Genomic DNA, 56,998 nt, shown 5'->3' with positions numbered 1-56,998 from the left:
CTTGGCAGCCGGCGAGTTGGGATCAAGGATCGACTCATCGAAGGACGAGCCTTCCTTGGCAATTCCGAGATCGTGCTTGATGCCCCGGATGGTGTCCTCGGGAACCAAGGGCATGGCCTTCTTGAACTTGGCAATGCCTATCAATGATGCGATGGCCACGATCAGGAGGAAAAACGCTGCGACAATCAGCGCTGCGAGCCAGCCGGGCATGATGGTTGCCAGGCCCAGGATGGCGGCAACAACCAGCGCGATTACCAGAAGCGTGAGGAAGACCAGAGCAACGCCGAAGAAGGCGCCCGCAATGCCTACCTGCGTGGCCTTGCGTTTGAGTTCCACCTTGGCCAAGGCAATTTCGTCATTGATTTGCCGTGGGGCCAACCGTGCAACGAGCTTGAGGGTCTTCGGCAAAGTACGAATGGCTGGTCCTTGACTGGTCCGGCCGGTGTGACGTCCACTCATGGGTTCCGCCTAACTGCTTTCCTCTGGGCATCGTGTAGGGCGAACGCGGCCTGAAATCTACAGCCGCGGACACCTGTCCTCAAAGCTATCATTCAGGTTCCTGCTGAACTTTCGGGACCACACTGCGGCGCGCCTGTCATACGCCCAATAAATATGATCTGGGCCATAGGATAGATGATCGTGACCTCTCCCATTGCTCCGGGCGACTCCCTGAGCCGACGCGAAAAACTTGTCTACATTCTCCTGCTGGGCGCCCTGACCGCACTGGGTCCTTTCACGATCGACCTCTACCTCCCGGCGTTCCCGGCTCTGGAGGAAAGTTTCGACGTCTCGGCTGCGGCCATCCAGCTCACTCTGACGGGTACCACCGTTGGTTTCGGGCTTGGCCAACTGGTGGTGGGACCGTTCAGCGACAAAGTGGGGCGCCGTCTCCCGCTCATCCTTGCCACAGCCGTCCACATTGGTTCGTCGCTCGGTGCTGCGCTGGCAACGGACATCGGGATGCTGTCCCTGTTCCGTGTCCTCATGGGAATCGGCGCGGCAGGCGGTGGCGTGGTGGCCATGGCCATGGTCCGGGACCTCTTCCACGGCTACTCCATGGTCCGGATGTTCTCGCGGATGTCGCTGGTCAACGGCCTGGCTCCCATCCTGGCTCCGGTCATCGGCTCGCAGTTGCTGCTGGCCTTCCCGTGGCCGGGCATTTTCTACTTCCTGGCCGCCTACGGCCTGCTGGTGATCCTTGCCTCCATCTTCTTCATACGCGAAACACTCCCGGCCGACCAGCGGGGCAAATCCACCACCACGGTGGGACAGCGTTACAAGTCCGTCCTGACAGACCGGATCTTTGTCGGCATGGTGCTGGTGGGAAGCCTGAACTTCGGTGGATTGTTCGCCTACCTCTCGGCCTCGACCTTCCTGTTCCAGGACATCTACGGCTTTTCGCCTCAGGAATACGGCATCCTGTTCGGCATCAATTCCCTGGGCATTGTTGCCGGTGTCCAGATCAGCTCACGCCTGATCAGGCGTGTGGCCCCTCAGTGGATCGTGGCTGGAGCAACGGTCTTCATGCTGTTCATGGCCATCCTGATCATCGTTCTGGACCTGTTCCACGTGGGATTGTGGGGCATTCTTATTCCGTTGTGGTTCTACATCTGTGCAACCGGCTTCATGTTTCCGTGCGTTCAGGTCCTGTCCTTGGCCAAGCACGGCGCCCAAGCAGGCACGGCGGCCTCCCTCCTGGGTGCATCGCAGTTCATGATGGCCGGAATTGTGCCTCCCGTGGTCGGCTGGCTGGGCGTCAGCTCCGCAGTCCCTATGGGGGCCGTCATGGCCGCATGCATCACTGGAGCGATCGCCGCCCTTTGGCTGGTGGTCCGGCCCCGCACCGTTCCCTCCATCCATTAGGAACCCACCCGTAGGCTGAGATCATGACCAAGAAACCGCACCGCAACGGCAGGGGCCTCTTCCTCGGCGCCCTGCTTGGCGCCACTGCCGGCGCGCTCATCGGCCGCGCCGCAGGAAGTGCCCTGTTCGGAGCGATTCTGGGTGCCGTCATTGGCGCCGCCGTCCTCTACAGGGTGAACCCCGGTCCCTGGAAACGGGACTAGGCCCCCCGCGCAAAACGCGACCCGCCGCCGTCGGGACTGTCCAGCCTCTCCCCTTACAGCGTCCCGCAAGGCAGAATGGTGGCCAGCCGGGGTAACCGGCGCCGGACCGGTGAAGGGGACATCACATGAGCGCGGCTGTGGGATTACGGGGCGGTGTCCGCGGCTTGGCAACAGTGCGGCGACTGCCCCTTACGCTGGGCCTGGTGGCACTGCTGTGGATTCTGGGGGCTGCGACAGGAAGCCTGCTGAGCGGACCCAGCGAGGCTTTGCTGGACCAGGTGGGCCTGGGATTGGCGGTGGACCCGGGACCTTGGTGGTCCATATTCATGTCCGCTTTCTTTGCCTCCTCCCTGCTCGACTACCTCGCCTGCGCTGCCGCGATCCTGGTGGGCGTGGGCATCGCCGAGCGCGTCATGGGCCCGTGGCTCGCCCTTGCCGCCTTCGTAGGCGGATCAGCGCTCAGCGCCCTGGTCCTTGTCGCCTTGGTTGCCTTCGGGACCGACGCCAGCGACCAGTGGCTCAGTTTCCTGGGTGGCGAATACGTGGTGGGCTCCTACGGCGGCGCTGCCGCCGCGCTGGGATGTGCGACGGCGGCACTGGACGCCCTATGGCGTCGGCGGCTAAGGACGTGGCTGTTGGCCGCCACGCTGATGTTCGCCCTGTTCGTAGGAGTGGCCCAAACTCTCCAGGCGCTTGCGGGCGCCGTGATCGGCACCGTGGCCGGCTGGGCTGTCCAATCGCTGGTGCTCCGGCGCCGGGCAGGATCGCTGCATTCCTCAACTCTCCGTGAAACCCGTTTCCTGGTGGGCACCGTGGTGGGCGTCTTCGCGGTCGGACCTTTGCTGACGCAACTCACCGGGACGTGGGAAATCGGGCCCCTGTCCGTAGTCTCGGAGGTCATGCTCCAAGCCAGTCCTGACGCCGACGAAGTCAAGGAAGCCTGTAACAACGACAACAACTGCGTCGCCCTGCAAAGCATCGTGGGCGTGCAAAGCTTCGGCGCAGCAATCCTGACACTGATCCCGGTCCTCTTGCTGCTGGTTTGCGCCGAGGGGCTTCGCCGCGGCCGCCGCCTGGCGTACCGCCTGACACTCGTGATCCAGGCGTACCTGGCCGCTGTGACGGTCCTGTCCATCGTCCAATACATCACTGATCCGGACGTCACTCTGGGCGATGACGACTTCGGTTACCTCCTGCTTTATGCGGTCCCAGCTGTTCTCGCCCCCGTGATCATCGTGGCGTTGCTGCTGGCCAACCGGCACAAGTTCCGGGTGGAATCCAGCGACGCCGGATACAGGGTCCTGGGCAGGACCTCACTGATCCTGGCCGTCGCTGCGATAGTTCTCTATGTGGCGTTCTGGTTCGTCGAAGGCAATCCGGGACGCTCGACTCTGTGGGACCTCGCCGGGCAGTTAACGCACATCCTGGTTCCCTTCCCGGTTCCCTTTGTCGTCGCTCTCCCGCAAGGCCTGTTGAGCACCGTGGTGTACGGTCTGGGCGGGGACATCATCTGGCTCTGCATCCTGGTGTTGGTCTTGAACAACTTCCGGCGGTTCAGGCAGCTTGCCACGGATCCGGCAGCTGACCTGGGCCACACCCGGGAGTTGCTCCACGATGGCGGTGGCACGCTGTCCTGGATGGCTTTGTGGGACAACAACCAGTACTGGTTCACACCGGACCGGAAGGCCGGCGTTGCTTATCAGGTACACAACGGCGTGGCACTTACCGTTGCCGGTCCTTTCGGCGCGGACGAACACCATGCGGACGCAGCCACGGGGTTCCTGAGACACTGCGCCGGACTGGGTCTCACCCCGTGCTTCTATTCAGCCACCGCGGAGCTGGACGGTCCGCTCCTTCCCAGGGGATTCCGAAAGCTGGAAGTGGCGGAAGAGACCCTCCTCAACGTCCAGGCCATGACGTTCAAGGGCAAAGAATGGCAGAACGTCCGCACAGCCTTGAACCGGGCGGACAAGCTGTCCATCAAGGACCACTGGTATCCCTATCACGCGATGCCCCCGGGCACCAGGGCGCAACTGGCGGAGATCTCCGAAGAATGGGTAGCGGACAAAGCCCTCCCCGAAATGGGCTTCACCTTGGGTGGCCTGAACGAATTGAAGGATCCCGAAGTGCTCTGCTGCGTGGCAGTGGATGATGAAGGCTTGGTCCACGGCGTCACCAGTTGGTTGCCTGTGTTCCGCAACGGCGTCATCTCCGGATGGACCCTGGACTTCATGCGGCGCCGGACCACGGGTTTCAAGGGCGTCATGGAATTCCTCATTGCCTCCGCTGTGACCCATTTCAGGGAAGAAGTCCCGCAGATCTCCTTGTCCGGCTCGCCGCTCGCCAATGCCGGGGCTGACGTTGTTGAGGGTGACCGGAGTTCCCTGGACCGGGTCCTGGCGTTGCTCGGAAATGCACTCGAACCCATGTACGGCTTTAAGTCCTTGGCCGCTTTCAAGTCACGGTTCCAGCCGGAGCACCGGACGTTGTACATGTATTACCAGGATCCCTTGGCGTTGCCATCCATCGGTCTCGCTGTGGGCTCCGCTTATCTTCCCGGCCTCTCCCCCGCGCAAAGCGCAGGCCTGCTGCGCCAGATGGTAGCCAGGGAGCCCGCCGCATGAGGCCCGGGCGGATTTCCTAGCCATGGACGACATCCTGAAACTTGAGATCAGCGGCCCTGTAGTGATGACCATTGCCGGGGCGATCGGCGTCGTGTTCTTCCTGGTGCTGTTCCTCAGGCCGACTGCGCGATGGGCGCTCACTTCGATCATTGCCGTTGTGGCGGCTGCGCTGCTGGGGTGGCTGACCGTGTGGCTCGTTGAAGACGTCATGGACGTCTTCCACGTGGGCCTGACACCACGTGTGTGGTTCTGGGCGATCTCCTGCTTCGCCGCGCTCGGCCTGGCCTCGGTCAGCTTCCGCCATAGCCGGCCGTGGCGGAAAGTGGTGGCCGCACTCTCCATTCCGGTGTTCCTCCTGGTCGCGGCCCTGGGTATCAACACCGAGTTCGGACTGAACAAGACGTTGGGCTCGGCGTTGGGGATCTCCACCGAAGGGGCCATCCAGCTGAACAAGCCGAACCCGGATGCGTCCATCCCCACAGGTCCGCTCTGGCAAAGTTGGAAACCCCCGTCCACCATGCCAACCAAGGGCGAAGTTGGCACGCAGGTGATACCGGCCACGGTGTCTGGTTTCAACGCCAGGCCCGCCGGCATCTACCTGCCTCCCGCGGCCCTGACGGACAACCCGCCTCGGCTGCCCCTGTTCGTCTTGATGATGGGCCAACCAGGGCTTCCTGACCCCCAGTACGTATCGGCCGCGCTGGATGAATTCGCGGCGAAGAACAACGGCTTGGCTCCGATTGCGATCGTCGCGGACCAGATCGGCCCCGATGAGGACGACAACCTCTGCTTGGACACTGCCAAGTTCGGCAACGTGGAGAAGTACATCAATGAGGACGTGGTGAACTGGGCCAAAGCCAACCTGAACATCCTTCAGGACCGCGAGCACTGGACCATCGCCGGTTACTCCAACGGCGGCCAGTGCGCCATCTCCTTCGCCGTCAAATACCCGAAAATGTGGGGCAACGTGGTGGACATCTCCGGTGAAGAGTTCCCGGGAGCCGAGGACCCGGCAGGCAATCTTGCAACCATCTTCGGCGGCAACCAGGCGGACTACGACGCCCAGAAGCCCATCAACATCATGCAAGGCAAGCAATTCCCCGACACCACGGCCGTCTTCACCGTTGGCTCCGACGACGTGACGTACGTGGCCGCCGCCAAGGCCGTCTCCGCAGCGGCGCGAGCATCAGGCATGACGGTGACGTACTACGAGGTCCCCAATGGTGGACACGTGGGTATCGCCCTGAACGCGGGCCTCACCAAAGGCTTCGAAGTGCTCTACCCGCGGCTGGGGCTCTCGCGCTAGAACCCTTTTGCACGCCACGCACCGGCGATAAAGTTGAGGTGTGCCACATTGGCAAGAGCTGCAGCCGCTACCGGCACCATGGCAGCGACGGGATGAACGCATCCTGCCGTTGTGGTGGGATCGTCTGTGCTCAGTGACCAGCCCGCAGTCGGCCGCCCTCTACGCCGCCGGACTCTTCACGGATGACCGGCGCCGCCCCATTGCCCAGTGGTACAACCCCGAAGCCGACGCAGCCCTGCTGGTTGCGCCCGAGACCTCGCCTGAGTGGCCGGTCCAGCGTTTCGGAATTTTCTACGCACCACCCGGTGGCGGCTTCACCCGCGTCTACTCGGCCGCGCACGAGTGGCATCCCCGCGAACCCAGGACCCCGCCCACGGAACAGGATTCCTTCCTGGCAGCCGTGGCTGAGGCAGCCCGCTTCCTGCAAGTGGAGATGGATTTCGTCTGAAAAAGACGAACCCCGCACCGGCGGGAAGCCGGCACGGGGTCCTTGTGCTCCTCCGACTGGACTTGAACCAGTAACCCTTCGATTAACAGTCGAATGCTCTGCCAATTGAGCTACGGAGGAATGAAGCGGTTATGACTTTAGCAAAGGTTCTACCGGAATGCGAAATCGGCCCGACATACCCCCTGGGGGTATAAAAAATACCCCCATTCCGAATCACCGGAATGGGGGTATTGCGCGCTCCTCCGACTGGACTTGAACCAGTAACCCTTCGATTAACAGTCGAATGCTCTGCCAATTGAGCTACGGAGGAATGAAGCGGTTACTAGCTTAACAGGGGCCCGCCGGAAAACGAAATCGAGGTTCTCAGCCGTCGGAACGCAGCGCGCGACGTTCCATTTCCAACTGCATGAGCTCCCGGTTCAGCCGCTGGAATTCCTCCGGGTTGGCTCCCGCGTCCAAGCGCTGCAACTGGCCCATCTTGTCTGCTTTGATGCGTGTGATCTGCAGTTCGAAGAGGCGGGCCAGGATGTCACGGCAGTACCTCTGCATGGCTTCGGGCGTGCTGGCGGGCAATGGTGTGACGGCAAGTTCGGACACCAAAGGCCTCAGCGGCTCGGGAACTTCCTGGCGGACCTGCTCCACCCACGCCACAGGATCAGGATCAGCCGCATGGGCGAGGCCAGCGGCACGCACTGCGGTATGAACGGCAGCATAGGCAGGCGTGGCAAAGTATGAGGCCTCGAAACGTTCCCACGCTCCCCCACCAAGCACCGCGGGCTCCTGGAGGACAACTTCCAGGGCCTGGCGTTCCATACCCGCTATCGGGTCCCTGGGATCGGGCCGTTGGAAAACAGGACCGCTCGACGCCGGTGCTGGTGCGGTCGTGGATTGCTCAGCTGCGCCGGAGGAACCAGACGCACTTCCGCCCGAGGCGACGCGCTTGGCGGCCGCCCCAACGTATCGGCTGACTTCCTCGATGGGCATGCCCAGCCAGCCGGCCAGCTCGCGCGTGTAACCGGGTCTCGTGGCGGAGTCCCTGATCTGCGCCACTACGGGGGCGGCTTCCCGCAGCGCCGCCACGCGGCCTTCCACGGTGTCCAGGTTGTGCCGGCGGAGGGTGGCCCGGATGGCAAACTCGAAGAGCGGTTTCCGGGTTCCGATGAGGTCTCGCACAGCCGCGTCACCCTTGAGTTGACGAAGATCACAGGGATCGGCCCCCGAAGGCTCCACCGCGACGTAGGTCTGGGCCGTGAAGCGCTGGTCTTCTTCAAAAGCCCTCAGGGCAGCCTTCTGGCCGGCGGCATCACCGTCGAACGTGAAGATGACCTCCCCGCCGCTGCCGTCGTCCGAAAGCAGCCGCCGGGCGACCTTGATGTGTTCGGTGCCGAATGCAGTACCGCAGGTGGCCACCGCCGTCGTGACTCCTGCGAGGTGGCAGGCCATAACGTCGGTGTACCCCTCCACCACCACCAGTTGGCGCTCCTTGGCGATGTTCCGCTTGGCGATGTCGATGCCGTAGAGGACCTGGGATTTCTTGTAGAGCGTGGTCTCCGGGGTGTTCAGGTACTTGGGGCCCTGATCGTCCTCGTAGAGCTTGCGGGCGCCGAAGCCGATGGTGTCGCCGGCGATGTCGCGGATGGGCCAGATGAGTCTTCCCCGGAAGCGGTCGTAGATGCCCCTGTTCCCCTCAGAAAACATGCCCGTGAGTTTCAACTCAGCGTCAGTGAACCCACGGCCACGAAGGTGCTTCAGGAGAGCGTCCCAGCCCTGCGGGGCATAGCCCACACCGAAGTGCTCAGCGGCCGCGCGGTCAAAGCCGCGGCCATCCAGGAAGTTCCGTCCTTCGGCCGCCCCGGGAGTGAGCAGCTGGGCGCGGAAGAACTCATCGGCGATCTTGTGGGCGTCCAGCAAGCGTTGGCGCTTGCCCACTTCCTCGCGGCTGGGACCGGTACCGCCGTCCTCGTAGCGCAGCTCGTAGCCGATCCTCGCGGCCAGCTTCTCGACGGCCTCGTGGAACGAGCTGTGGTCCATTTTCTGGACGAAGGAGATCGCGTCGCCGTCCTCGCCGCAGCCGAAGCAGTGGTACCTGCCCACTTGTGGGCGGACGGTGAAGGAGGGTGATCGTTCGTCGTGGAAAGGGCACAACCCCTTGAAGCTGCCGAGCCCCGCGCCCTTGAGCGTGACGTATCCGTCAACGACTTCCTTGATGTCCGTGCGCTGGCGTACTTCGTCGATATCTTCACGTTTGATCAGGCCAGCCACGTGACCATCCTAGTCTCTCGGCCTGTGTCCCCTGGGCTGTATCTCCGGGCCCGCGGCCCAGGCCTCACCAAAGGGACGGAAGGCTCCCCACGAGGCGCTCATACATGGCCAGCGCGGAGACATCCGTCAGCGACGCGACCTGGTCGATCACCACGCGCAGCCGGGCACCGTCGTCGACGGCGTCGCGCCAGTCCGCAGCGAACATCGGTTCCAGGTGACGGTCGCCTGTGGCGTTCAAGACACCAACGAGCGCGTGCAGCACCTCGCGCTGGCGTTCGTATACCGGCTGGCGGTGGTCCGTGGAGATGACGAAGGTGGTCGCAAGGCCCTTGAGGACTGCGATCTCGGTGACGGTGTCCTCTGGCACCATGAGTTCGGCGTCGTAGCGGGTCAGGTTGGCGGGCCCGAAGTGTGCCCGGGTGGTTTCCATTGCGCTCTGGCAGAACCGGCCGATCAACTGGCTGGTCATGTCCTTCAGGGCGGCCATGGACTTCCGGCTGCCATCGGCCTCGCGGACCCAGACCTTGGTGGCCTCCAAACGGGCCAGGGCCGCATCGATTTCGGCGGGGTCGTTGTGCGGCAAGTACCACTGTTTGGTGTAACCCACCACGCGCGCCCGGTGGTCCGGGTTCTCCATCCATTTGAGCTGGAAGTGGCCCGCGACGATAGCGTCTTCGACGTCGTGGACCGAGTACGAAATGTCGTCGGCGAGGTCCATCACCTGGGCCTCGATGCAGGAGCGGTTTCCGGGGGCGCCTTCACGCAGCCACTCAAACACGGGAAGGTCGTCTTCGTAGGCGCCGAACTTGCTGGTGCGGTGGCCGTGGATGACGGGGGCATCGACGGCGGACCACGGGTACTTGGACGCGGCGTCCAGGCTGGCGCGGGTCAGGTTGAGTCCAGCGGGCCTGCCGTCCTCACTAAGGACCTTGGGTTCGAGACGGGTCAGCAGGCGCAGTGTTTGGGCGTTGCCTTCGAAGCCACCGATGGTGTGTGCCACCTCGTTCAGGGCGGATTCGCCGTTGTGGCCGAAGGGCGGGTGGCCGAGGTCGTGGCTCAGGCAGGCGGTGTCCACGACGTCAGGATCGCAGCCCAAGGAACGGCCAAGCTCACGGCCAACCTGTGCGACTTCGAGGCTGTGGGTCAGCCGGGTGCGGACGAAGTCGTCCGTATCCGGGGCAACTACCTGCGTCTTGGCGCCGAGCCTGCGCAAGGCCGAGGAATGCAGGACCCTGGCACGGTCCCGTTCAAAGTCCGAACGGTACGTAGTCTTGCGGGACTCTTCGACCCACCGTGCTGAATCCGCCTCGGCATATCCGGGAATGGCCAACACATAATCGTGACTGGTTCCGTTGTGGCCAAGCACTGCTTCGGTTCCCATGGGTATCTGCCTCCTTCAAGCGCCGGGGTGTGGAGCTTCTTGAGTCAGTCTTACACGTGTGAGGCTAGCCGCCCGAAACGTCCAGCTCCGCTGCAGAGATTTCCCGGCTCTGTTCCGCGTTCAGCTGACGGCTGACCAGCCAGTCCTTGGGCAATGCAGGCTTTTTGGGCGAGCCGGCGCGGCCGCGGGGACCCTCTGAGTCGACGCCGGGGTAGGGCGAGTCCATGTCCAATTCTTCAAGGTATTCGCGCAGGACTTCCAGGGTGGGCACGGTAGCCAGCTTGGCACGCAGTTCCCCGCCCACCACGTAGCCCTTGAAGTACCAAGCCATGTGCTTGCGGATCTCGCGGAGAGCTTTGTATTCGTCGTTTCCGAATGTCTCCACCATCAGTTCGGCGTGCCGGTACACGCCCTCGGCTACTTCACGGAGTCCCGGGCGGTGGCGCTGGTCGCTGCCTTCAAAGGCGGCCTGCAGGTCACCGAACAGCCACGGGCGCCCCTGGCAACCGCGGCCGACGACGACGCCGTCCACACCGGTTTCCCGGACCATGCGGACAGCGTCCTCAGCGGACCAGATGTCGCCGTTGCCCAGCACCGGGATGTCAGGCAATGCCTCGCGGAGGCGGGCAATGGCGGACCAGTCGGCCTGGCCGGAATAGAACTGTGCGGCGGTTCGGCCGTGCAGGGCGACGGCGGCCGCTCCCGCGTCCCGGGCGATGCGGCCCGCGTCGAGGTACGTCAGGTGGTCCTCATCGATGCCCTTGCGCATTTTGATGGTCAGCGGGATGCCGCCCTTGGAGGCTTCCTTGACTGCTGTATTGACGATGGACGTGAAGAGGTCGATCTTCCACGGCAGGGCGGAACCGCCACCGCGTCGGGTGACTTTGGGCACCGGGCACCCAAAGTTCAGGTCGATGTGATCAGCCCGGTCCTCTTCGACGAGCATGCGCACTGCCGCACCAACCGTCACCGGATCCACGCCGTAGAGCTGCACGGAGCGGACTTTCTCGTCTTCATCGTGCGAGATGATGCGCAGCGATTCGGGCGTCCGCTCCACCAGGGCACGCGATGTCACCATCTCGGCCACGTACATGCCGCCGCCGTACTCACGGCAGAGCCTGCGGAAGGCAGAGTTGGTGATGCCCGCCATGGGGGCGAGGATTACCGGGGTGTCCACGGTGATCCCACCGAGCTTCAATGGCGGGAGCTCGAGCTTTGGTGCAGGGGGCGTCGCTACTACAGTCACCCATCCATTGTTGCAAATGCGGGCAAATCGGTGGGACGCCCTAGAGAAGCCAGCCGTTATCCTCGGCCAACCGGACCGCTTCGGCCCTGGTCCTTCCGCCGGTCTTGGCCATGGCCGCGGACAGGTAGTTCCGCACTGTCCCCTCGGAGAGCATCGCGGCTTTGGCAATGTCTGCCACGGTGCCGCCGTCCGACGCTGCCCGAAGTACGTCCGCCTCACGTTCGGTCAGTGGACTGTCGCCGGAGGTCAACGATTCAGCGGCGAGCACGGGATCCACCACACGCAGGCCGCGGTGCACACGCCTGACAGCCTCGGCCAGCTGGCGCGCAGGCGTGTCCTTGACCACGAAGCCCGAGGCCCCGGCCTGCATGGCCCGCTTGAGGTAGCCCGGCCGGCCAAACGTGGTGACCATGAGGACCCGGCACGAAGGCGACGCCCGTCGGACCGCAGCCGCGGCACTGATGCCATCCAGCCCGGGCATCTCGACGTCGAGCATCGCCACATCCGCAGCGAGTTCCACGACGGCGTCCGCGACTCCTGTTCCGTCACCCAGCTCAGCAACCACCTCGATGTCCGGCTCAAGTCCCAGCAAAGCGGCCAAAGCCCCGCGGACCAACGCTTGGTCGTCGGCTATCACCAACCGGATAGTCATACTTCAACTGCCAATCTGAACCCTCCCAGGTCACTCCTGCCGACGCTGACGCTTCCACCGGCCGCCGCTGTTCTTTCCTGTATCCCAGCCAGTCCGTTACCGAAAGACTCCGCGGCACCCGGCCCCACGCCGTCGTCCTCCACCAACACGCTCGACGGCGTCAACAGGACCCGGCAGCGGCCGGCGCCTGAGTGCCGCACCACATTCGTGACGCCTTCCCGGAGTACCCAACCGAAAAGTTCCCGGTGCCTGGCCGGCACTTGCTCCACCGTGCCGGGGAGTTCGGCATTGATACCTGCCGACTCGAGTGCTGTCCGGGCCACTGCAAGCTCAGCGAGGACGTTCACTCCCCGATAACCGGCCACGGTTGCCCGGACATCTGCGAGCGCACCGCGGGCGAGGTCCTGCACATCGCTGATTTCCGCGGCGGCCCTGTCCATGGCCGGATCCGGGGCTGATCCTTCCATCAACCGCCCGGCCAGCTCCGCTTTGACAGCGATTACGGTCAAAGAGTGCCCCAGGATGTCGTGCATGTCCCGCGCTACGCGGCTGCGCTCCGCAGCCACTGCGGCGTCGGCCAGTTCGGTTTGTGCCTCGCGAAGCTGGACCGTCTGCCGGATCAGCCGTGCAAAGGAGGACATCATGAAGCCGAGCGACAGGATGAGGGCCGGCTGGAAAAACGCCTGCTCGGGGGTACCGGTTGTCAGTTCCGTCGCCAAGGACACGGCGGCCATGGCAACAATGAGGGCAAAGTCCACGCGCGGCGGCAGCACGGTCATGGCGATGGCACATGCGAGGAACGGCCAGGTCCACAGTGCCTCTTTGCCGACCAGGAGAATGACCAGGCCGTTCAATGCCAGCAGGATCCCCGTACAAGCGAGTCCCGTCCGGGTTCCGCGGCGCCGGCTGAACATCGGCAGGACGGCGTAGGCAGCGAAGAAGGCAACCAGGGCTGCAGAGGCTGCCACTTTCCACAGCACTGGTTCATCGACGGACCACACAAGGTTCCACGTGGGCCAGGCCCAGAGGATGATGGAGAATCCGGCACCGACGAACCATTTGCGGGGTCCGGGCCCACGGAACGTGTCGCCAAGGCTCGGGCTGGTCATGGATCCCACCTTAGTCACTGCAGGACGTGGTCAGACACGCTTGGTGTCACGGCGGAAAGCCATGGCTGCCCCGCCAACGAAGATAGCCAGCCACGCCAGCACGTTGACGATCCAGATGGCATCGAACTCGCCGGTGATGGGGCTGCGCGCAAGCTGCCCGATCCCGTAGGCCGGTGTGAACTTCGCAATCTCGCCGAAGGTGTCACCCATGATCTCAATGGGCATGAACAGCCCTCCGAGCATGGCCAGGATGGCGAGCGCCGGGCCAAGGATCTGCATGACGTTCTGGCTTGGCATGAGGTACCCGACGAACAAGCCAAGGGCGGCGAAGACGAGTGAACCCAACCAGGCAACCAGGCCTGCGGTCAGCCAGATCTGCGGGTCCATGGTCACCCCGGCCAAGGCACCAATGACGAATTGGGCAATGACGGCTACCAGGGACAAGGTCAGCGCCGCCGCTGCCTTGACGGCAATGTAGGCCCCCGGCAGGAGCGGGGTGAGCCGCAGTTGCCGGCTCCAGCCTTGCGCCCGCTCAACGGCCACCTGGCTGCCCGCCCCCGTGGCTGCCGTCATGGCCGCATAGACGGTGAGGCTGATCAGGATGTACTGCCCGTAGCTATGGCCGTTGGGAAGCAGTTGGTCCTTGTTGGACAGCCCAAAGATGAAGAAGAAGATGGCCGGCATCAGGACGGTAAAGATGACGGTCCTGCGGTTTCGGAGCATCCGCTTGATCTCGATCCACAGGAAGGTGCGGTTGATGCCGCCGGCTGAGGGTTTCCGGTCCTGGATGGCGGTTGCCTGGCTCATGCCCGGTCTCCTTCGAGTGCGTGCCGGTCGGCATCCGTGCCGGGTTCGTCCGCGGTCAGTGCCACGAACGCCTCCTCCAGGTTGTGGGCGACCACTTCAAGGTCGTGGGCGCCGGTGTTGTTGAGCAGGTAGCGGACTACTGAGTCCGAGTCGGAAGTACGGACGGTGACGCGTCCGGCGTCGTACTCCACGTTGGCTGCCGGCGGCAGCCCGGCCAGCAGCGCCCGGTCCCCCGATGGCAGCGTTGCCCGCACAGTCCTTCCGGAGGCCAGGTTCTTGACCTGTGCCGCCGTGCCGTCGGCAACGATGGTTCCTTGTCGGACCAGGACGATGCGATCGGCGTAGGCGTCGGCTTCCTCGAGGTAGTGGGTAGCGAAGATGACAGTGCGTCCCCGCGACGCATCAGCCCGGATGGCGGACCAAAAATCGCGGCGTCCGGCCACATCCATGCCGGTGGTTGGTTCGTCCAGGATGAGCAGCCCGGGGTCGGAGACCAAAGCCATGGCAAAGCGCAGGCGCTGCTGTTGGCCTCCCGAACACTTCTCCACCTTTCGGTCAGCGATGTCCAGGATGCCTGCGCGCGTGAGGACTTCGTCCACAGGGCGCGAGGAATCGAACATTGCCGCGGTGAGCTGTACGGTCTCGCGAACGCTGATGTCGCGCAGCAAACCGCCCGTTTGCATCACCGCCGCCACCTGTCCCCTGGAAATCGCGGCCCGTGGCGTGCGGCCGAAGACGGAGACTTCGCCCCTGTCCGGCGTGGTGAGCCCCAGGATCATGTCGATGGTGGTGGTCTTGCCGGCTCCGTTGGGTCCCAGGAAGGCCACGACCTCGCCCTGCTGCACCGTCAGGTCCAGGCCGCGGACGGCGTGGACCTTCCCGAAGCTCTTGTGAAGTCCGGCAGCGCGAACGGCCGGCACGCCTGTCATTGTCATGGCTCTCCCTGGAAGTGGTCTGGTGTACCAATTCAAGCCGCGATGAAGCACACACGCCCGTAGCGGGTGTCATGCATCCGGGATGACAAATGTCATGAGTGCTTAGTCGGTCCTGCGCCGCTCCGCTTCGCGTTGGGCGCGGCGGCTGCCCGGCCGCGCAGGCTTGCCGGGAGCATCGAGGCGGATCCCGACGTCGTGTTCGTCGTGCTCGTCGGAACGCACGACGGCGGCCGCTGCGGCCAGCGCGCCGGTGTCGTCCACGTCGTCGGGACTGACCGACGGCACGTACACAGAGGCGAGGCGCTTCATACCGGTCGCCTTGACCACCAGCACCGCGATCAGCGTGGTAACCGGGATCGCGAGGACCAGGCCGATGGAACCCACCAACGTACGGATGACTTCCTCGGACAGTTCGGCACTGGTGAGCGCTTCAGCCAACGGGCGGTCGTAGAGCATCACGATGATGAGAATCGGAAGGGCTGCGCCCGCGTAGGCAAAAGCAATGGTGTACACCGTGGAGGCGATGTGGTCCCGGCCGATCCGCATGGCCGAGGTGAACAGCTTGCGGGCGCTGGTGTTGGGCGCCAGTTCATAGAGTTCCCACACTGCCGATGACTGGGTGATGGTGACGTCGTTAAGCACGCCCAGGCCGGAAATGATCAGGCCGCAGAGAATGATCCCGGAGATGGAGATCTGGCTCGACATGTTCACCAGCGTTGAGGCGTCGTGGTTTCCGACGCCGGCCAGGTTGGCGGCGTCCGTGGCCCACGCCGCCAGCAGCGCTGTGATGCTGAGCCCAAAAATGGTCCCCAATAAGGCCGTGGACGTTCGCGCCGAGAACCCGTGCGCAAAATACAGGACCCCGATCATGATCACCGTGGACCCCACCAACGCCAGCAGCAACGGGGGCTTGCCCTCCACCAATCCGGGCAGGATGAAGCTGACCAGGACGAAGTACGCACCCACCAACCCAAGGAGCGCCCGGAAGCCGCGCCAACGGGCAACCGCGATGACCACCGCCGCGTACAGGACGGCCAGCATCGCGATGGGAATGCTGCGGACGAAGTCGACGAAAACATATGCAGGAGCACCGCTGCCGGCGTTGGCACCCTGGACCGCGGAGAGGTTCAGGTACCGGATGGTGTCCCCCACGTCCACGCCGTGCGACATGGCAACGTCAGGGTTGATGACAACCTTGACTACGTCCCCGCCCTTGTCCGGCTCCGTAAAGGCGAACGTGCACTGCGACCCCCCGGCCTGGCCGCTTTGATTGGGGTCGGTCTGGCCGGTGTCAGCCTGGCCGGCGTCAGCCTGACCGGTTTGCGTGCAGCTTTCCACCACCACGCTCTGGATCCGGCCGGTATCGAACGTGACGCCCGGGGCAGCCTGGTATGGGCTTGAGAAAGTGATCCCTTCCCGACTGCCCGAGGGCCACATGACCATCATGGCCACCAGGGTCAGGACGCCCAGCGGAACAAGTATGGCCGCCAATATCCAGTTGGCCCTCTTCCGCGAGGCAAGAGCCTGCGGGGTTGGCTCGGAACTTTCAGAATGACCGTGGGAGTGACCGTGGCCCATCAGCAGCAAAACCTCATGCCTCAACCCTACGCGGGAAGGCCGGCGTCCTCCGCCTCCCGCGGGCGGCTCAGGGATGCCTCAGGCAGGCGCGATGTTCTGGTTCACCCGGAAGAGGTTTCCGGGGTCGTATTTTGCCTTGATGGCTACAAGCCTCTCCCAATTTGGCCCATAGTTGTCCGCTACCCGGTTCTGGTCCTCGGAGTCCATGAAATTGATATAACCGCCGGCCTCCGAATGTGGCGCGAGAGCCGCCGCGTACTGACGGGCCCAGGCGATGTTGGACTCATTGTCCGCCCGGTCCGGCCACTGGGTGGCGATGACCGGTGAAAACTTCATGTCGCGATGGGCAAAGGCGGTGTCCTGGACTCCCACCCGGGAAACGGCTCCGTCAATTGGATAGACGTGCACCGAGGTGTTGACGCTGGTTACGGTCGCCCCGAATTCGGCGTGGGTGTCGATTGCACCGTCATTGAGATCCTTCAGGAAGTTGGCCTTCCAATAGCCCTGCATCCCTTTCTGGTTCAGTCCGTCGAAGGCCACGTTGAGGGCCGGATAGGGCATGGGACCCACCATCGATCCCGCCACTGGCGCGGCATCAAGGAATGGCTGCCAGCGTGCCTCGCCTTCGGCCGGATCGCCCGTCCACATTCCCACCACCTCGCAAACCGACTTGCCATGCCATTCCTCAGGAAGGAACGGCACCGGCGGTCCCTGGTGGAATCCGAGGAAGGCTCCGAATTCCTCCGGCGCAGACGCTATGTACTCCCGGTAGAAGCGGGCCACCGTGGGGATATTCTCAGCTCCGTAGATGATGATGCCTGCGTAGACCATGTCCACGGGATGGAGTTGGAACTCCAACGAGGTGACCACGCCAAAGTTTCCGCCACCGCCGCGGATGGCCCAGAACAGGTCCTCGTTGCGGTCTTTGTTGACGACCAGGAAGTTGCCGTCAGCGGTCACCACATCCGCGGAGACCAGGTTGTCGCAGGACAAGCCATATTTCCGGGTGAGGTACCCGATCCCGCCGCCCAGCGTCAGTCCTGCCACTCCGGTGGACCCAACGATCCCGCCAGTGGTTGCCAGCCCAAAGGCATGCGTGGCGTGGTTGAAGTCGGCCCAGGTGGTTCCCGCCTCGGCGCGGGCCGTGCGCGCTTCCGGGTCCACCCTGACGCCTGTGCGGTTGACGAAGTCCAGCACCAAGGCATCGTCCCAGGTACCGAACCCCGGCGCGCTGCGCCCACCACCCCTGATGGCCAACGGCATGGCGTTTTCGCGGGCAAAGTTCACCCCGGCGATGACATCGGAGACTTGGGCAACTCGGATAATCCCCGCGGGACGTTTATCCACCATGGCGTTGAAGACAGCGCGGGCGGAATCGTATTCATTATCTTCGGGACAAGGATCCTGCCCTCCCTGTGGCCAGCGGAAGGCAGGATCCTGACGTGCGGAAACAGTGGTCAGTCGCTCACGATCAACGTATCCGCACCTCGCGCGTGGGCCTTGCCTGATTCCAGCAACGGAGTGAGCACACTCCGCAGGGCCGTCATCGATTCGTCAACTTCCAACAACACGGGATGCTGGTAGGCAATCAGTGCCAGCAAGTCCCTCACCGCTGCCGACGCATCGTCGGCGGACAGCTCAGGATCATGGCCCAGGAAGACGTCCGACGGTTCGTCGGAGTTGCCCTGGGCGTAACTGATGGCGAACGCCTGGATTTTTCCCTTGCGGCTCGCCGGAACGCCCGCGCCGAAAGCACTGGCCTTGGGCGCGCGCAGGACTATTGCGCCATGGGCACCTGTCAGGTCGTGCAGGAACAAGCGCTGAACCGTTGCAATGCCCAGCTCCCCCGGGCTGTCCCAGTGGTGGACGTGCGAGTAGTACTTACCCACAACATCGCTCAGCTCAACAGAACCAGTCGCCAGGTCCTCCACACGCTCTGACGCAGCTTCCTCTGAACCGTCGCCGAACCTCGGCAAGGACAGAGGCTCAGGTTCCACAACCACCAACTGCGAACGTTGGATGGGTGCCAGTCCCGCAGCCGCAGCAAATGCCGCACCAGCAGTTCCCGGTTCCACCTTGCTGCGCAGCTTGGAAACGCCCGACGGCGAGTTGCCGGCTTCGCGTCGAAGCATGGTCAGCAGGGTGGCGCCCACGCCTTCCCGGCGGTGGTCCTTGGCAACCTCGATGTAAACCCAAAGGCGTTCCGGGTGCAACGATGCCTCATGGACGACGCCTGCCGCAACGGGAATCCGTACGCCGTCCACGACGTCCTCGGCCACGATGCACCGGCGCCAAGGCTGGTTGCCCGACGGCGCCAAGGCGGCACGGAACTGCTCGGCGGGAAGGGTCTCCGGGCTACCCCAGATCTCCAGGAGGGCGAGGTCGTCGCCTTCCTTCCATTCGCGGTACTCCAAAGCCACGATCAGGCGCCGATCAAGCGTGCTGCCAGGTAGCCTTCAACCTTGTCCAAGGACACTCGTTCCTGGCTCATGGTGTCGCGCTCGCGGATGGTGACGGCCTGGTCTTCGAGAGTGTCGAAGTCGACGGTGATGCAGAACGGGGTACCGATCTCGTCCTGACGACGGTAGCGGCGGCCGATGGCGCCGGCGTCGTCGAAATCGATGTTCCAGTTCTTACGCAACTGGGCGCCCAGCGCCTTGGCCTTCGGGGACAAGTCCTCGTTGCGGCTCAGCGGCAGGACGGCGGCCTTGACCGGGGCAAGGCGCGGATCCAGCTTCAGCACCGTACGGACGTCGACGCCGCCCTTGGCGTTGGGTGCCTCGTCCTCGGTGTACGCGTCGATCAGGAAAGCCATGAAGGAGCGGGTCAAGCCGGCGGCGGGCTCGATCACGAACGGGGTGTAGCGCTCGTTGGTGGCCTGGTTGAAGTAGCTCAGGTCCGTGCCGGAGGCCTTGGCGTGGGTGGAGAGGTCGAAGTCCGTGCGGTTGGCGATGCCTTCGAGCTCGCCCCATTCGGAGCCCTGGAAACCGAAGCGGTATTCGATGTCCGTGGTGCCCTTGGAATAGTGGCTGAGCTTCTCCAGCGGGTGCTCGAAGAAACGGAGGTTGTCTTCACGGATGCCCAGGCCCGTGTACCAGGACATGCGCTCCTTCATCCAGTACTGGTGCCACTCTTCGTCGGTGCCGGGCTCGACGAAGAATTCCATCTCCATCTGCTCGAACTCGCGGGTACGGAAGATGAAGTTGCCCGGGGTGATCTCGTTGCGGAAGGACTTGCCGATCTGGCCGATGCCGAACGGCGGCTTTTTCCGGGACGTGGTGAGCACGTTGTTGAAGTTCACGAAGATGCCCTGTGCCGTTTCGGGGCGCAGGTAGTGCATGCCTTCGTCGCTGGCTACCGGGCCGAGGAACGTCTTCAGCAGGCCGGAGAATTCCTGCGGCTCCGTCCATTCGCCACGGGTGCCGCAGTTGGCACAGGCAATGTCCTTGAGGCCGTTCTCAGCGGGACGGCCCTTCTTTTCCTCGTACTCTTCCTCGAGGTGGTCTGCACGGTAGCGCTTGTGGCAGGAAAGGCATTCCACCAGGGGGTCGGAGAAGACCTCCACGTGGCCCGATGCTTCCCATACCTGGCGGGGAAGGATGACGGAGGAATCCAGGCCTACAACGTCTTCGCGGCCTCGGACCATGCTCTGCCACCACTGGCGCTTGATGTTTTCCTTCAGCTCCGCACCAAGGGGACCGTAGTCCCATGCAGAACGGGAGCCACCATAGATTTCACCGGCCTGGAAGACAAAGCCCCTCCGCTTGGAGAGGGAAATGACCTGGTCAAGGACGGATTTTGCTGCCATGGGTACTCCATTTGTTCTACAGGGCCGCTGGGTGCGGTCCGCGGTGGTTAGCCCCGGTTCCGGACGAGGTTGTCCGGCGGGGTGCTGGGGGAAATTTACTGCAAAGTACTTGACCCTACTGGAAAAAGCACTTGAGGGCACTGCGTCTCCTAGCCTACCGGCCTTTGGCAGGGCCTCTTCGTGCAAAAGCGCCTTTGGGCCACGGCAAGGTGGCCACGATGATGGCGGCGAGCGTCAGGACCGTACCCAGCACCGTGGGCAAGGCGACCACCGCGCCGGGACTGGGGATCACGACGTCGAGCAGCAACGATCCCACCAGTTGCCCGGCAATCATGCCCAAGCCGGTGATCAGCACGCCGAGGCTGCGGACCAGGAGGGCCGCCAGCCCGATGAAGAGGCAGCCCATTGGCCCGCCAAGGTAGTACCACCACTCGGAGGGAAGCGGATTGCCCGGGCCGGCGACGGCAAGCTTAATGAGCCATGCGATCCAGAGGATGGCTGACCCGGCAATGAAGTTGACCAGAGTGGCTGCAATCGGCGTCCCGTAGTGAACGGTGGCCGTTCCATTCATGGCTTGTTGGAAGCTCATGAAAAATCCGGCCGCAAGTGGCAGCAGGACGGGCAACACGAGGGAGGCGATATCGGCGTCGCCGCCGAACCGGGGCGAAACTGCCCAGGCGACGGCGGCCACAGTCAGGACACTGCCCAGGACCCGTACTCCCGTGATGGCACGTTTCCCTCCCGGCCCTATGCCCATCCGGTCCACGAGCAGTCCGCTCAACGTCTGGCCCGTGACGGCGGCCACAGTGAACAGCGCGACACCCAGCAGGGCGACGGTGAACGACTGGGCGAACACGAACAACGCACCGATGGCACCGGCCATGACGTAGAAGCGGGGGAAGCTGCGGTTCCGGACTGCCGGGATAATGCGCTGGAGGCCCGCCCTGCCCTTGGGCGTCACAAGCGAAATCGCGGTGATCAGCAGGAGGCCTGTGGTGAAGCTCACCACGGCTGCGGCGATGCCGTCGTCGAGGGTGGCGCCGAGGGCCCCGTTGATCCTCCCCTGAAGCGGGATGACCAGGCCTGTGGCTACTGCAACAGGGAGGCCAACGGCAAGCGGAAGGGTGGGACGGGGAGAAGGCTGCGGCACTGTCCCCACACTACTTCAGGCATCATTGCTGTATGAGCAACCCCGAAATCGAAGAGATCCCCATCCGCGACGAAATGATCCGTCTTGGCCAGCTGCTGAAGCTTGCCAACCTCGTGGAGGACGGTGTTGAGGCCACGGAGCTCATCAAGAACGGCCTGGTCAAGGTCAACGGGGAGATCGATGACCGCCGCGGCCGCCAGCTCCACGTCGGCGATACCGTGACCGTCAACGGCCAGACAGTCAGGATCGCCGCCGCCTAGCGACGCTCTCAGTCAGCGAGGACTTTGTGGGTGAGGAATTCGCCCACGTGTCCGATCTCCTGCTGGTTGATGCCATGCCACATCCCTGTGTAAAGCACTTTGGTGAGGTCCACGTGCTTGCGTACCCAGCCCATCGTGTATTCGATCTTGTCCTGGGTGATGACGGGATCCTGCTGGTCCCGGCCCCAGAACATGGGCATCGAGCCATCCAGTTCGTGATCCCGGAAGGCGGCGTCAGCACCGGCGTCGATCGCAAAACCTGAAAGTCCGACGACGGCGGCAAAGTCCGCGGGACGGTAACGGAGCATGGTGGTAGCCATGGCCATGCCCATGGAGAAGCCAAGCAACGTCACGGAGGAGTGGTTCGCTTTGACCGTATCCAGCCACTCCAGTGCGTATTCCGCGGCAAGCTTCACGGCGTCCAGCGAGTAATCGATGGAGGCAGTGAGCGGGAACCAGGTGAAGCCCGGCCCCATGGGCATCGGCGCCCGGAGTGCCGCCACCACGAAACCGTCTGGCAACAGCCCGGCCAGGCTGAACAAGTCCTCTTCATTGGAGCCGTAGCCGTGCAGCAGGACCAGGAGCGGCTTGCCGGCACGCTCGGCTTCGTCGTGGGACCACAGGACAACGGGCGCGGGGAATGCGGGGGCTTCAGTCATGGTTCCATTCTTACAGTTACCCGGAAGTAACAACTTACGGTGGCGTAGGTTCGCAGTGACGAGGCAGGATATGAGCGTGAGTGAGAACAATCATTTGTTGAAACCCGGCGAGCCTGTTCAAAAACACCCGTGGAGCCGCTATGTGGCCTTGGGTGATTCGTTCACTGAAGGAATCGGCGACCCCGAGCCCGCGAACCCCGGCGGCTACCGCGGTTGGGCCGATCGCGTCGCTGAGGAGCTTGGTCGGGGGCACGAGGATTTCGCGTATGCCAACCTCGCCATCAGGGGCCGGCTGCTGCAGCAGATCGTGGACGAACAGATAGGACCCTGCCTTGAACTGCAGCCGGACCTGGTGTCCATCTCAGCCGGCGGCAACGATCTCATCCGGCCTGGCGGCGACCCCGATCTGCTGGCCGAAAAACTCGACGTCGCGGTTGGCCAGCTGAGCTCCGGCGGTGCCACAGTGGTGTTGTTCAACGGTCCGGATACTGCCGCCTCGGTCCTGGGGCGTATCCGTGGCAAGGTGGCCATCTACAACGAGAACCTCCGCACCGTAGCAGCGCGGCACGACGCCGTCATTGCGGACATGTGGTCCCTGCGGCAGCTGGCTGACCTGCAAATGTGGGATGTAGATCGCCTGCACTTCTCGCCACTGGGCCACCACACCATCGCCACGATGGTCCTGGAGGCTCTCAACGTTGAACACACACTCGAACCCCTGATGCCCAAGCCATTGCCGCCGCGCACGTGGCGCGAGGCCCGCTCGTCAGACCTCGTCTGGGCGCGCGAGTACTTTGTCCCCTGGGTCATCCGGAGGCTGCGACACCAATCCTCAGGCGACGGCATCAGTCCAAAGCGTCCGACGCCGGGACCCGTCTTCGGCCCCAGCGGCACCTTGCTGCCACGCCGCTAAGGTGACATCCATGGCGGGAGGTGTTTCCGATTCTGCAGAGAATGTCCGGCGGCTGCGCCTAAGGAGGCAACAGTTACGGGCTCCGCTTGCCCGGAATGCCGGCGACGTGGTCCGCAACCTCTTGGCCGTCCAATCACAGGAGTTCCCCTACGCGCGATGGACGCTTGCACAAAGGACGTCCGGCAGCACCTCCACCGAGGTGGAAAAGGCGGTAGCAGACGGAACGATCCTGCGGACCCATATTCTCCGGCCCACCTGGCATTTCGTGCACCGGGACGATCTGGGCTGGCTGATGGGGCTCTCGGCGGACCGGCTTCATCAGGGAAACAAAGGCATGTACCGCCAGACGGGTGTGGATGAGGAATCAGCCGTACTGAGTGGCCGGATCCTCGGCGAGGCCGTGGCAGAGGGCGCCCATAAGACCCGCGAAGAGTTGGCTGAAGTGCTGGGACAAGCCGGCTTCCCGAGCAAAGGACTTGGGTTTATTTACCATCTGATGCACGCGGAAATCAGCTGCATCCTGGTGAGCGGCGCCCCCGTCCGCTCCGCCGGTGGCGCACTGAAACAGACGTACGCCCTGTTCCAGGAACGCGTGCCGGGTTTCGTTGGTTCGCCACTGACCGGGGAGCTACGCGAAAAGGCCTTGGGCCAGTTGGTCTTGCGGTACTTCGGCAGCCGTGGACCCGCCACCGTCAAAGACTGCGCCGTGTGGTCCGGGCTGACCATGAAGGACGTGAAGCTGGGCCTCCAAGTGGCTGAGGACCTATCACCCGGCAGCGTCGCATCTGTATCCTTTGACGGTCTCCCGTTTTACCTGGCCTCAGACGAAGTCGACGAGTTCACCAGAACTGATGCTCACTCGCCGGCTGATGATTCCGGGCTCCCCCGCGTTGACCTCATCCAGTGCTACGACGAATACGTCATGGGCTACTCACAGTCCCGGCACTACCTGGGCGGGACAGCTCCATATTTCCCCGAGGACAACGGACCCATGCACGTGGTCCTGCTGGACGGCAGATTGGCCGGATGGTGGCGCCACGGCTTCTCCGGCGGGGCTTGTGAGTTGGACGTCCGCATGAACCGGCCGGCAACGGCTGAGCAGCAGGCCGCATTGGAGGCCGAGGCGGAGCGCTATGGCCGGTTCCTGGGAATGGAGACCAAGCTGGTGTGACGTCGCCGAGCCGATCTCAGCAGCAGGGCTAAGCTGGGAGAAGACCTAGGAGGCCTGCACTGTGAACAATCTGATCTTCTGGATCATCGTCTGCTCGTGGCTGATTCCACTCGGGATCCGCATGTATAACCGCTCCCGGGCGCGTCGGATCCAGCATGGCGACTTCCGCGGCCCCGGCTACCCCCAGCAGAACCTGCCCGGCCCGGGCTATCCCCCGCAGAGTTATCCGCAGCAGGGCTATCCGGAGCAGAACTACCCGCCGCAGAACTACCCTGGGTACCCGTCCGAGCCGACCGTCATCCGCCCCGCAGATGACGCACCGCATGCCGGGCCGCCGTCGAGCCCTTCATCCCCCGCGCCGTTCCCGGCATCCAGCGGCTCTGAGCCGCAGGGCTACCGGGCACGGAAGCTGGCAGAACTGGACGCTAAGTTCAGCAACGGCGAGATCGCCATGGAGGACTACATGAAGCAGCGCGCCGACATCATGAACGGCTAGCCATTAGATCCGTCCGGATACTTAGGCGAAGAACGACTCGCGGAGCTGTGTTGAAAGCTGGCCAATTTCGGTGAGGAACCCGTCGTGGCCAATGGGCGCCTCAATGACGTGAACCGGCACGTCGCCCGGGAGCGCAGCAGCCAATTCACGCGATTGCGCCGGGAAGTAGAGCCTGTCCGTGTCCACCGCTGCGACGAAGAACTCTGCCGTGGTCCGGGACAGTGCCGCCTGCAGCGAGCCGCGGCCCCGCGTGACGTCGTGGGACATCAATGCCTCGGTGATGGCGATGTAGCTGTTGGCATCAAAACGGCGGACCAGCTTTGTCCCTTGGTGGTCCAAATAGCTTTCCACCTGATAGCGGCCACGCTCCCCCAACACCGCAGCAGCAAGCGGTGTCTCCTGGTGCTGGGCTTCGCGGCCAAAGCGGAAATCCAGCTCCAACGCTGAGCGGTAGGTGATGTGGGCGATGCGCCGGGCCAGCGCCAATCCGTGCTCGGGGGCAGTGCCACCGTAGTAGTCGCCGTTGTTGAAGTTCGGGTCCTGCCTGATAGCCAGAGTCTGGGCTTGTGCGAATGCAATCTGCTCCGCCGTGCTGTGGGCGCCCACCGAGATGACGGCGCAGCGTTTGACCCTGTCCGGGAACGTCACTGCCCACTCAAGAGCCCGGGCGCCGCCCATCGAACCGCCCAGGACGGCGTGCCAGGCATCGATACCCAAGGCATCAGCCAGTCGGGCCTCGGTCTCCGTACTGTCGCGCAGGGTGATCAAGGGAAAACGTGAGCCCCAGGGCTGGCCGTCCGGTGCTTCTGACGATGGGCCGGTGCTGCCGTAACACCCACCCACGATGTTGATGGAGATGACGAAGAACTTGTTGGTGTCGATGGTGGCACCCGGCCCAACCAACTGCTCCCACCAGCCTTCTTCGTCAGTGGCTCCACGCGCGACGTGCGTGCTGCCCGTGAGCGCATGCTGGATGAGCACAGCGTTGGACGCGTCCGCGTTCAGCCGGCCCCACGTTTCATACGCCAGGACAACGTCCGGAAGGAACCCGCCGGCTTCAAGCTCCAGCGGCCCGATCCCGGCGTACTTGACGGTTCCGTCTTCTTCTCCGGATTTTGGAAGGGCTGTAGCAGTAATGGTCATTCCTTTGACACCTATCCTCGCGCTTGCCCGTCGCCTTGCGTGCGAACAGGCCAGGTCTTCACCCGGGGCACCCCACCGCGGAGGAGGGTTGCCGGCCAGCAAGCCGGGGCTGTGTGCTGGCACTCATGACCTAATACGAAGAGTCTAGGAAATGCAGGGCGGTTCTGGCGAAGAATGTGACAACAGTGTGACGGTTTGGGCTAGCTTCATTCACGAAGAAGCATCCAGGAGTGCCGCCCGGCGAATAATCGTCGACGCGGGCGGCACTCCCGGCGGAGGTGATGAGCCCCGGCGTCAGGCGCCCTTGGCGGCCCTGAATCCGGCTTCGAGGTCGGCGATGATGTCATCCACGTGCTCGATGCCTACGGACAACCGCACCAGGCCGGGGTTGACGCCTGCAACAAGCTGCTGTTCCTCCGTCAGCTGGCTGTGCGTGGTGGACGCCGGGTGGATGACCAAGGAGCGGACGTCGCCGATGTTGGCGACGTGGGAGTGCAGCTCCAGTCCGTCCACGAAGCGCTTGCCGGCTTCCACGCCGCCCTTGATGTTGAAGGCAACAATTGCGCCAGTGCCCTTGGGGCCATACTTTCGGCCGCGGTCGTACCACGGGCTGGACGGCAGGCCCGCATAGGCCACCGATTCGACGTCGTCGTGGCTTTCAAGCCACTCGGCAATCTTGGCGGCGTTCGCTACGTGGCGTTCCACGCGCAGGCTCAACGTCTCCAAGCCCTGGGCAATGAGGAAGGCATTGAACGGGGAGACGGCCGAGCCGAGGTCGCGCAGCAACTGGACGCGGGCCTTCAGGATGTAGGAAAGGTTGGCGCCCAGCGCGCCGTCCTTGCCCAGGTCCCGGGCGTAGACCAGACCGTTGTAGCTGGGGTCCGGCGTGTTGAAGCCAGGGAAGCGCTCCGGATCCTTGCCGAAGTCGAAGTTGCCGGAGTCCACGATCACTCCGGCGATTGCGGAGCCGTGACCGCCCAGGTACTTGGTTGCGGAATGGACCACGATGTCCGCGCCCCACTCAATGGGCCGGATGAGGTACGGCGTGGACAGGGTGTTGTCGACGATCAGGGGCACACCGGCCTCATGTGCCGTGTGGGCGATACCCTCGATATCCAGCACATCCTGGCGGGGGTTGGAAACAACCTCGCCGAAGAACAGCTTGGTGTTCGGCTGGACAGCATCACGCCATTGGTCCAGGTTGTCCGGATCTTCCACGAACGTGACCGAGATTCCGAACTTCTTCAGCGTGTGCGCCAGCAGGTTGTACGTACCGCCGTACAGGCTGGGGCTCGCTACGATGTGGTCCCCCGCCTCGGCGATATTCAGGATGGCGAATGTCTCGGCGGCCTGGCCGGAGCTAAGCAAGAGTGCGCCCAGTCCGCCCTCAAGGCTCGCGACACGCTGCTCCACGGCGTCCTGTGTCGGATTGCCGATCCGGGTATAGATGGGTGCGAGTTCGGCCAAGGCAAAGCGATTGGCCGCACTTTCGGCACTGGGGAACACGAAGGACGTGGTCTGGTAGATCGGCAGCGACCTCGCACCTGTGGCAGCGTCGGGCTCCTGGCCTGCGTGGATCTGGCGGGTTTCGAAAGACCATCCTTGGGACATGGAGTTCTCCTGTTCGTGACGCATGGGTTCGGCGGGAATATGGTGCGGTGTGAGCTGGGGCCAGTCTAGGAAGTGTCCGGAGGCTAAGACAGCTTTGTGACGCCGGTGGAATCTTTCGGTCTTTTCGCGTCCCTCCATGACGCCCACCGGCGCAGTTTATACACATCCCACCTTAGTTAGGCTTGACTTAGCTGAGACCCCGATCACAAAGTGCCAAGATGAAGCCATGCGCATGGATCACGTCTCTTACGCCTGTGAACGAGATGGCCTTTTGGCCACTACCGAACGAATTTCCGCGGCACTGGGAGTGGACGCTGTCCGGGGCGGAGTGCACCCGCGCTTCGGTACCCGGAACATGATCATTCCCCTTGCGGATAACAAGTACCTTGAAGTGGTGGAGGTCCTGGACCACCCTGCTTCAGACAAAGCACCCTTTGGCCAAGCCGTCCGTGCACGCTCAGCTGCCGGAGGAGGTTGGATGGGCTGGTGCGTCGCTGTTGACGACCTCGCCCCGTTCGAAGACCGCCTTGGCCGCTCCGCTGTTCCGGGCAACCGCAAGTTCCCGGACGGCCGCGAACTGGTGTGGCAGCAAATCGGAATCCTCGGCTTGATCGCCGATCCCCAGGTGCCGTACCTGCTCAAGTGGGAGGGCGACCCCGCCCTGCACCCGTCCAGGATCTACGAGAGCGACGTCAAGATGTCCAGCCTCACTATTGCGGGCTCGGCCGAACGCGTTACCGAGTGGTTGGGCGAACCGGTGGAAAAGCCGCTTGAGGACGTAGCGGTCCAGTGGATGGCCCCGCATGGCACTCCCGGCATCCTGGCTGTCACCTTCGAAACCGCCTCCGGGGCCGTCACGATCTGACCGTTCCCCCTATCCGGGCCAGTCCCGGGACCGGGTCAACCATGCCCGGTAAACTTCGGCCGCCATCAGCGGGTGCCAATGACGTCACCCACCGATGGCGGCCGGATACTTTTAAGCGTCCGTTGCCGTTGACGGTCGGCTAGCCAAGGCCCATTGCCTTGCCGAACAGACTGAACCCTACGAATGCCACAATGTCCAGCAACGCGTGGGCAATCACCAACGGCATCACCCGCCTGGTCTTGGTATAGATCCACGCGAACACCAGCCCCATGACGACGTTGCCAATGAATGGCCCGAAGCCCTGGTACAGGTGGTAGCTGCCCCGCAGGACGGCGCTGACAACGATCGCTGCCGGCATGCTCCAGCCGAACTTGCCGAAGCGGTCCATGAGGTACCCCACCACGATCACTTCTTCGACGATTGCGTGCCGGATGGCCGAGAGGATCAGCACCGGCACGGTCCACCAGTAGGCGTCCAGTCCGCTGGGAACAATCGCCGTGGTGATTCCGAGGGCCCGCCCGGCCGCGTAAAGACCCAGCGAGGGAATGCCGATAGCCGCCGCCAGTCCCAAACCCTGAAGCAGGTCTTTTCCGGGCCTGGCAAAGTTGAAGCCCAGCCGGGCGAACGCCGAACCGCTCTCGCCGTCCCGGTTTGTCTGGATATGCATGGACAAGAAATAGAACACCAGGGCCACGGGTACCAGCGCGAAGATGATGTCCAGCAGTTGGTACGTGAGATCGAAGTACTCGCGCGTGCTTTGGGACCTGTTCAGCGTTGAGGTGGCGTCGGCCAACGGTGCGCGCGTCATCTTGTCCAGCAGTTGCACCACGGAGTAGACGGCCGACTGGCCCAGGGAAAGGCCCAACACAATAAGTACTTCGGCGCGCAGCCGGCGGCGGGAAGCAAGGAACATGTACCTATCTTGCCCGCAGTTCCTGCCACTTTGCCGGGAACCGCGCACCTATGCTTGGTGGGATGGGCGCCCCAGCGAGAATCTTCATGATCCGGCACGGCCAGTCGGCCGCCAATGCCGACACGACCATCTACAACCGGGTGCCGGATTATCGGATCCCCCTGACTGAGATGGGGGTGGAGCAGGCCCGGATTGCCGGTGAAGACCTTCGCCGGAAACTCGATGGCGAGCAGGTCTGCGTCTACGTGTCGCCGTATCTGCGGGCCTACCAAACCCTGGAAGCGATGAATCTTGGCCCGCTGATCGAGCGCGTCATTGAGGAACCCCGGCTGCGGGAGCAGGACTGGGCCAACTTCCAAATAGCCGGGGAAATCGAAGACCAAAAGGAGTTGCGCAACCTGTACGGCCATTTCTTCTACCGGTTCCGCGAGGGTGAGTCCGGCTCTGACGTGTACGACCGCGTGTCATCGTTCATGGAGACGCTCTACCGCCACTGGCAAAAGCCCAGCTATGCCCCGAATACACTCCTTGTGACGCACGGACTGACCATGCGCCTGTTTTGCATGCGCTGGTTCCACTGGACAGTTGAGTACTTCGAGTCGCTCAACAACCCGGATAACGCCGAGCTGCGCACACTGATCAAGAACGACGACGACCAGTACACCTTGGATTTACCGTTCAGCCAGTGGGTGCCCAGGGATGTAGACGACTCAGTCCTTCACGCACCGAGGATGCGGTTCTAGCAAGCAACCCTAGCTGGCAGGCGCGACGATGACTTCGGTGCCCTTGGCTTCGAAGGCGGTTTTGTCCTCGGCGCTGATACCGGAATCGGTGATGAGGTGCCTGAAGTCGTAGCCGGCCATGGCGGCGAAGGAGCGGCGGCCTACCTTGGAAGAGTCGGCCACAACGTAGGATTCCGTTGCCCGGCGTGCCATCACCGTGTTGACCATGGCTTCGCCTTCATCGGTGATGGTGGGACCCAGGTCCGGGTCCACGCCGTTGACGCCAATGAACGCAATGTCCAAAGCGACTTTCTGCATGATGACATCCGTGTAGGGGCCCACGAGTTCGTAGGAACGCGGGTTCAGGATGCCGCCGGTGACCATGATCTTGATATTGGGCCGGACTGCCAGCTGCGAGGCAATGTTGATGGCATTGGTCACCACCGTCAGCGTGGGCGTGTGGGACGGAGCGTTAAGGTCCTCGCGGGTGGAAAGGAGCTGGGCCAAGGCCGTGTTGGTGGTCCCGCCGCTGAGCCCAATCACAGCACCGGGCCGGATCAACGACGACGCTGCCAAGGCAATTTCCTGCTTGGCCACTGCGTGATCGTCACGGTTGTACCTGCCCGGAAGGTCGTAGGCCACTGATCCAGTGGTGGCGCCGCCCCGGGTCCGGCTGAGCAACCGCTGCTTGGCGAGGCTGTCCAGGTCTCGTCGTGCCGTGGCTGGTGACACGCCAAGACGCGTCACGATTTCCTCGACTTCCACATGGCCGGACTCGGCCAGGAGATCGAGGATGGCGGTCAGCCGATCGGTGCGGGTCATGACGAGCCTTTCGCGGGTTCCTGCTATTTCGCTTTGGCGAACAGCGTCAGCATACGTGCGGACTCCAGCACCAGGGCATCCCGGCCGGCCTTGATGTACTTCCGGGAATCTACCACTGCAGGGTTGGCATCGAGGTACTCACGGACGGCGCGGGTAAAGAACCCGTTCAAATGTGTGGATACGTTGATTTTAGTCATACCCGCACCGATAGCGGCTACGAGCATCTCGTCTGTGACGCCTGACGAGCCATGAAGGACCAGCGGTTTTCCGACGGCGGTCTTCAGACGTGTGATCAGGTGCAGGTCCAAAGCGGCACTGCGTTCGGTCATGGCATGGGAAGAACCGACAGCCACTGCCAGCGCGTCCACACCTGTTGCCTCAACGAACGCCTTGGCCTCGGCGGGGTCTGTCCGGACGCCCGGAGCGTGGGCGCCGTCCTTGCCTCCCACCTTTCCAAGTTCGGCCTCAACGTACACGCCATGCTCGTGTGCGTACTTGGCTACGCGTTGGGTGACTTCGACGTTCCATTCGTAGGGAAGATGCGCGCCGTCGTACATGACCGAACCGAAGCCGAGGTCCACTGCGGCCAGCGCCAGGTCTTCTGATTCGGCGTGGTCCAGGTGAAGGGCGACGGGCACAGCGGCCGAACGGGCGATGGCCAGGGCGGCTGATGCGATGGGCTCGAGCCCGCCATGGTATTTGGCACAGTTCTCGGAGATCTGCAGAATCAGCGGAACACCGGCCGCTTCGGCTCCAGCCACCAGCCCTTCGGCTGTTTCGATGTGGATGATGTTGAACGCACCTTGGCCCGTGCCGGATGCGGCGGCCCTGTCCATGAGTTCCCGCGTGTTGACCAGGGTCACCGGGTCTCCTTCCATGTCACGATCAGTTGGTCTTGAAGTTCCTGATACCGCGGCGAGATTTCGCCCGCCGCAGGCATGAGTACGGCCGCGGCCGACCAGGCGGTGGCGCGGCGAAGTATTTCGCGGGGTTCGGTAATGCCTTCGGCGAGTGCGACGGCGGCAGCCGCCACGCCGGCGTCGCCCGCTCCTGTGGGGTTGCCGCTGAGCGCCTCCGGCAAGCGGGCGCTCCAGTAACCACCAGGGGCTGCGTGGTCGAAGGCGAGCATCCCGTCCGCACCTGCACTGACAAGCACGGTGCGGGCACCCATGTCGATCAGTGAGAGAGCCGCCGCTTCCAGGCTGGACTCCCCTGTGGCCTCTGCGAGTTCGTGGTGGTTGGGCTTGAGGACGTCGGCTCCCGCTTTCGCTGCGGCGATGATCCCGGGGCCGGAGGTGTCGATAATGGCCGGGATGCCGGCGTCGTGGGCCAACCGCACCAGTTCCGGGTAGAAGTCCGCGGGGGCGCCAGGGGGCAGGCTTCCGGAGCCGACCAGGACGGAGGCCTGAAGGTTGCGGTTTCCACTCACGGCCTCAACCACTGCGATCCGGAGCGAGCGCCAGTCGTCCGGCAGGAGAGCTTGGCCCTCCTCATTGAAGATGGACGTCTCCCCTGCGATGGTATCGACCAGTGCGATGCTGCGGCGGGTCTCGGCGGCGACGCCCACCAGGGTGTGCGGCACTCCACTCGTCCAGAGTTCAGCGGCGAGGGTTTGGCCTGCTGCCCCACCCGTGGGTGCAATGGCAAGGACCGGGTAGCCGAGCTGGTGCGTGACGCGGGCTACGTTGATCCCTTTGCCGCCCGCCCGGCTCAAGGGCGTGGGGACGCGGTGGCTGGCGCCTTCGGTGATCCCCTGCACGGTGTAGGTCATGTCAATGGCCGGGTTGGGCGTGACGGTAATGATGCGGTTCACAGCGGCGCGTTTCACTGAGTGCCTCCCAAAAGAGCCCGTGCATTCAAGGCCGCACCGAGCAGGCCTGCGTCTTGGCCCAGCTCAGCCCGGATGAGTTGGGGACGTCGCTGGAAGTCGAGGATCTGGTCCACACGGACGCGGAGGGGTTCCAGGAGTTCATCCCCGGCCTCGGCCAGGCCTCCGCCGATAACCACCGCTTCGGTACCGATGATGTTGACGCACTGGCAGATGGTGAAAGCGAGGGCATCCACGGCATCAGCCCAGATACGGGCAGCCAGTTCGTCGCCGGAATTTGCCCTGAGCAGGACGCCCCGTGCGCCATTCACCCTGTTTCCCGACGCACGGTGGTAGCGCTTGGCAATGGCCCCGGCGGAACCTACGGCTTCCAGGATGGTGGAGTTCGCGGTCCCGGCGGGGGAATCAGGGTCCGGCACCTGGGCATGGCCGAGTTCTCCAGCGAAACCGCCCGCTGTGACAGCCTTCCCACCTGAGAACACGGCTGCTGCGATGCCGGTTCCCACCACCATCACCACGACGTCGTTGAACTCTTTCGAACCACCAATGCTGTGTTCCACCGCAGCAGCGGAGCGGACATCATGATCGAACGCCACCGGAATTCCCAGGCGCTTTTCGGCCTCGGCAGTGAACGGGAAATCACGCCAGCCCAGATTGGCGGAGTAAACGCCAACTCCGGCAGCAGAGTCCACAATGCCCGGAACGATGATGCCGGCGGCCCGCGCGGGTGAGCCCGGGAACTCGGAAGCCAACTCGGCAGCAAGCTCAGCCAGCCGGTCCAGGACTGCTTCGCCGGGCCTCGCCGAATCCAACGGCGTGGGGACACGGCGCATGCCCAGGACAATCCCCCGGGCATCCACCAAACCAGCTTTGATGTCCGTCCCGCCAACGTCGAAGGAGAGGACCGGTGATTCTGCGGCTCCGAGAACCATGATCGGGTGCCTAGGCGGAGGCGTCGAGAATGACGGAGCGCGTCAGGTTGCGGGGCAGGTCCGGATTCAGGTCGCGGACGCGCGCACGCTCCAGCGTTACCTTGTGGACCCGTGCCAGTTCAGCCAACGGGTGCTTGTCGGTGTGGATGTAAAGGGCGCCGGTGACTGCCATGTCGTTGTCCAAGCCTTCAGGCTGGGTTCCGAACAACCAGGTGACGCGGCCGGGGGCAGCGATGGAAATAGGACCGTGGCGGTACTCCATGGCCGGGTAGGACTCAGTCCAGCCCTGAACGGCTTCGCGCATTTTCAGGCCGGCCTCGTGGGCAAGGCCAACCGTCCAGCCAGTGCCGAGGAAGGTGAACTGTTCTGCGTCCAGCAGTTCCTGGGAGACCGGAGCGCTGACGGCTTCCCGGGCATCCTCAATGGCCTGCTGCACATCGATTCCGAGGCTGCTGAGCAGGTACACCAAAGCCGTGGTGGCAAAGCGGGTCTGCACGACCGAACGCTCATCGGCGTACTGCAGGCCGATCACGGCGTCGGCCAACGGGACGATCGGCGAGGAGGTGTCGCCGATGATCGCCACTGTAGGGACGATGCCCTGAAGCTCAGCCAGGATCTCAAGAACCTCCGTGGTGGTTCCTGATCGCGTAATGGCGACAACGGCGTCGTACTGGCGGTCAGCACTATTGCTGTTCAGGAAGGCCTCTGAAGCGGCGAACGCATCCGTGACGCCCTTGCCGGCAGATTCGCGGGCAGCTGCGTAGCTCTGGGCCATGAACCAAGAGGTTCCACAGCCGATGACGGCAATGCGCTTGCCGTCCGCGGGAAGCAGCTGCTCGGCACCTGCCTGTTCGACGGCCCGCTGCCATACGTCGGGCTGGGAAACCAGCTCTTCCTCCATGAAGGCACCCAGTGTGTTCTCGCTCATCGTGTGTTCCGCTCCCGCTCAGCTTAATGACGTTTTCTGATCTATAGAAACACTAAACGATCATTTTCGATCTCACAAGGATCATCCGCATGCGAAGACTGCTCATTAGGTGCATACGACTTCGTTGGCCGCCGGACTGCGGAAAGCGTGTGCCGACATGTGCATTTAAGTTAACTGCCTGTTAACTCTTGTCAACTTCTGTCCCATGCAGCAGTCTTAGACGAGTCCGCAAGAACATGATTGTTACTAGCTCGGAAAAATCAAGAAGGAGCATAATGCCCGGCTTGTCATCCCCCAGACGCCTCGCATCGCTGAGTTTGGCCTGCGTCGTCGCCTCATCCTCGCTGGGTCTGCTGGCTATTCAACCCGCCACCGCAGCCCAATCCACCCAACCCACAGATATCGTCAGCGCCGCCGATTCAGCTACTCTCACGTCCGGCGAACTCAGGGTGGAGGTTGCCACCACGTTCCCGCAGGTCCTCGGGTATATCCATACCGCTACCAAAGCGCGTCTCGACGGCACCACGACCCGGCTCGATACCATCACCATCAACGGCGTGGAGTACAGAGCCACCGGAACGTCCACCGCTTCCGGAAAGGACGCGAGGGACTATGTCCTGACTGTGCCCGACTTCGGCAACACCGTGATCACGGCCCGGCTCTCCGTTAAACAGAACGTGGTCTCGTTCAATGTCACGGAGATCAAGGACTCCGCCGGGCACCAGGTGAAGACACTGCAACTCCCCCGGCTGAACCTGGTGACCGTGGGCTCCACCCAGCCCGGAGCCCAGGTATCCACCGCCAACCTTTCCGTGGACCGGAGCGTTACCGGCGACGAGTTCACGCCGATCACCGCTTCCACTCCCCTGGATGCCGCTGCCAAGAGCTCCGCCTACGCGCTGGCCAACACCGGGACCTTGGGTGCCGCAGTTGAATCCAACGCCCTGTACGACACGTCCTCCGGGCCGGGAGCGAAGGACCGCGGCCGCTTCTGGCGCCAGGCCGTCAGCGACGGTGCCGGCGGAGTCACCATGGGTCTCGCCAGCGGTCAGTGGCTCTATCGCACTGAGGGCTCGGACGCCACTGAGGAACTTCCGTGGACCCGCGTCGCCATCACCCCGGACGCGAATGCCGACGGCGGCGTTGACTGGCAGGATGCGGCGATCGCCATGAGGTCCATCCAGGTCAGCGCCAACAAGGGCGATCAGACACCGGACAACGTGATTACGCATATCCCGTTCAACTTCGCCTCGCAGGCAACCCACCCGTTCCTGCGCACCCTGGACGACGTCAAACGCATCTCCCTGGCCACAGATGGCCTGGGTCAGGTGGCCATGCTCAAGGGCTACACCAGCGAGGGCCACGACTCAGCAAATACGGACTACGGCAACAACTTCAACAACCGTGCCGGTGGCCTGGAAGACCTCAACAAGCTGGTCAAGGAAGGCAAGGATTGGAATGCCAGCTTCGGCGTCCACATCAATGCCACCGAGATCTACCCTGAAGCCAAATCCTTCAGCGAAGACCTCTTGCGGGCCGACAAGGGCCTGGGGTGGAACTGGCTGGACCAGTCCTACTACATGAACCAGCGCGAGGATATTAACTCCGGCAAGCTCGCCCAGCGCATCAAGGAACTGCGCGAAGCCACGGACAAGAACCTGGACTTCGTCTACGTGGACGTCTACTACGAGTTCGGCTGGCTCGCCGAGCGCCTGCAGAAGGAGCTCGTCAAGAACGGCTTCCGGGTGGGCTCGGAATGGGCAGACCACCTTTCCCGAAACAACACCTGGTCGCACTGGGCCAACGATGAAAAGTACGGCGGCTCCACCAACAAGGGCGTGAACTCCCAGATCCTGCGCTTCATCAACAACACCCAGTCCGACGTCTGGAACCCCGATCCCAAGCTCGGCGTGAGCCACATTGTGGAGTTCGAAGGCTGGACCGGTCAGAACGACTTCAACGCCTTCAGCGAGAACGTATGGACGGCCAACGTGCCCGCCAAGTTCCTGCAACACCACCAGATCACCAAGTGGACGGCCGACCGCATCGACCTCGCCGATGGCGTGGCCGTCACCGGAAACACCGCCGAGGAACGCAACATCACGGTGGGCGGAACCTCCGTACTGCAAGGTGGAACGTACCTGCTGCCGTGGTCCTCCAAGGAAAATGGCAAGGCCGACAAGCTCTACCACTACAACCCGGCAGGGGGCACCAGCACCTGGACCCTCACCAAGGAGTTCGCCAAGTCCGGCTCGCTCGAACTGTTCAAGCTGACCGACAACGGACGGGTGAAAGTCACCGACGTCCCCGTGGTCAACGGGCAGGTCACCGTCACCGCCGACGCCAAGCAGCCCTACGTCCTTGCTCCGAAGAACAACAAGGCCGATCTGCCCAAGAAGGCCGACTTCGGCGAAGGCACCGCGTTCAACGATCCCGGCTTCAACGGCGCAGACCTCTCCCCGTGGGCCCCCACGGGCACCGTCACCCAGGTACGCGACGACAAGGGCCGCCGCTACGCTGAGATGGGGGCAACGCCGTCGTCGATCAGCCAGGAAGTAAAGCTGGACGCCGGAACCCAATCCGTCAGCGCCTGGGTGGAAATCCAACCCGGCAAGACCCGTCCCACCACGCTCTCCGTGAACATCAACGGCAAGACCGAAAGCGTCACCATTGATTCGTCCAACGCCGAAAACTACGTGGCAGGCGACGAAAAACACGGCACAGCATTCCAGCGCGTACGGGTGCTGGTGGACGTGCCCCGGAACAACACCAAGGCCACCGTTTCCATCCAAGCCGCCGACGGCGATGCCACGGTACGCGTCGACGACTTCCGGGCGGTGAAGACCACCCGGGTGGCCACCACCGGCGTGCTGAGCGAAGACTTCGAGAACGTGGACCAAGGCTGGGGACCGTTCGTGAAAGGCGACGCCGGCGGCTCCACTGACCCGCGCACTCACATCACCGAACGCAACGAACCGTTCACCCAGAAGGGCTGGGACGCCAACGTAATCGACGAAGTATTGGATGGCACTTGGTCACTGATCGCGCACGACGAGAACCGGGCTCCAAATGGCGGACCAGGCATGGTGTACCGCACCACCGAGGCAACCGTGCCGTTCCAGGCAGGCCACAAGTACAAGGTGTCCTTCGACTACCAGAACTCCAAGGCCGGGCAGTACGCCTGGGTCTCCGGATATGACTCGCAGGCAGGACCCGCGGTCACAGGCAGCCAGCCCATCGATGCCAAGTCGTCCACCGCGCGGTTCGAGCAGGTCCTTGATACCGGATTCTGCGGCGACTACTTTGTGGGGCTGCAGCGCACGGGCAGCTCGAACGGTTCTGACTTCACCCTGGACAACTTCCTGGTGGAGGACCTCGGTGCCTCGGAAGCCGTCCCGGCCTGCGCGCAACTCTCGGCTGCCCTTCAAGGCGACGTGATCCAGCAGGGCAAAGCACAGGACTTCGTCACCACCTTTGTCTCGGACGAACCGGCGGCCATCAGCGGCCTCGCCGTTGCACTCCAACTGCCTGAGGGCTGGACGGCAACCCCTTCCACGCCGGCAACGGCCGCAACCCTCCCCGCTGGCGAAACACTCACCACCACATGGAAGATCACCGCCCCCGCTTCGGCGGATGGCGACTACCCCATCACTGCATCGGCCAAGTACACCACTACAACAGAGCCTGCAGGCGGCCGCACCATCAGCACCACGTCCACCGTGCGGACGCTGCCCAAGCCACCGCAGGCCACCGTGTTCGCCAGCGACCACCCCTGGGTCAGCGCAACGAACGGTTGGGGGCCCGTTGAGAAGGATCAGTCCAACGGCGGGACCGGGACCGGCGACGGCACACCCCTCACCCTGAACGGCACGGTCTACGCCAAGGGTTTGGGTGCCCACGCCAACGGCAATGTCCGCTACTACCTCGGCGGTTACTGCACTGCCTTTACGGCAACGGTAGGCATTGATGACGCCCAGCCGACGCGGGGCAGCGTGAAGTTCTCCGTAGTGGCCGATGGCACCGCCAAGGTCACCACCCCGGTTCTGGGAGCGGCCAGCGCTCCCCTGCCGCTGACCGTGGACGTCACCGGGGCCCAGTACGTGGAGTTGGTGGCCAACGACGCCGGCGACTCCAACGGCAACGACCACGCGGACTGGGCAGACGCCAAATTCACCTGTTCCTCGACGTCACAGGAGCCGCCGGCACCCGTCCTGACGGGCACCGTGTTCGCCTCCGACCTGCCCTGGATCGGCAGCACCAACGGTTGGGGCCCGGCGGAACGGGACCGCGCCAACGGTGAGCAGAACGCCGGTGACGGACCCGCTTTGCGGCTTGACGGCGTCGTCTATCCGAAGGGCATCGGCGTCCACGCCGACTCGAAGATCAGCATCGCCACCGAAGCCAAGTGCAACGCCTTCACCGCTGTGGTGGGAGTGGACGACGCCAAGCTGAACAAGGGCCTGCACGGATCGGTGGTGTTTATCGTCAAGGGCGATGGGCGCGAATTGCTGAGGACTCCCGTTCTCAGTGCCGACTCGGCAGCACTTCCCCTCACCGTGGACACTACCGGTGTCCGGAACGTCGAGCTGATCGCCGACAAGAACGGTGACGACGCCGGCGACGACTGGGGTGATTGGGCGGACGCGAAGTTCAGCTGCGCGTAAGCCCAACGCGGGGTCACTTATAGCCCATCCGTAACCTCGGAAGGGGCCATAAGTGACCCCGCGTTGCTTTAATCAGACTGCCCGAGCGCCCGCCCGCCACACCGAGTGTGTCAGCGGGATCCCGGGACGGTAGGCCAAGTGGGTGGCCGACGGCGCCTTCAGCATGTGCAAGTCCGCGCGATGCCCGACGGCGAGCGAACCCACCGCCCGTTCGCCGTCGACGTCGTTCCCGGACTCCCTGCCCAACGCCAAGGCGCCGCCGTACGTCGCCGCTCGGACGGCCTCATGGACACTCAGGTGCATCTGGAGGACGGCTGTGGTCACGCAGAAGGCCATGGAGCTGGTGTACGAGGTACCTGGGTTGCAATTGGCGGCCAGCGCGATCTGCACCCCGGCGTCGATCAATTCACGGCCAGGTGCCAAGGGCTGGCGGGTGGAAAGGTCACAGGCGGGCAGGCAGGTTGCCACAGTGCCTCTTGCGCCGGCGCCCGTTGCCGGGTCCCAGCCGGCCCACGTTCCCGCGAGCGCGGCGATGTCCTGGTCCGAGAGATAGTTGACGTGATCCACGCTCGCGGCCGCAAACTCGACGGCCAAGGCTACTCCCGGGCCCTCGCCGAGTTGGTTGCCGTGGACCCTGAGCCCCAGGCCTGCGTCGCGGGCCGCGGTCAGCACGCGGCGGGACTGGTCCTCCGTGAACGCGCCCCGTTCGCAGAAAACGTCAGCCCAGCGGACGTGCGGCAGGACGGCGTCGAGCATTGGGCCGCAGACCAGGTCCGTGTATTCCTCGGGATCGGAGCCTTGCGGGACCAGATGCGCGCCGAGGTAGGTGACCTCGTCCACTTCGGCCGCGGCGATGCAGGCGCTGCGGGCCTCGTTCTCGACGTCGAGGCCGTAGCCGGTTTTGCTCTCCAGGTATGTGGTTCCTTGCGAGACTGCCTCGGCCACGCGGTCCCGCACGAGGCGGGCGAGTTCGTCGTCGCTGACGCTGCGCGTGGCTCCCGTAGTGACGGCGATTCCGCCGGCGCTGTAGCTTTCGCCGGCCATGCGGGCCTCAAACTCGGCCGTCCGGTCGCCAGCGAAAACGAGATGCGAGTGCGAATCAACCCAGCCGGGCAGGACGGCACGGCCCTCTGCGTCGATTTTTGCGTCAGCCGCAGGAGCGTCCTTGCTGGACCCGATCCACGCTATGCGCTCACCTTCAATCACGACCGCAGCGTCCCTGAGGACTCGATGCTCCAGGTCCTGGGTCATCAACTCGCCGATGTTGGTGATGACAGTGGTGCCGCTGTTCCCGTTCGTGATTCCGCTCATGACCCTATTGTTCAGCGCCGGATGGACCAGCGTACGGCCGCAAGCTGCTCCGCTGTCCGGGATTCCGGACTGTCGGCTGCGACGTGGCCGAGGATCAGGGCGGCTGCCAGCTCCGCGATGGCCGACGACGTCTGGAACCCATAGCCACCCTGTCCGGCCAACCAGAAGAAGCCGGGCGCTTCGGCGTCGAATCCCACCACGGGGACGCCGTCCGCGGCTTCGGTCCGGAGCCCCGTCCACGCGCGGTCGACGGAGCGGATGCCCAGCGACGTTACGCCGTTGAGTTTGTTGATGAGCGCCTCAATGTCACCCGGGTAAGGCTTTGCGTCCTCGGCTCCGCTGGGCACGGTTTCCGACGGGGAGATCAGTACTTGGTTGCCCTCGGCACGGAAATAGAACGTGTCGTCTGCGGCACAGACCATGGGTGTTTCTGGCGTCAACGGGTGCTCCACGTTCACGATCGCGGCGGTCCGCCGGTACGGCTGAAGCCCCAGTTTCTCCACGCCGCTGATGACCGCCAACTCATCCGCCCACGCACCTGCCGCGTTGACAACGACGCCGGACTGGAAGCCTTCGGTGCCGGCGCCCAGCTGCCAGCCACTCCCCAGCCGCTGGGCCGAGTGCACTTTGGCGCCGGTGATGATGTCTATGCCCGCAGCTTCTGCGGTCCTGCGGTGTTCCTCGAGCAACAGCGGGACGTTGCAGCCGAAGGATCCGTTATCCAGCCCTGCGGCAGTAAAGGAGCCAGGATTCAGGGCCGGGCACAGTTGCATCGCCTCATCGTGGGAGATGGTGTGCATGTTGCCGCTGGCCTCGGCGCGTACAGTTTCTTCGTCGCCCACCAGCATGAAACCCCGTGGCGTGAGAATGGGCTCTGCTGCCTGGGCATCCCGGGCTGCCAACATTTCCAGGGTTCGGATGGTCAACTCCTGCACGACCGTTGGGCCGTAACTGGGGATGAGTTGCCGCGCGGAACGCGACGAAGTGTGGAAGGCCAGGGACTGCTCGGCCTCAACCAGCGCTACGGTGCACTTGCCCGCGAGAGCCGCTGCCAGGGACAGTCCCCCAATGCCGCCGCCAACGATTACCACGTCATAATTCGAAGCCATGGCTCCATCCTGTCAGACCCGCGCGGCAGCGGCGACAGATCCCAACCCCCGCCACCTACGCACGCTCTCTCACCGAATACCCCCTGCAGCCGCACGCTCTATCACTTGCCCCAAGGGAGTGATAGAGCGTGCGGTGGAAACCCTCGAAAGGTGAGAGAGCATCGGGTGGAAACCCTCGAAAGGTGAGAGGGGGTTAGGCGACCGCGGCGCGGCTCTTGACGAACGCCTGGACGCACGCTTCGACGTCGTCCGCGCTGTGGGCTGCGGAAAGCTGCACGCGGATCCGGGCCACGCCCTTCGGGACTACCGGGAAGCTGAAGGCAGTGACGAAGACGCCGTTGTTGAGCATCTCGTCGGCAACCTTGGCGGCAACCACAGCGTCACCGAACATGACCGGGATGATGGCGTGTTCGCCGTCGAGGAGCTCGAAGCCTTCCTCGCTCATGCGGCGACGGAACAGCGCGGCGTTCTCGAACAGGCGGGTACGGAGTTCGCCGGATTCCTGGACCAGTTCGATTGCCTTGATGGTGGCAGCAACGATGGCCGGGGCGAGGGAGTTGGAGAACAGGTAGGGGCGGGCCTTCTGGCGAAGCATCGCAACAATCTCGCCGCGACCGGACACGTAGCCGCCCGAGGCGCCGCCGAGGGCCTTGCCGAAGGTCCCCGTGTAGATGTCCACGCGCTCGGAAACACCGGCGTGCTCGGGCGTGCCGGCACCGGTGGGTCCCATGAAGCCAACGGCGTGGGAGTCGTCCACCATGACCAGGGCGTCGTGCTTTTCGGCGAGGTCGCAGATGGCCTCCAGGGGCGCAAGGTAGCCGTCCATGGAGAAGACACCGTCGGTGACAATGATCTTCCGGCGGGAGCCTTCAGCTTCAACCAGCTTGGCCTCAAGGTCTGCCATGTCCTGGTTGGCATAGCGGAAGCGCTTGGCCTTGCTCAGGCGGATGCCATCGATGATGGACGCGTGGTTCAGGGAGTCGGAGATGATGGCGTCTTCGGGGCCAAAGAGTGACTCGAACACGCCACCGTTGGCGTCGAAGCAGCTGGAGAACAGGATGGTGTCCTCGGTGCCCAGGAACGTGGAGACGCGGGTCTCGAGTTCCAAGTGCAGGTCCTGCGTGCCGCAGATGAAGCGAACGGACGCCATGCCGAAGCCGCGCTCGTCCATGGCCGACTTGGCCGCGGCGATGATGTCCGGGTGGTCGGCCAGGCCAAGGTAGTTATTGGCGCAGAAGTTCAGGACTTTGTTGGCGGGCTGGCCGAGCTGGCCTGCGGCGATGTGGCTGGCCTGCGGCGAGTCGATGTGGCGTTCGGTCTTGAAGAGGCCAGCGCTGCGGATCTCGTCCAGTTCGCCTTGCAGCTGGTCTTTGATGGCTGAGTACATAAGGGGTGCTCCTAAAGTTGAGGGGGCCGGGTGCAGTTCAGGTCCAGTTACAGTTCGGTCCAGTCGAGGACCACTTTGCCGCCGGTGCCGTTGCGGGCGATTTCGAAGCCCTTTTCCCAATCCTTTGCGGACAGCTTGTCGGTGACGACGGCGGAGATGCTGCGGTGCAGCACGGGGTTGGAGGAGAGCATGGCGCTCATGGCGTACCAGGTTTCGAACATTTCGCGGCCGTAGATGCCCTTGAGCGTGAGCATGTGAGTCACAACCTTGCCCCAGTCGATGTCGATGGATTGGCTGGGAAGGCCGAGCATAGCGATGCGGCCGCCGTGGTTCATGTTGTCGATCATCTCAGGCAGTGCCGTGGGGTGTCCGGACATTTCCAAACCGATGTCGAAGCCTTCGCGCATGCCCAGTTCCTGCTGTGCCTCGCGAACGCGCATTTTGGAGACGTCGACGGCGAGGTCCACGCCCATTTGGCGGGCAAGTTCCAGCCGCGGCGCGGAGACGTCAGTGATGGCAATCTTCCGGGCACCGGCGTGGCGGGCGACGGCGATTGCCATGAGTCCGATGGGGCCGGCACCTGTAATGAGCACGTCTTCGCCGACCAGCGGGAAGCTCAATGCGGTGTGGACGGCATTGCCGAAGGGATCGAAGATGGCGCCGAGTTCGGGGGTGACCGATTCGTCATGGTGGACCCAGACGTTCGTTTCCGGGATGACGACGTACTCGGCGAAGGCACCATCGCGCTGCACGCCGACGGAGACCGTGTGGATGCACATCTGGCGGCGACCGGCACGGCAGTTACGGCAGATGCCGCAGACTACGTGGCCTTCACCGGAGACCCGGTCCCCCACCTTGACGTCGCGGACGTCCTCGCCGATTTCCACTACTTCGCCGTAGAACTCGTGGCCGGCGATGAGCGGCGTTTCGATGATGCTCTGGGCCCACGCATCCCAGCTTTGGATGTGGAGGTCGGTACCGCAGATGCCGGTGGTCATCACACGGATCTTCACGTCGCTGGGGCCCGCTTCGGGCTCGGGACGGTCGACGAGTTCGAACCCTGCGTGCGGTCCGGATTTGTAGAGAGCCTTCATGGAATTCCTCACTGCTGGGGCTGCTTCGCTGCTGCTGAGTCCATTGAATCCCCGCTAACGATTTAGCACAACTAGATTCTTCTCAATCAACGATTTAGGATTTACTAATGGAAATTCACCAGCTGCAAATGCTCCGGGAGCTAGGCGACCTTGGCAGCGTGAAGGCAGTGGCCGAGACACTCATGGTCACACCCTCGGCCGTTTCCCAACAGCTCGCCCTGCTGCAGAAATCGGTGGACGTTCCGTTGACGCGCAAGGAGGGCAGGGCCTTGGTGCTGACCGATGCTGGCCGCGTGCTCGCCGAGGCGGGTGCCGCCGTCGTGAACGCCATGGCGGATGCGAGGGCGGCAATCGGTGCTTATCACGACGCGCCCGGCGCCCCCGTCAGCGTGAGCGCCTTCCACAGTGCAGGGCAAGCGCTGTTTGCGCCGCTGGCGGCCCTGCTGGCAAGCGGAAAGGCGTCCGACGTCGGGAAGTCGCCTCGCCTGCGCCTCTCCGATGAGGATGTGGCACAGGAGGATTTCCCAGGGTTGGCGGCACGCTACGACCTTGTTTTGGCGCACCGGATGGACAACAGCCCGCAGTGGCCTGAAGACAAAGTGGCGGTGATCCCGCTCGCGGACGAGCCGCTGGACATCGCCCTCCCCGCGGATCACCCGCTGGCGGCGCGGCGGGAACTGGAGCCGTCCGACGTCGTGGGCGAATCCTGGGTGACCAGCCGCGATGGCTACTCCCCTGCGGACGTGCTGGCCGCCGTCGTTGCCGTGAGCGGGCGGCCGGCGGAGGTGCTGCACCGGATCAACGACTACTCCACTGTTGCGGCGCTGGTCTCGGCGGGCGGAGCGATCGGGCTCCTGCCGCGGTTCACGGCACGCCGGGTCCTGGACGCCGGAGTGGTGTTGCGCCCGCTGTCAGGGGTGAATTCGGTACGCAAGATCGACATCCTGGCCCGACCGGAGACCCTTAAAAGGAAATCGGTCATGACGGTTTGCGAGTCACTTCAAACCGTCATGACCGAGCTTATCGAGCTATCCAGCCCGGGCTTACCCAAGTAGGTCGCAGCAGAGCGCGTTTGGGACCGCTGAACGCGCTCAACTGCGACTCAGTTGGTCAGTCGCGGACCAGCGCCGGCTGGCCGGCGTCGAAGTACTCCACGAGTTCGCCCGGGAGTTCCGGGACCTCGCGGGCGGAACCGTCACCGCGCAGCGATTCCGCTGCAAGGATGCCGGCCACCACTGCTTGGCGCGCAGCGATGGGGCTGGTCTGGGTCTTGCCGCCCTCGGAAGCAAAGCGCAGGAATTCCTCGATCAGGCGGGGATCCGCGCCACCGTGGCCACCCTCCCCGTCCTGGATGGTGATGACCTCGTCAGGAACTGCATAGCCTGACGACCGGCTGGTCCACACGTTGATGGTTTCCCCGGGGCCGTCCCCCAGATTCTCAATCCGGCCCTTGGTGCCGATGACCGTGTAGTTCCGCCAGTAATCAGGGGTGAAGTGGCACTGCTGGTAAGAGGCCAGCACACCGTTGTCGAGGACCATGTTCATCATGGAAATATCCTCGACGTCGATCACCTCCGCCAAGTCCTTCTGCTCGGTGGGCGGCCAGTTGTCCATGGAGAACCAATCCCCCATGCGCTTGCCGTCGTTGTTGCTGCGGTTGGCCACATCGCCATAGACCGCGAGGTCTCCGACGGCGGCAACCCGTTTGGTGTAACCACCGGCAAGCCAGTGGATCACATCGATGTCGTGCGCACCTTTTTGGAGCAGCAGGGACGTGACATTGGCGCGCTGGGCGTGCCAGTCCTTGAAGTAATAGTCACCGCCGTGGCCGACGAAGTGGCGGCACCACACGGCCTTAACCTCTCCAATGCGGCCTTCCTCGATGAGCTGGCGCATCTGGACGACCACCGGCATGTGCCGCATATTGTGGCCGACGTACAAGCGCGTGCCGGTTTCGTAGGCCGTCTTAAGGATCAGGTCCGCAGCTTCCACAGTGATGTCAAGCGGTTTCTCGCAAAAGGTGGGGATGCCCGCCTTGAGCGTACGGACTGCGACGGCGGCGTGCTGGTTATCGGGGGTCAGGACCAGGACGGCATCCAGGCCGCTGGCCAGCAATTCTTCAAGATCGTCCGTGATCCGTGCAGTGGGGATACGCTCTGCAGCGTCCGCCCGGCCTCGTTCACTGAGGTCGCAAACAACGGTGACCTCGGAGCCCTGGCCCGGCTTATGGGCGTGTTTCCACAGCCCTGAACGCAGGCCGAAACCTACGATGCCGACCTTCAAATCCTTTTCCATGGTGTGCAATTTCCTTCTTCCGGTTCCTAGTAAAGTCTGGTTGCGGCACTGCGGTGCGGCGCGGACTCGCGCACGAACAAGTGCCAGGGAAAATCGAGGACACCGGGATCCTCCGTTGCTGCAGGGCCGGCTGGAGCTGTGGCCCGCCTCAAGAGAACCCGGGCGAGTTTGTCGAAGAAATCGACGGGACCCACGGTGCTCAGCGATGGTGACATCCGCTCACCTTCCACGGTGTTGCCCACACCGATGATGTCCACATCAGTTCCAACCGCGAGGCCCAGGCGCTGGGCGGCATTAATGGCGCTGACAGCCGCGTAATCCGTGGTGGCGTAGATGGCGGTAGGCCGGTCCGGGAGGCTCAGCACCCGGGTGGCGGCCGCGTACGCCCCGGCGCTGGTGCCATCGAACAAGCCTACGAAGTCGTCGCGTTCCGGAATCCCCGCATCCGCCAACGCCTCCGAGTACGCACGGTACCGGGTACCGCCTGACGTCCCCGCTGCTGTGGCCGGGGTCAGGCAAGCCACCCTGCGATGGCCGTGGAGCAGGTGCTCCACGGCCATGCGGCAGCCCGGCCCGGCGATGGAACGGATGACGTCGAAGCCCTCCGCTTTTACTTCCTCGTCGAAGACCACCAGCGTGGTTCCGTGCTCGGCCAGCTTCCGCAGGGCGTCCCGCTGGTCAGGACGGACTGCGTCCACGAACACGGCGTCAGCGTTGTGGGTGCCGAGCACTTTGACCCAATCGGCGTCGCCAAGGATCATCGGTGTGATTCCCAGCGGGACCGCAGCCTTCTGCACGGCCTCGATGACGGACAGGGACCAAGGATCGGACAACATGGTAAGCGACAGGATGACCGTGTTGGTCCGGCCGGTCCGGATGGCCCGGGCCGCCTGGTTGGGGCGGTACCCGAGTCGCTCCGCAGCCGCCTTGACCTTCTCCGCCGTCGGATCCGACACCCCGGGTCCGCCATCGCCGCGGCGCCCCGACAGCACATAGGAAACCGTGGCCGTGGAAACTCCCGCCAACTCGGCCACCATACGTATGGTGGGCCGGATTCCGGTGGTGCTCGCTTTTGCCATGGTTCCCCCTGCTGGTGTTCTTGTGTTGTCGCGTTGGTTCGTTGTTGGTCTGGTCTAGTTGTTTTGAGGCTAGCTCCTGAATACCGGCACGTTGGGGTCCAACGCGGCCTGGTACTCATCGCGCATCTTGTCGCCGCCTTCGCTCTTCCAGCGTTTGACCGCGTCCTTGAGCTCGTCGATCTTGGCGCGGCCCGTAATGATGTCCACTACCTTGTCGCGCAGTTGCTTGGTGATCTTGGCGCCGACCTTGGCGTTGGTGTCCGAGTAGGAACCGTTGGTGGGGTTGCGCCAGGCGAATTCCAGGAGCTTCTCCTCCTGCTGGCTGACATACCGGGTGTCGTCGTCGTAACCCGGGTTGAAGATGACATTCTCCGGGCTGGACATGATATTCAACGCCGAGACGAGGCCGGGTGCGTTGGTGGTTCCCGTTTCGGTGCGCGCCGGGTTTCCGGAGGCGTCGATCGAGTAGTCCTGGCCGAGCTCGCCGAAGTTCTTCTGCATGTACTCAACGGTGCCGAACGGGGCGGACAGGTAGTTGATGAGCGAGAGCAGCTCGCGGATCTTGCCTTCTTCAGCCTTCTTGAACGGGGTGAAACCCACCGTTCCGTAGCCCATGTCGTACACCGGCTTGACCTTGCCGTCTGCGCTGAACGGAATGAGGACATCGAACTGGGCGGTCTTGTTCAGGGCACGGTAGCTGCGGATGTCGTGCGGGCCAACCACAACCTGGGCGGCCACGCTGCCGTTGGCGACGCGCGAACGGATATCGGTTGCCTTGGAGTCCGGGTAGAACACACCGGCAGCGAACATCTTGGCAGTGAACTCCACGCCGGCCATGTATTCATCGGTTTCGTACAAGTGGGTCAGCGTGCGGTCCTTGTTGACGGCCCAGCTGTTCGGAGCGCCAAACCATTCGGTGACCATGTGGAGTGCATTGATATAGGCAGGTTCCAGCGCGTACTGCTGGTCTCCCGGGCGGGTCAGCTCCTTGGCTTTGTCAAGGAATTCGTCGGCGCTGGCCGCTTCAAAGCCGCCCACCTTGGCCCACATGTCGTGGTTGCCGAGGTACACCTGGCCGAAGGGGGTACTCGGGATGGGAGCACCCCAGATCTTGCCGTTGACGACGGCGGTCTTCCAGGAATCGGGCTTGAGCGCGGCCAGGTTGGGGTACTCCAGGACGGCGTCACCGGAGAGGTACGGCGTCAGGTCCTGGAACTTGGCCTCGAGCATGGGTCCGACGTTGGGGATGCCCTGGTTCGGCGGAACCCACATCATGTCCGGGAGATCGTTACTGGCCAGGACGGTGGCGAACTTGGCCGGGTAGCCGTCTCCGATATCTTCGGCGATCTGGAGCTCCAGGTCGCCGCCGAGCTTGGCGTTGAGTCGCTGCCAGAAGGGGTTGTCCTTCATGCCAGGGCTCATGGTGTCGAAGGTTTCGGTCAGACCAGTTACCTTGCCCTTGAGCGGCGGCGTCTTCACGGACTGCACAGCGGTGGGCAGCTTGAAGTAGCCGGCCTGGAGTCCCTTGGCGTTGCCCGCGATATCCGGGGTGACGCCAGTGAATTCCTTATATGTGGGCAACTTGACCGAAGCGGAGGCAGCGGCGCCTCCGTTGCTCGCGGCTCCGCCACCACCGCAGGCGGACAAGCCTGCGGCGGTCACGGCCAGGCCCGCGAGGCCAAGGAAACCGCGGCGGCTGAATCCGGCCTGGGAGGTAGTGCTCGTCATGGCATAACCCTTTCTGGTTACTTGCTTTTTTTCTGGGGTTTGAGTGCTTGGGGGGTGGGTGCTTGTGCTTCTGAGTGCGGGGCTAGCCCTTGACGGCGCCGGTGATGACGCCCTTGGCAAAGTGCTTCTGGAGGAACGGGTAGACCATCAGGATCGGGACGAGCGCCACCACAACCACTGCCATCTGGATGGACTGCGGAGGAGGCGTGGTGGTGATTCCCAGCTGGTCCGCCGCGCCGCTGCCCTGGACAACGAAGTTGCGGAGCAGCAGTTGGATGGGCCACTTGCTGTGGTCGTTGATGTACAGCAGTGCGTTGAAGAAGGAGTTCCAGAAACCGACGGCGTAGAACAGCCCGACGACGGCGATCACGGCTTTGGACAGCGGCATCACGATGCGCCACAGGATTTGCCAGTCATTGGCGCCGTCGATCCTGGCGCTTTCGATCAGTTCACCCGGAATGTTCATGAAGAACGAGCGCATGACCACGAAGTTGAATGCTCCGAAGATGCCCGGGAGGATCAACGACCAGAGTGAGTCAAGCAGTCCCAGCTGGCGGATCATGAGGAACGACGGGATCAGGCCCGGCGCAAACAGGAGCGTGAACAGGACTGCGAGGATCACAGGACGGCCAAAGAGCACCGTACGGCTGGTGGCGTAGGCCATGGTGATGGTGACGAACAGGGCCAGGATGGTGCCCACCGCCGTGACCAGCATGCTGACCCCGAGGGACTGCAGCACCATAGGGCCCTTGAAGATGGTGGCGTAGGCCTCCAGCGTAGGACGCTCTGGCCAGAGAACGAATCCACCGGCCTTGACCAGTTGTTCGGTGTCAGCAAGGGACGTTGAGACCACCAGCAGGATGGGTGTGAGGATGGACAGGCTAAAGACGATCAGGACCACTGCTTTGACCGTTTGGTACAGGGCGGAAGGCTTTTCCTTCCACACCGGGCGCTTGGGATTGTACGTAAGTTCCCGGGGTTTTCTGGTGAAAAGTGTTGTTGCCATGGGGTTCTCCTTGTGCGGCAGGCGCGCGGGTCAGCGGGGCTTTCAGCGCACTTGTTTTGCGAAGATTCCGTCTTCGCCGAAGCGGTGGGCAAGTTTGTTGGCGCCGTAGATCAGCAGCGCGCTGACCACGCCCTTCGCGAGGCCGGCCGCGGCACCTGAGCTCCAGCCGCCTCCCACTACGCCGGTGTAGTAGGTGAAGGTATCCAGCACTTCCGCGGCTCCGGCGCCCACTGCGTCACGCTGCAGGATGAACTGCTCAAAGCCGACCGAGAGGATGTCGCCGATGCGCAGGATGAGCAGAAGCACGATCACGGGCCTCAGGCCTGGGAGGGTGATGTGCCACATCCGCCGCCAGCGTCCTGCACCGTCAGCCGCCGCAGCCTCGTAGAGGGAAGCGTCGATGCTGGCGAGGGCTGCCAGGAAGATGATCATTGCCCAGCCCGCGTCCTTCCAGATCATCTGGACGACCACCATGACCGGGAATGTTTCCGGGTTGGTCATGAAGGGAATGGGATCCATGCCCCAGTCACGGAGAAGGTTGTTGACGAAGCCGGCGCCGCCCAGCATCTGCTGGAAGAACGCGATCACCAGCACCCAGGAAAGGAAGTGCGGAAGGTAGGCGATGCTTTGGAAGATCTTCCGGACCCGTGTGCTGATCAGTGAGTCAACGATCAGCGCCAGCACCAGCGGCACGGGGAACAGGAAGACCAATTGCCAGGCGGCCAGGTACAGCGTGTTCCAGAACGCGTGGATGAAGTCCGGATTTCCGAACAGATCCACAAAGTTCTGCCAGCCAACCCACAGGCTGTCTCCGATGCCCAAGTAGGGCTGGTAGTCCTGGAACGCGATGACGTTGCCCAGGATGGGGATGTAGAAGAAGAGCAGCAGGAAGGCCACACCCGGGACCATCATGAGCAGCATCTGCTTGTCGCGTCGCAGCCGCGACCGGAAACTCTGCTGCGGGGGCTTGCTTCGTTTCCGCTTCTTCGCACCGGATCCGGAGGTGTTTCCACCTGCCGGGGCCGGGACTCGGCGAGCTTCGGGCAATGCCGGAGCCTGTTCCGTCGTCGAGTTCATGCTGTCTCCTCAAGTGCTGAGCCCGAATCAGCAATGTGATTCAAGCCACGCTCGTTAACCGTTTAACAAACCATAAGTGACGCGCATCTCTTTTTGCAAGATCATGATCGAAACTGACCGCAGAAATCATTTTTCATCATTCTGACGGTCTCCCTGCCACCCGGAAACGCGGCCCCGCTAAAGTACAAGCAGTTGGAATTCACACAGGAGGTGGAAATGGCAGATTGCTGCAGCCCAGGCGCCGACGCCCGGGCACACCCGACGCAGGAGCTGACGCTCCCCCTGCGCGCAGTGGGCGGACAGCGGAACGTGCGCACCGCCGTCGAGCCTTCCGCAAGCAGTGCCGCAGCGTCCAAGGAAACAAACGACGCCGGGATCCCCGCCGGAACCTTCGCCATGGGCGACCCCTTCGGCGAAGGCTATGAAGCTGACGGCGAGTCTCCAGTGCACCAAGTGTCCGTATCAGGATTCCGGATCAGCGCCACCACCGTCAGCAACGCGGATTTCGCGGCCTTCGTGGACGCTACCGGGCATAGAACCGAGTCGGAAACCTTCGGAACATCGGCCGTGTTCCACCTGGCCGTGAGAGCCGGGCATCACGACATCCTGAACCGGGTCAACAACGTCCCGTGGTGGCTCAACGTGCGTGGAGCCGACTGGGCCCACCCCGCTGGACCGCTCTCACACTGGTCCGAAATTCCGGACCATCCCGTAACCCATGTCTCCTACAACGATGCCCTGGCCTATTGCGAATGGTCTGGCCGGCGGCTGCCCACGGAAGCCGAGTGGGAATACGCTGCGCGCGGCGGGCTGTCCGGGCAGCGCTACCCGTGGGGCAATGAACTCCACAACGATTCCCCCGGCGAGGCGGGGCACAACTGCAACATCTGGCAAGGCGAGTTCCCTTCCCGCAACACAGTGGAGGACGGCTACCTCACTACCGCCCCCGCCAGGTCATTCCGCCCCAACGGCTACGGGCTCTACCAAACCAGCGGAAATGTCTGGGAATGGTGCAGCGACTGGTTCCTGCCCAAGTACTACAAAACGTGCCTGGCAGCAGGAACCGTTGAAGACCCACAGGGGCCCACGATTGGCCGCGGCAGGGTGATGCGCGGCGGCTCGTACCTCTGCCACGATTCGTACTGCAACCGCTACCGCCTCGCAGCACGGAGCTCGAACACGCCGGACTCAGCCAGCGGCAACCTCGGCTTCAGGACTGTGGCCCTCTAACTCAGTGGCGCTATAGCTTACTTGGGCCCGTGGCCCCTGTGCCCGTGGCCGCCTTTGAGGCCCGAAGGCAACTCGCCGGATACCACCCTGGTGGCCGTGACGGTATCGCCGTCCTTCGTGCCGCTGATGCGCACCGTGTCGCCGGTCTTGAGGTCGGCGGCCGTGGCCGACGGAAGCGTGGGCCTGCCCTTGCCTTTCCTCAGATCCGAGGTATCAGCAGGAATCTTGGCGATCCGCGTCTCCGCATTGATCAAATACCGCTGGGCAAAGCCGTCCCCGCTCTTCACCGTCACTTCGGAGTCGCTGACGGACTCGATGGTTCCAAGCTGCGTGACCACGGTCCGGAAGGTGCCGTCCTGCTGCTTGACCACATGCTCGCCGTGGATTGCCTGCCCACGGCCTTCGGTGGACTTGGCGGTTCCGGACGCGGACGGGCTGGGTGAAGCTGAAGAGCCCGACGGCGAAGGGCTGGGCTGGGTGCCCGCCCACACAGCAGCGGCCCCGCCGCCGGTCAAGGCGACGGCGATCCCGCCAGCGAGAAAGGCCTTACGAAGGCCCGGTGTAAGAGTGGCCATGCATCCATTGTGCGCCCAAAGCGCAGTAGGCCGCAGTAATAACTGCGGCCTACTGCGATGCGAAGAGAAGAACGGGAGCTTAGCCCTCGACGCCGAGCTTCTCCAGGATGAGTTCACGGACACGTCCGGCGTCGGCCTGGCCACGGGTGGCCTTCATGACGCCGCCAACGATCGCGCCGATGGCCTGGACCTTGCCGCCGCGGATCTTCTCCGCCACGTCAGGCTGTGCTGCCAGGGCGGCGTCGATGGCTTCCAAGAGGGGGCCGTCATCGGACACAACTGCCAGGCCGCGCTTCTCGACGATCTCCGCCGGGGTACCTTCGCCTGCGAGGACGCCGTCCAACACCTGGGTGGCCATCTTGTTGTTGATCTTGCCGTCTTCGACGAGCTTGTTCAGCTCGACGATGACCTGCGGGGTGACACCGAGCTCGGAAGGATCGACGTCGGCAACCTTGGCGCGGCCAACGATCTCGCCCATCCACCACTTACGGGCGACATCGGCGGACGCGCCGGCCGCAATGGTTTCCTCAATGGAGTCCATGACGCCGGCGTTAACCACGTCGCGGAACTCCAGATCCGAGTAGCCCCAGGCTTCCTTGAGGCGCTTTCGGCGCTCGGCCGGCGGCTCGGGAAGGGTAGCGCGGAGCTCCTCCACCCACTCACGGGACGCGACGACGGGAACCAGGTCCGGCTCCGGGAAGTAGCGGTAATCGTCAGCGTCGGACTTGGGCCGGCCCGACGTCGTCGAACGCGTGTCCTCGTGCCAGTGGCGTGTCTCCTGGATGACCGGCTCGCCGGAATCCAGGACGGCAGCGTGGCGCTGGATTTCGTAACGGACGGCGTGCTCGACGGCGCGCAGCGAGTTCACGTTCTTGGTTTCCGAACGGATACCGAAGCGCTCACGGCCGTGCGGGCGCAAGGAAACGTTGGCGTCGCAACGGACGTTGCCGCGCTCCATCTTGGCATCGGAAACCCCGAGGTTCTTCACGATCTCGCGGACCGCGGCGACGTAGGCCTTGGCCAGCTCGGGCGCGCGGCTGCCGGCGCCCTCGATCGGCTTGGTGACGATCTCAACCAGCGGCACACCGGAACGGTTGTAGTCCACCAGCGAGTAGTCGGCACCCTGGATGCGGCCTGCGGCACCACCCATGTGGGTCAGCTTGCCGGCGTCCTCCTCCATGTGGGCGCGTTCGATCTCCACGCGGAAGACCGTGCCGTCCTCAAGCTCGATGTCGAGGTAACCGTCGTAGGCGATCGGCTCGTCGTACTGCGAGGTCTGGAAGTTCTTGGGGGTATCCGGGTAGAAGTAGTTCTTCCGGGCGAAGCGGCACGTCTCGGCGATCTTGCAGTTCAGGGCAAGGCCGATCTTGATGGAGGACTCCACAGCCGTTTTGTTCACTACCGGCAGGACGCCGGGCATGCCCAGGTCGACCTCGTTGACGTTGGTGTTCGGCTCGTCACCGAAGACGTTCGGCGCGGAGGAGAACATCTTGGTCTTGGTGTTGAGCTCCACGTGGACTTCGAACCCCAGGACGGGATCGTACTTCTCCATGGCCTCTTCGAAGCTCAGGGTTGCGTCGACGGACATTAGTTGGAACCTCCGGCGGTGGTTGAAGCTGATTTAAGCTCAGGCGCCTGTGCAAGCATCGGGCCGCCCCACTTCTCTTCAAGCATGGATTCGAGGACTGCACCCACGCGGTACAGGCGGGCATCCTGGCGGGCCGGAGCCAGCAACTGGATACCAACGGGCAGGCCGTCCTCGTCAGCCAGTCCACCCGGCAAGGACAAGCCCGGGATACCGGCGAGGTTGGCCGGGATGGTAGCGACGTCGTTCAAGTACATCGCCAGCGGATCATCCAGCTTCTCCCCCAACTTGAACGCCGTGGTGGGCGCCGTCGGGGAGATCAGGACATCAGCCCTGGCGAACGCGGCGTCGAAGTCGCGCTGGATCAGGGTGCGGACCTTCTGCGCCGAGCCGTAGTAGGCGTCGTAGTAGCCGGCGCTCAGTGCGTAGGTACCCAGGATGATGCGGCGCTTGACCTCGTCGCCGAAGCCGGCGGCCCGGGTAGCACCCATGACGCGCTCGATGGTCATGGGACCGTCCTTGGGCAGCACGCGCATGCCGAAGCGGACGCCGTCGAACTTGGCCAGGTTGCTGGACACCTCGGACGGCATGATCAAGTAGTAGGCACCCAGGGCGTACTTCAGGTTGGGGCAGGAAACCTCGACGATTTCAGCACCGGCATCCTTCAGCAACTGAAGGGACTCGTTGAAACGGTTCTCGACGCCGGCCTGGTAGCCCTCGCCGTGAAGTTCCTTGACGATGCCGATCTTCATGCCGGCAACATTGCCCACACGGGCCGCAGCAACAAGGTCATTGAAGGGATCGGTCAGTGACGTGGAGTCAAAGGGATCGTGGCCGCCGATGACTTCCTGCAGCAACGCCGAGTCCAGCACCGTACGGGAAACCGGGCCAATCTGGTCCAGCGACGACGCCATGGCAATGGCTCCGTAACGGGACACTGCACCGTACGTCGGCTTCACGCCAACGGTTCCGGTGACTGCACCGGGCTGGCGGATTGAGCCACCGGTGTCCGTGCCGAGCGCCAGCGGCGCTTCAAAGGCTGCGACGGCGGCGGCGGAGCCACCGCCCGAACCGCCAGGAATCCGGTCCAGGTCCCACGGGTTGCGGGTGGGGCCATAGGCCGAGTGCTCCGTGGAGGAACCCATGGCGAATTCATCCAGGTTGGTCTTACCCAGGATCGGCATCTTGGCCGCGCGCAGCTTCTTCACCACGGTGGCGTCGTACGGGCTGTGCCAGCCCTCAAGGATCTTCGAACCAGCCGTCGTCGGCTGGCCAATCGTCACGATGAGGTCCTTGACAGCAATCGGCACACCGGCAAGGGCGTGCAGTTCCCCGGCAGCAGCACCGCCGGCAGCACGGGCAGCGTCAACCTCGGCAGCAACGGCCAAAGCCTCTTCGCTGTTGACGTGCAGGAACGCATTAACCTGACCGTCAACGTCGGCAATGCGGTCAAGGTGCGCCTGCGTTACTTCGACGGCGGTAACCTCGCGGGAAGCCAGCTTGGCAGCGAGATCGGCAGCGGAGTGGCGGATGAGCTCGTTCTTCAGTTCAGTCATGTGATTAGCCCTCATCCAGGATTGCCGGGACCTTGAAACGGTTCTCGTAAGCATCCGGAGCGCCGGACAACGCCTGCTCAGCCGTGAACGTGTGGCCCACAACGTCCTCACGGAACACATTGGTCAACGGAATCGGGTGCGACGTCGCCGGGACATCATCCCCCGCAGCTTCGCTCACGCTCTTCACCGAATCCACGATGACGGCAAGCTCAACAGCCATCCTGTCCAGTTCTTCGGCACTCATTTCAATGTGAGCCAGACGCGCAAGATGCGCGACGTCGTCACGGTTGATCGCAGCCATGGATCTCCCCTGCAAAGTTCAAATGGTTTTCCGAACCAGTCTACTTGGGTTGAGTGTGCCGGTCAGACGGCGGGGTTCGCCATGTGGAAAGCGCTCGCCTTCGGCGGCTGCCCGCAGACGATCCTTTCGTCGCTCGCTCGTGCCTCCCCACCGTCTCCCTAACCTCGCAAGCTCGGCCAGGGAACCCGGACGGCGTGGGCCCAGCTTAGACGCGACCGGCAGGATGTCTCCGGTCCGCCGCCTCCCTGCCCATCTCACCTTGCGGTCGGTGCCCACCAAGCGCCTAGCCACCCCCAACCAAAAGACCTTGAGCGGACCATTTGCACTTTGCTTTTCCCGCTGGGTCGGGGCCGTGGGATGGGTGGG

At 63.6% G+C, this 56,998-nt stretch carries 49 protein-coding genes, 2 tRNA genes and 1 riboswitch (1 of these 52 cut by a window edge); of the genes, 14 read left to right on the top strand and 37 right to left on the bottom strand.

All coding sequences use genetic code 11. The features are described 5' to 3' along the window. Positions 1–459, bottom strand: the 5' portion of a protein-coding gene (locus tag GVL04_RS20260; protein ID WP_159707876.1) for a phage holin family protein. The gene continues 390 nt to the left of window position 1, outside the view; the window shows 459 of its 849 coding nt (coding positions 1–459); it begins with the start codon at positions 457–459; its stop codon lies beyond the left edge, outside the window. A gap of 174 nt (positions 460–633) precedes the next feature. Between GVL04_RS20260 and GVL04_RS20255 the strand changes: the two genes are divergently transcribed. The 5 genes from GVL04_RS20255 (at position 634) to GVL04_RS20235 (ending at position 6,444) form a co-directional block, all read left to right on the top strand. Continuing rightward, positions 634–1,863 (top strand): multidrug effflux MFS transporter, encoded by a 1,230-nt coding sequence (locus GVL04_RS20255; RefSeq protein ID WP_159707874.1) that lies wholly within the window; start codon positions 634–636, stop codon positions 1,861–1,863. Between the two features lie 23 nt (positions 1,864–1,886). Further along, positions 1,887–2,066 carry a glycine zipper domain-containing protein gene (locus tag GVL04_RS20250; RefSeq protein ID WP_089594322.1) on the top strand — a complete coding sequence of 60 codons (180 nt, stop codon included), beginning with the start codon at positions 1,887–1,889 and terminating at the stop codon, positions 2,064–2,066. A gap of 125 nt (positions 2,067–2,191) precedes the next feature. Further along, a complete protein-coding gene (locus GVL04_RS20245; protein WP_159707872.1) occupies positions 2,192–4,690 on the top strand; it encodes a bifunctional lysylphosphatidylglycerol flippase/synthetase MprF in 2,499 nt (832 codons plus the stop codon). Between the two features lie 22 nt (positions 4,691–4,712). Continuing rightward, positions 4,713–5,996, top strand: coding sequence for an esterase family protein (locus GVL04_RS20240; protein ID WP_159707870.1), 1,284 nt, complete (start codon positions 4,713–4,715; stop codon positions 5,994–5,996). Between the two features lie 40 nt (positions 5,997–6,036). Further along, positions 6,037–6,444 (top strand): hypothetical protein, encoded by a 408-nt coding sequence (locus GVL04_RS20235; RefSeq protein ID WP_159707868.1) that lies wholly within the window; start codon positions 6,037–6,039, stop codon positions 6,442–6,444. Between the two features lie 47 nt (positions 6,445–6,491). On the opposite strand, the gene GVL04_RS20230 is transcribed toward GVL04_RS20235, so the two are convergent. The 14 genes from GVL04_RS20230 to GVL04_RS20165 all read right to left on the bottom strand — a co-directional run bounded on the left by GVL04_RS20230 (position 6,492) and on the right by GVL04_RS20165 (position 21,381). After that, positions 6,492–6,564: transfer RNA gene (locus GVL04_RS20230), tRNA-Asn, on the bottom strand. 117 nt (positions 6,565–6,681) lie between these two features. After that, positions 6,682–6,754, bottom strand: a tRNA-Asn gene (locus GVL04_RS20225). 53 nt (positions 6,755–6,807) lie between these two features. Next, positions 6,808–8,706, bottom strand: a complete 1,899-nt coding sequence (gene dnaG / locus GVL04_RS20220) for a DNA primase (RefSeq protein WP_159707866.1) — start codon at positions 8,704–8,706, stop codon at positions 6,808–6,810. A 64-nt stretch (positions 8,707–8,770) separates the two neighbouring features. Further along, on the bottom strand, positions 8,771–10,087 hold the full coding sequence (locus tag GVL04_RS20215; protein ID WP_159707864.1) for a deoxyguanosinetriphosphate triphosphohydrolase: 1,317 nt from the start codon (positions 10,085–10,087) through the stop codon (positions 8,771–8,773). A 64-nt stretch (positions 10,088–10,151) separates the two neighbouring features. Next, positions 10,152–11,333, bottom strand: coding sequence for a tRNA dihydrouridine synthase DusB (gene dusB / locus GVL04_RS20210; protein WP_159707862.1), 1,182 nt, complete (start codon positions 11,331–11,333; stop codon positions 10,152–10,154). A 40-nt stretch (positions 11,334–11,373) separates the two neighbouring features. Next, positions 11,374–11,985: a response regulator gene (locus GVL04_RS20205; protein ID WP_159707860.1), complete on the bottom strand. Its 612-nt coding sequence runs from the start codon at positions 11,983–11,985 to the stop codon at positions 11,374–11,376. Beyond that, positions 11,982–13,094 (bottom strand): sensor histidine kinase, encoded by a 1,113-nt coding sequence (locus tag GVL04_RS20200; RefSeq protein WP_159707858.1) that lies wholly within the window; start codon positions 13,092–13,094, stop codon positions 11,982–11,984. Before GVL04_RS20200 ends, GVL04_RS20205 begins: the two co-directional genes overlap by 4 nt. 30 nt (positions 13,095–13,124) lie before the next feature. Further along, complete coding sequence (locus GVL04_RS20195) at positions 13,125–13,901, bottom strand: ABC transporter permease (RefSeq protein ID WP_159707856.1); 777 nt, start codon at positions 13,899–13,901, stop codon at positions 13,125–13,127. After that, positions 13,898–14,836 (bottom strand): ABC transporter ATP-binding protein, encoded by a 939-nt coding sequence (locus tag GVL04_RS20190; RefSeq protein WP_159707854.1) that lies wholly within the window; start codon positions 14,834–14,836, stop codon positions 13,898–13,900. The genes GVL04_RS20195 and GVL04_RS20190 overlap by 4 nt, the downstream gene beginning before the upstream one ends. 102 nt (positions 14,837–14,938) lie before the next feature. Then, on the bottom strand, positions 14,939–16,414 hold the full coding sequence (locus tag GVL04_RS20185; RefSeq protein WP_159707852.1) for a YibE/F family protein: 1,476 nt from the start codon (positions 16,412–16,414) through the stop codon (positions 14,939–14,941). Between the two features lie 78 nt (positions 16,415–16,492). After that, entirely contained in the window at positions 16,493–17,764 is a 1,272-nt protein-coding gene (locus GVL04_RS20180; RefSeq protein WP_159707850.1) for an FAD-binding oxidoreductase, read from the bottom strand. 107 nt (positions 17,765–17,871) lie between these two features. Beyond that, positions 17,872–18,834, bottom strand: coding sequence for a GNAT family N-acetyltransferase (locus GVL04_RS20175; RefSeq protein ID WP_159707848.1), 963 nt, complete (start codon positions 18,832–18,834; stop codon positions 17,872–17,874). A 2-nt stretch (positions 18,835–18,836) separates the two neighbouring features. Beyond that, positions 18,837–20,222: a glycine--tRNA ligase gene (locus GVL04_RS20170; RefSeq protein ID WP_090819307.1), complete on the bottom strand. Its 1,386-nt coding sequence runs from the start codon at positions 20,220–20,222 to the stop codon at positions 18,837–18,839. Between the two features lie 154 nt (positions 20,223–20,376). After that, the gene (locus tag GVL04_RS20165) at positions 20,377–21,381 is read right to left on the bottom strand and encodes a DMT family transporter (RefSeq protein WP_159707846.1); all 1,005 of its coding nucleotides are present in this window, start codon (positions 21,379–21,381) and stop codon (positions 20,377–20,379) included. Between the two features lie 23 nt (positions 21,382–21,404). On the opposite strand from GVL04_RS20165, the gene GVL04_RS20160 reads away from it, so the two are divergent. Next, the gene (locus GVL04_RS20160) at positions 21,405–21,632 is read left to right on the top strand and encodes an RNA-binding S4 domain-containing protein (protein WP_159707844.1); all 228 of its coding nucleotides are present in this window, start codon (positions 21,405–21,407) and stop codon (positions 21,630–21,632) included. An 8-nt stretch (positions 21,633–21,640) separates the two neighbouring features. On the opposite strand, the gene GVL04_RS20155 is transcribed toward GVL04_RS20160, so the two are convergent. Continuing rightward, on the bottom strand, positions 21,641–22,291 hold the full coding sequence (locus GVL04_RS20155) for an alpha/beta hydrolase (RefSeq protein WP_159707842.1): 651 nt from the start codon (positions 22,289–22,291) through the stop codon (positions 21,641–21,643). A gap of 70 nt (positions 22,292–22,361) precedes the next feature. Between GVL04_RS20155 and GVL04_RS20150 the strand changes: the two genes are divergently transcribed. The 3 genes from GVL04_RS20150 to GVL04_RS20140 all read left to right on the top strand — a co-directional run bounded on the left by GVL04_RS20150 (position 22,362) and on the right by GVL04_RS20140 (position 24,871). After that, complete coding sequence (locus tag GVL04_RS20150) at positions 22,362–23,204, top strand: SGNH/GDSL hydrolase family protein (protein ID WP_159707930.1); 843 nt, start codon at positions 22,362–22,364, stop codon at positions 23,202–23,204. A 10-nt stretch (positions 23,205–23,214) separates the two neighbouring features. After that, entirely contained in the window at positions 23,215–24,375 is a 1,161-nt protein-coding gene (locus tag GVL04_RS20145; RefSeq protein ID WP_159707840.1) for a winged helix DNA-binding domain-containing protein, read from the top strand. 61 nt (positions 24,376–24,436) lie between these two features. Further along, complete coding sequence (locus tag GVL04_RS20140; RefSeq protein ID WP_159707838.1) at positions 24,437–24,871, top strand: hypothetical protein; 435 nt, start codon at positions 24,437–24,439, stop codon at positions 24,869–24,871. Between the two features lie 21 nt (positions 24,872–24,892). Here the strand turns inward: GVL04_RS20140 and GVL04_RS20135 are convergent, their stop codons facing one another. Both GVL04_RS20135 and GVL04_RS20130 read right to left on the bottom strand, forming a co-directional pair. Next, the gene (locus tag GVL04_RS20135; RefSeq protein WP_159707836.1) at positions 24,893–26,014 is read right to left on the bottom strand and encodes a homoserine O-acetyltransferase; all 1,122 of its coding nucleotides are present in this window, start codon (positions 26,012–26,014) and stop codon (positions 24,893–24,895) included. 14 nt (positions 26,015–26,028) lie between these two features. Next, a riboswitch (SAM riboswitch) is annotated at positions 26,029–26,145 on the bottom strand. A 163-nt stretch (positions 26,146–26,308) separates the two neighbouring features. Next, the gene (locus tag GVL04_RS20130) at positions 26,309–27,649 is read right to left on the bottom strand and encodes a bifunctional o-acetylhomoserine/o-acetylserine sulfhydrylase (RefSeq protein ID WP_268825393.1); all 1,341 of its coding nucleotides are present in this window, start codon (positions 27,647–27,649) and stop codon (positions 26,309–26,311) included. A gap of 202 nt (positions 27,650–27,851) precedes the next feature. Between GVL04_RS20130 and GVL04_RS20125 the strand changes: the two genes are divergently transcribed. After that, a complete protein-coding gene (locus GVL04_RS20125) occupies positions 27,852–28,490 on the top strand; it encodes a VOC family protein (protein WP_159707832.1) in 639 nt (212 codons plus the stop codon). Positions 28,491–28,629: 139 nt separating this feature from the next. Here GVL04_RS20125 and GVL04_RS20120 read toward each other — a convergent pair whose 3' ends face one another. Then, the gene (locus GVL04_RS20120) at positions 28,630–29,403 is read right to left on the bottom strand and encodes a CPBP family intramembrane glutamic endopeptidase (RefSeq protein WP_159707830.1); all 774 of its coding nucleotides are present in this window, start codon (positions 29,401–29,403) and stop codon (positions 28,630–28,632) included. Between the two features lie 86 nt (positions 29,404–29,489). Here GVL04_RS20120 and GVL04_RS20115 point away from each other — a divergent pair, with 86 nt between their 5' ends. Continuing rightward, the gene (locus GVL04_RS20115; protein ID WP_235036374.1) at positions 29,490–30,146 is read left to right on the top strand and encodes a histidine phosphatase family protein; all 657 of its coding nucleotides are present in this window, start codon (positions 29,490–29,492) and stop codon (positions 30,144–30,146) included. 9 nt (positions 30,147–30,155) lie between these two features. Here GVL04_RS20115 and GVL04_RS20110 read toward each other — a convergent pair whose 3' ends face one another. From GVL04_RS20110 to GVL04_RS20090, 5 genes are read right to left on the bottom strand one after another with little or no spacing between them, the layout of a single operon-like run. Next, complete coding sequence (locus tag GVL04_RS20110) at positions 30,156–30,947, bottom strand: DeoR/GlpR family DNA-binding transcription regulator (RefSeq protein WP_159707826.1); 792 nt, start codon at positions 30,945–30,947, stop codon at positions 30,156–30,158. Positions 30,948–30,970: 23 nt separating this feature from the next. Continuing rightward, complete coding sequence (locus tag GVL04_RS20105) at positions 30,971–31,825, bottom strand: class II fructose-bisphosphate aldolase (RefSeq protein ID WP_159707824.1); 855 nt, start codon at positions 31,823–31,825, stop codon at positions 30,971–30,973. Continuing rightward, positions 31,807–32,775 (bottom strand): 1-phosphofructokinase family hexose kinase, encoded by a 969-nt coding sequence (locus tag GVL04_RS20100; RefSeq protein ID WP_159707822.1) that lies wholly within the window; start codon positions 32,773–32,775, stop codon positions 31,807–31,809. The genes GVL04_RS20105 and GVL04_RS20100 overlap by 19 nt, the downstream gene beginning before the upstream one ends. Continuing rightward, the gene (locus GVL04_RS20095) at positions 32,772–33,707 is read right to left on the bottom strand and encodes an ROK family protein (RefSeq protein WP_159707820.1); all 936 of its coding nucleotides are present in this window, start codon (positions 33,705–33,707) and stop codon (positions 32,772–32,774) included. The genes GVL04_RS20100 and GVL04_RS20095 overlap by 4 nt, the downstream gene beginning before the upstream one ends. Before the next feature lie 10 nt (positions 33,708–33,717). Further along, positions 33,718–34,635, bottom strand: a complete 918-nt coding sequence (locus tag GVL04_RS20090) for an SIS domain-containing protein (RefSeq protein WP_159707818.1) — start codon at positions 34,633–34,635, stop codon at positions 33,718–33,720. A gap of 275 nt (positions 34,636–34,910) precedes the next feature. On the opposite strand from GVL04_RS20090, the gene GVL04_RS20085 reads away from it, so the two are divergent. Continuing rightward, positions 34,911–39,299: an endo-alpha-N-acetylgalactosaminidase family protein gene (locus GVL04_RS20085; RefSeq protein WP_159707816.1), complete on the top strand. Its 4,389-nt coding sequence runs from the start codon at positions 34,911–34,913 to the stop codon at positions 39,297–39,299. Between the two features lie 72 nt (positions 39,300–39,371). On the opposite strand, the gene hutI is transcribed toward GVL04_RS20085, so the two are convergent. The 4 genes from hutI to tdh all read right to left on the bottom strand — a co-directional run bounded on the left by hutI (position 39,372) and on the right by tdh (position 44,200). Beyond that, positions 39,372–40,601, bottom strand: a complete 1,230-nt coding sequence (gene hutI / locus GVL04_RS20080) for an imidazolonepropionase (RefSeq protein WP_159707928.1) — start codon at positions 40,599–40,601, stop codon at positions 39,372–39,374. A 20-nt stretch (positions 40,602–40,621) separates the two neighbouring features. Next, positions 40,622–41,719 carry an FAD-binding oxidoreductase gene (locus GVL04_RS20075; RefSeq protein WP_159707814.1) on the bottom strand — a complete coding sequence of 366 codons (1,098 nt, stop codon included), beginning with the start codon at positions 41,717–41,719 and terminating at the stop codon, positions 40,622–40,624. 193 nt (positions 41,720–41,912) lie between these two features. Next, the gene (locus GVL04_RS20070) at positions 41,913–43,106 is read right to left on the bottom strand and encodes a glycine C-acetyltransferase (protein ID WP_159707812.1); all 1,194 of its coding nucleotides are present in this window, start codon (positions 43,104–43,106) and stop codon (positions 41,913–41,915) included. A 47-nt stretch (positions 43,107–43,153) separates the two neighbouring features. Then, positions 43,154–44,200: an L-threonine 3-dehydrogenase gene (gene tdh, locus GVL04_RS20065; RefSeq protein WP_159707810.1), complete on the bottom strand. Its 1,047-nt coding sequence runs from the start codon at positions 44,198–44,200 to the stop codon at positions 43,154–43,156. Positions 44,201–44,307: 107 nt separating this feature from the next. Here tdh and GVL04_RS20060 point away from each other — a divergent pair, with 107 nt between their 5' ends. Next, positions 44,308–45,255, top strand: coding sequence for a LysR family transcriptional regulator (locus GVL04_RS20060; RefSeq protein WP_159707808.1), 948 nt, complete (start codon positions 44,308–44,310; stop codon positions 45,253–45,255). A gap of 55 nt (positions 45,256–45,310) precedes the next feature. On the opposite strand, the gene GVL04_RS20055 is transcribed toward GVL04_RS20060, so the two are convergent. From GVL04_RS20055 to GVL04_RS20035, 5 genes are all read right to left on the bottom strand, one after another. Continuing rightward, positions 45,311–46,495 (bottom strand): Gfo/Idh/MocA family protein, encoded by a 1,185-nt coding sequence (locus GVL04_RS20055; protein ID WP_235036373.1) that lies wholly within the window; start codon positions 46,493–46,495, stop codon positions 45,311–45,313. 26 nt (positions 46,496–46,521) lie between these two features. After that, the gene (locus GVL04_RS20050) at positions 46,522–47,574 is read right to left on the bottom strand and encodes a LacI family DNA-binding transcriptional regulator (protein ID WP_159707804.1); all 1,053 of its coding nucleotides are present in this window, start codon (positions 47,572–47,574) and stop codon (positions 46,522–46,524) included. 69 nt (positions 47,575–47,643) lie between these two features. Continuing rightward, positions 47,644–49,302 (bottom strand): sugar ABC transporter substrate-binding protein, encoded by a 1,659-nt coding sequence (locus GVL04_RS20045; RefSeq protein ID WP_159707802.1) that lies wholly within the window; start codon positions 49,300–49,302, stop codon positions 47,644–47,646. Between the two features lie 82 nt (positions 49,303–49,384). Continuing rightward, a complete protein-coding gene (locus GVL04_RS20040) occupies positions 49,385–50,308 on the bottom strand; it encodes a carbohydrate ABC transporter permease (RefSeq protein ID WP_159707800.1) in 924 nt (307 codons plus the stop codon). Between the two features lie 42 nt (positions 50,309–50,350). Next, positions 50,351–51,385, bottom strand: coding sequence for a sugar ABC transporter permease (locus GVL04_RS20035; protein WP_159707798.1), 1,035 nt, complete (start codon positions 51,383–51,385; stop codon positions 50,351–50,353). A 216-nt stretch (positions 51,386–51,601) separates the two neighbouring features. Between GVL04_RS20035 and GVL04_RS20030 the strand changes: the two genes are divergently transcribed. After that, on the top strand, positions 51,602–52,615 hold the full coding sequence (locus GVL04_RS20030) for a formylglycine-generating enzyme family protein (protein WP_159707796.1): 1,014 nt from the start codon (positions 51,602–51,604) through the stop codon (positions 52,613–52,615). A 17-nt stretch (positions 52,616–52,632) separates the two neighbouring features. Here the strand turns inward: GVL04_RS20030 and GVL04_RS20025 are convergent, their stop codons facing one another. The 4 genes from GVL04_RS20025 to gatC all read right to left on the bottom strand — a co-directional run bounded on the left by GVL04_RS20025 (position 52,633) and on the right by gatC (position 56,632). Beyond that, on the bottom strand, positions 52,633–53,190 hold the full coding sequence (locus GVL04_RS20025; RefSeq protein ID WP_159707794.1) for a DUF5666 domain-containing protein: 558 nt from the start codon (positions 53,188–53,190) through the stop codon (positions 52,633–52,635). A gap of 79 nt (positions 53,191–53,269) precedes the next feature. Further along, positions 53,270–54,778: an Asp-tRNA(Asn)/Glu-tRNA(Gln) amidotransferase subunit GatB gene (gatB, locus tag GVL04_RS20020; protein WP_091323187.1), complete on the bottom strand. Its 1,509-nt coding sequence runs from the start codon at positions 54,776–54,778 to the stop codon at positions 53,270–53,272. After that, positions 54,778–56,331: an Asp-tRNA(Asn)/Glu-tRNA(Gln) amidotransferase subunit GatA gene (gatA, locus tag GVL04_RS20015; RefSeq protein ID WP_159707792.1), complete on the bottom strand. Its 1,554-nt coding sequence runs from the start codon at positions 56,329–56,331 to the stop codon at positions 54,778–54,780. Before gatA ends, gatB begins: the two co-directional genes overlap by 1 nt. A 4-nt stretch (positions 56,332–56,335) precedes the next feature. After that, entirely contained in the window at positions 56,336–56,632 is a 297-nt protein-coding gene (gene gatC, locus GVL04_RS20010) for an Asp-tRNA(Asn)/Glu-tRNA(Gln) amidotransferase subunit GatC (protein ID WP_089594284.1), read from the bottom strand. Positions 56,633–56,998 lie beyond the last annotated feature (366 nt).

Source organism: Arthrobacter sp. 18067 (assembly GCF_902706295.1).
In the GTDB taxonomy this organism is placed as follows: domain Bacteria; phylum Actinomycetota; class Actinomycetes; order Actinomycetales; family Micrococcaceae; genus Arthrobacter.
The sequence above is the reverse complement of the archived record's forward strand: the minus strand, read 5'-3'. Positions and strand labels throughout refer to the sequence as shown.

What these genes read in the sequence shown, in the direction of transcription:
- GVL04_RS20255 (WP_159707874.1), top strand. Translation starts at nt 634, where the DNA reads ATGATCGTGACCTCTCCCATTGCTCCGGGCGACTCCCTGAGCCGACGC.
- GVL04_RS20250 (WP_089594322.1), top strand. Translation starts at nt 1,887, where the DNA reads ATGACCAAGAAACCGCACCGCAACGGCAGGGGCCTCTTCCTCGGCGCC.
- GVL04_RS20245 (WP_159707872.1), top strand. Translation starts at nt 2,192, where the DNA reads ATGAGCGCGGCTGTGGGATTACGGGGCGGTGTCCGCGGCTTGGCAACA.
- GVL04_RS20240 (WP_159707870.1), top strand. Translation starts at nt 4,713, where the DNA reads ATGGACGACATCCTGAAACTTGAGATCAGCGGCCCTGTAGTGATGACC.
- GVL04_RS20215 (WP_159707864.1), bottom strand. Translation starts at nt 10,087, where the DNA reads ATGGGAACCGAAGCAGTGCTTGGCCACAACGGAACCAGTCACGATTAT.
- GVL04_RS20205 (WP_159707860.1), bottom strand. Translation starts at nt 11,985, where the DNA reads ATGACTATCCGGTTGGTGATAGCCGACGACCAAGCGTTGGTCCGCGGG.
- GVL04_RS20200 (WP_159707858.1), bottom strand. Translation starts at nt 13,094, where the DNA reads ATGACCAGCCCGAGCCTTGGCGACACGTTCCGTGGGCCCGGACCCCGC.
- GVL04_RS20195 (WP_159707856.1), bottom strand. Translation starts at nt 13,901, where the DNA reads ATGAGCCAGGCAACCGCCATCCAGGACCGGAAACCCTCAGCCGGCGGC.
- GVL04_RS20190 (WP_159707854.1), bottom strand. Translation starts at nt 14,836, where the DNA reads ATGACAATGACAGGCGTGCCGGCCGTTCGCGCTGCCGGACTTCACAAG.
- GVL04_RS20185 (WP_159707852.1), bottom strand. Translation starts at nt 16,414, where the DNA reads ATGGGCCACGGTCACTCCCACGGTCATTCTGAAAGTTCCGAGCCAACC.
- GVL04_RS20180 (WP_159707850.1), bottom strand. Translation starts at nt 17,764, where the DNA reads ATGGTGGATAAACGTCCCGCGGGGATTATCCGAGTTGCCCAAGTCTCC.
- GVL04_RS20170 (WP_090819307.1), bottom strand. Translation starts at nt 20,222, where the DNA reads ATGGCAGCAAAATCCGTCCTTGACCAGGTCATTTCCCTCTCCAAGCGG.
- GVL04_RS20160 (WP_159707844.1), top strand. Translation starts at nt 21,405, where the DNA reads ATGAGCAACCCCGAAATCGAAGAGATCCCCATCCGCGACGAAATGATC.
- GVL04_RS20155 (WP_159707842.1), bottom strand. Translation starts at nt 22,291, where the DNA reads ATGACTGAAGCCCCCGCATTCCCCGCGCCCGTTGTCCTGTGGTCCCAC.
- GVL04_RS20150 (WP_159707930.1), top strand. Translation starts at nt 22,362, where the DNA reads ATGAGCGTGAGTGAGAACAATCATTTGTTGAAACCCGGCGAGCCTGTT.
- GVL04_RS20145 (WP_159707840.1), top strand. Translation starts at nt 23,215, where the DNA reads ATGGCGGGAGGTGTTTCCGATTCTGCAGAGAATGTCCGGCGGCTGCGC.
- GVL04_RS20135 (WP_159707836.1), bottom strand. Translation starts at nt 26,014, where the DNA reads ATGACCATTACTGCTACAGCCCTTCCAAAATCCGGAGAAGAAGACGGA.
- GVL04_RS20130 (WP_268825393.1), bottom strand. Translation starts at nt 27,649, where the DNA reads ATGCGTCACGAACAGGAGAACTCCATGTCCCAAGGATGGTCTTTCGAA.
- GVL04_RS20125 (WP_159707832.1), top strand. Translation starts at nt 27,852, where the DNA reads ATGCGCATGGATCACGTCTCTTACGCCTGTGAACGAGATGGCCTTTTG.
- GVL04_RS20120 (WP_159707830.1), bottom strand. Translation starts at nt 29,403, where the DNA reads ATGTTCCTTGCTTCCCGCCGCCGGCTGCGCGCCGAAGTACTTATTGTG.
- GVL04_RS20115 (WP_235036374.1), top strand. Translation starts at nt 29,490, where the DNA reads ATGATCCGGCACGGCCAGTCGGCCGCCAATGCCGACACGACCATCTAC.
- GVL04_RS20110 (WP_159707826.1), bottom strand. Translation starts at nt 30,947, where the DNA reads ATGACCCGCACCGATCGGCTGACCGCCATCCTCGATCTCCTGGCCGAG.
- GVL04_RS20105 (WP_159707824.1), bottom strand. Translation starts at nt 31,825, where the DNA reads ATGGAAGGAGACCCGGTGACCCTGGTCAACACGCGGGAACTCATGGAC.
- GVL04_RS20095 (WP_159707820.1), bottom strand. Translation starts at nt 33,707, where the DNA reads ATGGTTCTCGGAGCCGCAGAATCACCGGTCCTCTCCTTCGACGTTGGC.
- GVL04_RS20090 (WP_159707818.1), bottom strand. Translation starts at nt 34,635, where the DNA reads ATGAGCGAGAACACACTGGGTGCCTTCATGGAGGAAGAGCTGGTTTCC.
- GVL04_RS20085 (WP_159707816.1), top strand. Translation starts at nt 34,911, where the DNA reads ATGCCCGGCTTGTCATCCCCCAGACGCCTCGCATCGCTGAGTTTGGCC.
- GVL04_RS20075 (WP_159707814.1), bottom strand. Translation starts at nt 41,719, where the DNA reads ATGGCTTCGAATTATGACGTGGTAATCGTTGGCGGCGGCATTGGGGGA.
- GVL04_RS20070 (WP_159707812.1), bottom strand. Translation starts at nt 43,106, where the DNA reads ATGTACTCAGCCATCAAAGACCAGCTGCAAGGCGAACTGGACGAGATC.
- tdh (WP_159707810.1), bottom strand. Translation starts at nt 44,200, where the DNA reads ATGAAGGCTCTCTACAAATCCGGACCGCACGCAGGGTTCGAACTCGTC.
- GVL04_RS20060 (WP_159707808.1), top strand. Translation starts at nt 44,308, where the DNA reads ATGGAAATTCACCAGCTGCAAATGCTCCGGGAGCTAGGCGACCTTGGC.
- GVL04_RS20055 (WP_235036373.1), bottom strand. Translation starts at nt 46,495, where the DNA reads ATGGAAAAGGATTTGAAGGTCGGCATCGTAGGTTTCGGCCTGCGTTCA.
- GVL04_RS20050 (WP_159707804.1), bottom strand. Translation starts at nt 47,574, where the DNA reads ATGGCAAAAGCGAGCACCACCGGAATCCGGCCCACCATACGTATGGTG.
- GVL04_RS20045 (WP_159707802.1), bottom strand. Translation starts at nt 49,302, where the DNA reads ATGACGAGCACTACCTCCCAGGCCGGATTCAGCCGCCGCGGTTTCCTT.
- GVL04_RS20040 (WP_159707800.1), bottom strand. Translation starts at nt 50,308, where the DNA reads ATGGCAACAACACTTTTCACCAGAAAACCCCGGGAACTTACGTACAAT.
- GVL04_RS20035 (WP_159707798.1), bottom strand. Translation starts at nt 51,385, where the DNA reads ATGAACTCGACGACGGAACAGGCTCCGGCATTGCCCGAAGCTCGCCGA.
- GVL04_RS20030 (WP_159707796.1), top strand. Translation starts at nt 51,602, where the DNA reads ATGGCAGATTGCTGCAGCCCAGGCGCCGACGCCCGGGCACACCCGACG.
- GVL04_RS20025 (WP_159707794.1), bottom strand. Translation starts at nt 53,190, where the DNA reads ATGGCCACTCTTACACCGGGCCTTCGTAAGGCCTTTCTCGCTGGCGGG.
- gatB (WP_091323187.1), bottom strand. Translation starts at nt 54,778, where the DNA reads ATGTCCGTCGACGCAACCCTGAGCTTCGAAGAGGCCATGGAGAAGTAC.
- gatA (WP_159707792.1), bottom strand. Translation starts at nt 56,331, where the DNA reads ATGACTGAACTGAAGAACGAGCTCATCCGCCACTCCGCTGCCGATCTC.
- gatC (WP_089594284.1), bottom strand. Translation starts at nt 56,632, where the DNA reads ATGGCTGCGATCAACCGTGACGACGTCGCGCATCTTGCGCGTCTGGCT.